This window comes from Gluconacetobacter asukensis, from assembly GCF_014174375.1.
Taxonomy (GTDB): domain Bacteria; phylum Pseudomonadota; class Alphaproteobacteria; order Acetobacterales; family Acetobacteraceae; genus Gluconacetobacter; species Gluconacetobacter asukensis.
In genome coordinates, this window is record NZ_JABEQE010000007.1 from 57672 (window position 1) to 115092 (window position 57421).

A 57421-nucleotide genomic window follows, 5' to 3' on the forward strand; every position below is an offset into this window, starting at 1 on the left:
CGTCCGCTGCCTTGCCTGCCCCGATGACATGAAAATCGACATCGGGAAATTCCTCGGCAGCGATGGTGAAAAATGACGCATCGAACAGCATGGACCCCATCGATATGCCGCAACGCCGGTTGTCATAGGGATCGGGATAGATACGTTCGGCGATGGCACGGTCGATACCGTGCGGAATATAGTAGGCGTTGCGCTCATGCGGCATGCCCTGGCGCAACAGGCGTGAGGGCAGGCGCACAGTATCGATACTGTCGAAATTGGCCCGGAACCGTCGCTTGATGGTCTCGGCACAATCAATGACATCCAGGTCGTCCGAGGCCAGGTAGACGATGCGCGCATTGGGGTTCAACCGTCGTACATCCTCGATGAATACCGGTGCCATACCGGATTCTATGAAGACCGTGTCGGCGTCGCTCAGCCACTGCTTTGGAATCCTTGGAATCAGGTGGCGGTAAAACCAGAACAATGTTTCTTCGACAGGAGCCAGCGCCTGGCGGCGAATGTTGAAAGGGTGCCAGGCGGTCCGCCATAGGAAACACTCAACGCCGTCGATAGTTTCCACACGATTTGCGCAGGATGCGAGATCGGCCCTGGTGTCGCCGCGATGCTCGGACAGGCGGCTGAGGCCGATGGAAAAGAACCGCGTCCGGCCGCGCTTGGCCAGTTCGGATGTGATGAAATGCACGCTCGCTTTTCGTCGCGAACGATAGTCGTGCACCGATATAACCAATGAGCCGGCCATGCCACTACCTGCCTCGTCGTTATTACGGACAACGTCGTGAAGAATGCATTACCGATTTGGGATCAAAGCCAGGCGCTTTATGCTGGTCCGGCGCATGGCAGCCCGAATCTGTAGGGGAGAAATGTTCGGATTGCAAGACGAATGAAGATCCTTCGTTCGAAAACGTGTGCTTCTAATCGGGGGTCAAATAAGGCGGATTTCTGGCAGGATCGTGTTTTTGCGAAGACGGGGAGCGTCTTGTTGCGAGAATGCGAAAAATGCTGGTATTGGCATCTCTTATTGCTTGCAACGCCGCGTTGGACGAGGATAGGTTTGAGTCAAAGCGATCGGCCATGCCTGCCGAACGGTGGCTGGCTTTCCGGATTCTTACAGGAAATACACAGATTATCAGGCGTTTCAGTCGCCAGGTCATAAAAACGGCCCATTCCTCCCGCCCGGGCAGGTATATGTCCGCTTGTCTCAATGTTGTCTCATGCGGTCGGAGCCCCGTCGGCATCGATGTCATGACGGCGTGGCCGGAATTCGCCAGCGGGGGGAGGAAAGTCGCATGTCGGACCATCTGTTCGAAGCACGATCGGAACGATCCTATCTCCTGCAACTGACCTCGCTGCGCGGGATTGCCTGCCTGGTGGTACTGGTCGGGCATGTCATCCAGGTCATCCGATATGATCCGGTGACGCGCGGGCCGTGGGGACGGGCGGCGCATGATCTGGTCACCTATCTCTTCAACGCCCAGGCCGCGGTCCTGCTGTTCTTTGTGCTTAGCGGCTGTGTGCTGTCGCTGTCGCTGCAACGGGTCGGGCGCTTCGACGGGGCGGTACTGGCGAGATTCTATATCAAACGGCTCTTTCGCATCTATCCGCTGCTGTGGGTGTCGGTGCTGGTCGCCGTCATGGTGATGCTACATGTGCGCAGCACGATGGAGGTGGAAGTCTTCGTCGACTGGCTGTCGCGCAACCTGCACGCGCCGGTTTCGCCCGTGCATGTGGGCCTGGCGCTTGCGGGGGCCTATACCCGTTATAACGGCCCCATGTGGTCGCTGCGGGTCGAACTGATCTTTTCGGTGCTCTTTCCCGTTGTCCTGTTCCTGATGCGCAACCGCGTGGCACGGCCCTGGGCCCTGGCGGGTTTCATCATGCTGGCGCTGGTGCCTATGCCCTCGGAGATCGGGCTGAATTTCGGACTTGCTTTCGCGCTCGGGGCCCTGATCCCCATGCTGCCGTCTCCGGCATGGGCAGCATCGCCAGCCTTGCCGCTGGTGGCGACGATCGTGCTGCTGTACGACCGGCTGGCGCTGGGAGGCCATGCGGTGCCCGAACAGATTTATGACGTTATCGAGACGTTGGCCGCCTTTGTGATCGTGCGCGACCTCTATGCATCGGGACGGTCGTACGGGGTGCTGACGCACCGGGTCACGATATGGATGGGAGAACTGTCCTACAGCGTCTATCTGCTGCATCTGCCGATCCTGCTGCTGCTGTTCGACCTGATGCAGGGCCATGTGGGGCTGCGTCCGCTGCTGTCCGATCCGGACGTGACACAGACGGTTCTGGCGCTGGGCACCATCTGCGTGACGCTGGCGGTATCGAGTGTGACCTACCACCTGGTGGAACTGCCCCTGCATAATCTGGGCCGTCTCCTCGCGAGCCGCCTGCCGGATCGCGCAAGGCCGCAGACCGCCGGGCGGGGCGGGGAGGTCGCGCTGGCAACGCCGGTCGCCGCCTGCGCCGAGCGTGACGGATGAGGGCGGGTCATATCGGGGCCGGACGGGCGGCCGTCGCGGCCGAGGGGCGCCTGGGAGGAATGTACCTGGTCATCGCGGCAGCGATGTTCAACCTGGTGTTATGCTTCCTCTCCAGCCGGCACTGGATGCTGGTTGGAAATTCACAGATTGCCGTGGTTGAAATCACGATCCTGGCGGCCGGTCTGTATCTGATCCGGCAAAGGATCGACCGTACCGCTCTGTGGCTCATGGCGCTGACGACGGGCTTCGTGGTCGGGGCCCGGCTGGTCAATCCGGCCCTCAGCGTGAAGATTCTGCATGATGTCGGCATCATGTACATCTTCTATATGCTCGGTCGCATGGCCAGCGAGCGAACCGCCTGGTCGACGATTCGGATCCTGATCGTCCTGGTGCTGGTGGTGGGGTTCGTCGAACTGGTCTTTACGAACATCTATGCCAGTCTCTTCAATATATGGGACTATTATGTGCAGAAGGGCGTGATCGCCAAGGACACGGTCAATTACAGCAATACCAACCTGTTTCTCAGCGGCAATCGGGGCGCGGGGGCCAGTCGCACTTTCTTCCAGTCGATTTTCGGACCGCATCGCGTCTCTTCGATCTTTCTGGAGCCGGATTCGCTGGGGAATTTTTCGGCCGTGCTGTTCGCGTGGTGCCTCAGCGTGTCGCGCAACCAGCCGGGTCAGCGCTGCGTGGTGATGTACGCCCTGGCCGTGCTGTGCTTTGTGCTGGCGGATTCTCGTTTTGCTTCGGGGTGCTGCCTGTTGATGCTGCTGGTGCGGGTCAGCCCGTTTCGCCGGTCGGCACTGGCGGCGTTTCTTTTCCCGATCCTTATCGGGACGCTGCTGACGCTCGTGGGCACGATGCATGAATTGCCCGGCGTCCTGCCGGCCATCATCAAAGACGATTTGGCCGGTCGGCTGATCTTTTCGGGCCGGCTGCTGGATTACTGGGGTCTCGGCCAGTGGTTCGGGCTGGCACCGTCGCAGGTGTACACCCTGGATACCGGTTACGCCTATGTACTGAACAATCTGGGGGCGGTCCTGACCCTGTTCTATCTGGGCCTGTTCGCGTTTCACCCGTCCCGCACGCCCGAAGGCGCGACGATGAAGACCATGATCTCGGTCTACTTCGCGACATCATTGTGCATCGGGGCCTCGGTCTTCACGATCAAGACGGCAGCGTTGCTGTGGTTCCTTTATGGCGTCACCGATGCGATGGGGCCAGCAGCCCTGCGTATCCGACCCCGCATGATCCGGGTGCCGGCCGGCATGGCCGTGCCGTCCCTGACCAGACGATATGGAAAATCCCATGCGTAGTCTGATGATCTTCTTCCCGGCCATGCTGGCTTTGTCCGCCGCCGGCCGGACGGTGCCGGCACAGGCACAGGAATACAAGGGCGTAAACCTGGCAGGGGCAGCCTATTCCTCGAACAAGATTCCCGGTCGCTATGGCTATGATTACCTGTTTCCCAAGCAAGGCGAGGTGACGTATTTCCACGACAAGGGCATGAACATCTTTCGCCTGTCGGTCCTGTGGGAAAGGTTGCAGCCCACGCCTGGCGCGGCGCCGGATGCCGATTACATGAAGCGCATCCAAGCCTTCGCCGACCAGGTTCGGGCTGTGGGGGGGACCGTGATCCTCGACGTCCACGATTACGGCCGTTATCGCGGGAAACTGATCGGGGGAGACACGGTCTCGGCAGACGATTTCCGCGACCTGTGGACGCGTCTGGGCGCGACGCTGCATGACAGGCACGATATCTGGTTCGGCCTGATGAACGAACCGCAGCAGCAATCGGCCCGCCAGTGGCGCGACATCACCCAGCAGGCGATCCTGGGCATCCGGAGCGCCGGGGCCAGGAATCCGATTCTGGTGTCGGGCATCGGCTGGGATTCCGCGCATGGGTTTGCAACGCAGAACGGGCCGGATATGGCGGCGTTGAAAGACCCGGCCCATGCTCTGATTTTCGAGGTGCATGAATATTTCGACAGGGACAGTAGTGGCCGGAGTGCTGAGTGCGTCCCGGCAGAGCAGGCGATCGGGCGCCTGACATCCTTTACGGCATGGCTGCACCAGACAGGCAATGTCGGTTTCCTGGGGGAATTCGGCGTGGGGCGGAATGCGGCATGCCTTGATGTGCTGGAGAAGGTCGCCGCCTATCTCGCGGTGAATCAGTCGGTCTGGCGTGGCTGGACCTACTGGGCAGCTGGTCCGCTATGGGGCGAATACATGTACACGCTGGAACCGACGCGCGACGGGCAGGATCGGCCGCAGATGCAGGTTCTGGAACGGCATCTGAACCACCATGAGGGATGACCGGCGCATCAGAAATAGAGCGGAGCAGGAAAGGAGCAACATGGTGGCCGATTCCCTGATCGATATCCTGATCCCGGCCTATAATGCGGAAGCGACCATCCGCGAGGCCATCGACAGCCTGCGCGGCCAGACCATCGCCACGATCCGCATCGTTGTCGTCGATGACGGTTCGACCGACGAGACAGGCCGGATACTGGCCGAGCTGGCGTCGCAGGACCCGCGGATCGTGGTTTTGACGCAGCCGAATGGCGGTATCACAGCCGCGCTGAACCATGGGCTATCGCTGTGTCGCGCGCCGTTTATTGCCCGGCTGGATGCTGACGATCTGGCAGCGCCCGACCGTCTCGAGCGGCAGGTCGGATACATGACGGCGCATCTGGATTGCATCGCCCTGTCCGGTAGCGGCCGGCATATCGATGCCCACGGGCGTCCGACGGGCGACAGGGTACGCGCCCCCCGGATAGACCGGGCCGATCCGTCCTGGCTGCCGGCGCGCGAGCCCTATCTGCCCCAGCCTTTCCTGATGATGCGGCGCGCGGCGTTCGACCGGGTAGGGGGCTATCGCAGTCTGGCGGTGGCGGAGGACAGCGACCTGTGCTGGCGCCTGCAAGAAGTCGGAACCATGCTGAACCTTCCGGAAGATTTCGGTTCGTACCGGGTGCATGCGAACAGTATTTCCAGCGCCTCGATCCGCAATGGGCGGTCGATGGCGTTCTGGTCGCAGATGGCGGCGGTGTCTGCCCGCCGGCGCCGGGCGAGGCAGCCCGACCTGGCCTTTTCCGCGGATGAATTGCGGCGTTGCGCGCAGGCGGTTTCGCTGGAGGATTTTCTGCATGCGGGTGCGGCAGTCCTGAGCGCGGACGAACGGTCCTGGCTGGCGCTGGCCATGGGGATGAAGCTGGTCGCGCTGGCTTTCTACCGTCCGTTTGAACTGGATAGCACGGATTGCGGCTTCATCCGCCGCGCGCTGCGGGATCCCTCCATCTCGATCCGGGCGGAAAATCGGGCGGAGATGGCGGATCATCTGATGGGAACAGCGACGCGGCTGGCCATTCGCGGGCGCTTCGGCGATGCACTGGGGCTGGTGGCGCCCGCGCGCTATCCGGTGCTGCTGGGGCGTATCTCGTTCCGGCTGATTTTGCCTCAGGGGGTGCGGGAGATGTTCAAGCGTCTGGCCGGCCGTGCCCAGCCGGCCTGACGGCGTGATCGCGGCATCGGGCCGCGCGGGTAACGAAGCAGACAGGAAGGGGAACGCATGGCGGAACAGGGGCGGAGCCCGGTGGCGGGTCCAGGTGGTCTGGGCCGGGCGGCGACGAGCGGCGTGTTATGGCTGATGGTGCAGAGCCTGGCCGCGCGTGGGATCGGCTTCGTCTCCCAACTGGCCCTGGCATGGCTGCTGACGCCTGAAGATTTCGGGATCATCGGCCTTGCGTATACGGTTTTTGGCATCACCAATGCGCTGGTCAGCTTCGGGGTAGACGATGTCCTGCTGCAGCGGCAGAAGGCCATGGCGTTCTGGTCCGCGCCGGCATTCTGGATTTGCCTGTCGCTCGGTCTGCTGGGCATGGTGGGCATGTTGGTCGCGGCTCCGTTTGCTGCCAGATGGTACCAATCGCCGGAACTGGTCGGCCTGATTGCGGCGCTGGCGATTGCAACGCCGATCAAGACCCTCGCCACCGTGCCGTCGGTCCGCATTCGCGCCGATATGAATTTCCGTTTTCTGGCCGCTTACAACACTTTCGAGATCTTCGCCCTGCAACTGGGTACGATCCTGCTGGCGTGGCTGGGATGTGGCGCCTACAGTTTTGCGATTCCCATACCGCTGCTGGCGATGACTAAGGCTGCCCTGTTCTGGTGGAAGGCGCCCCCGCGGATCGCCCGTAGTTTCCGTAAGGTCCAGTTGAATTATATTATGGGCAGCAGCACCACCGTTTTCGCCACCAGGACGATCATCGAAATTATCAATCAGGGTGACTATATCGTGCTGGGGTTGATTGCCTCGCATTCCGTGGTCGGCCTCTATTTCTTCGCTTTCCGCTTCTCGGCGCAGCCGGTGCGGATGCTGGCCGGCAATTTCATCAATGTTCTGCTGCCTGCATTCGCACAACTGCGTACCGACCCGCAACGCCAGACCGAGGCCGCACTGAAGGCCTGCCGCCTGCTGGCCTATATTGTCGTGCCGTTCTGTTTCCTCCAGGCCGTCCTCGCGGGTCCCGGCCTGCATTTCCTGTTCGGTGAGCGCTGGATGGCGGCGGTGCCGTTCGTGCAGATCCTCAGTCTCGGGCTTCCGTTCGACGCGGTGTCGTGGATTACGGGCTCGCTGCTCAGTGCCCGGCGCGAATTCCGGCTGGCGCTGATCTTTGCCGTCATTTCTGCCCCGGTCTTCTTCGGCGTGGTGATCGCAGGGGGGGTGGCCGGCAATGCGATGGGTGTCGCGGTGGCTGTGGCGCTCTATTATTTTACCTATCCCCCGCTCTGCTCGCTGCTGATTCTGAACCGCTGCGGGGTGCCGGTCGGGCGGGTGATGGAACTCTACGTCATTCCCTTTGTCATTTCGGCATGTGCCATGGGGCTGGGATATGCGGGTTCCCTGCTGCCAGTCATCAACGCCCATGATCTGTCCCGGATTATCGTGATCGGGGTGGTGGGCACGGGACTGTATCCGGTCATGCTGTTCGTGCTGCGGCGCAACGTGTTTGACCAGCTTGCCGAGCGGTTCGGCGGCATACTGGGCAAGGCGCGGCGCGTCAGCGTCCGTGGTCCTCAGTCGGTGGCCACCGGGGGGTGATCATTCGTCTGTCCGTCATGCATTCGGGGACCGGGGCGGCTATCGCTCGCCGGAACGGCGCGGCAGCGCACGCAGGACGCGGCGGACGGTCCTCAGGCCCCTGATTATGGGCTGAGGCAGAACGTTATGGAGGGCCGCCTGCAGGCGCGCATTGGCCGATCGGCCGAAACGTGGGACGTAGAGTGTGGAAGTCCGGCGCCGACGCACGCGCTGAGTGCCAGCGTCGCTGGTATAGAAATAGGCGATCACCGCCATGCGTTCGCGTCCCGCAAGGATTGGCGTGGGGTGGCCGTGCGCCGCGATCGCCGATTGTTCCATCAGGACGGTACGTCCGAAATGCGGAATGATCTCAACCGCGCGTCGTGCCGGGTTCATCGCCCATAATTCCAGATTACCGCCGCATGTTTGATCCCATTCGTCGTTAAGATAGGTTATGATTACCAAGCGGTTGGTCAGCAACGTCGTAGGATGATGTTGGAAGTCGATGTGCAGATCAAAAAAACCCTGTCCCGAGACAACATGCAGACCGCCGCCATAAAGCGTGGGATCGGGAAGCAAGGCTTCAATCCCAGTCAATTGTGTCATGAGCCGCAGGAAAGGGCCAGAATTGATGAAATCAAAATATTTTTGAAGATATGGTGGGAAATCAGAGTCCGGTTGGGTGCCGCGTTTCTTCTGCAGCGCCGTATCGAAGGATTTCCAGCACAGATTGCGGTCTTCGCGGCACTCGTTCAGGATGTTGCGTATCCAGGAGGCGGGAAACAGGTCATCGACGATCAGATGGGGAAAGGGCTGGGCCGCCAGATACTGCGCTCTCAGCCGGTCTGGCTGGTCCATGAAACGGAGGTCCTGGACGGAATAAAGGTTCGCCGATCGTGTTTCGATACCTGGAGCCATGCAGCCGCCCTTTTTGCTTGTTCTATGGCCGGTTTACCACGGCGCGGTACAAACGGATTCCATCTAATACGACGGCAAAGGAAGGATAGGATGCTCGGTTCCTGTCAGTTTGATCAGATGCAGATATGCAAACGCTATATCGATGCGCCAAGTGAAATTTTGCACTGGTTGGATCATATATTTCCTCTCTGGCTTTTACAACATTTCATTGCAAAATAAAGGAATGCAGGACGGTGCGGAGAAATATTTCGCGATATCGAGAAACAATCTTGTTGCTCGGGACAGCAAATCAGGCAGTCACGCTGTAACGTGGCCATGTCGATGATAAAGCGGTATTTCACGTTAAGGCCCGGTATCCAGGTTTATACAACTTCGGTCTTGTCCAAGTTGATCGGGATTAGCTGGCACCACAGAGATGGCTCCAGGAAATCGGACAGGCATGAGTGTCATTTTAGTTCGAAAATCGTAATTAATGTACGCTGACCATATCGCTTCTGGTTCCCGGTGCTGGATTGAAAGTTCCAGATGGGAACCTGACCTCAGATCTGAAAGGTTGTCGTATATATTGATCATGTTATAGGATTATATATCAAGTGATGCCTGCGGCAAGGTTTCTGTTTGCTTGTTATGCGGCAACGCGGGGTATTCCACGCGTCACCAATCGCAAGTATCGTTGGTTGCCTTCCCCCGCAACCATCTTGACTTGCGACGCAAGAACAGAGCCCGAACCGGCAACGGTCGGGCTCTTTTGCTTTGCCCCCGCCGCGATCGTCAGGATGCCGGCGAGGTCGCCGTGCAGTTCCACGCGCAACGCGCCATCGACTGGCGTCAGCACAATTCGCTCAATCAGGGAGCGGATGAGGTCGGCTGCCTCCAGGCGGGTGGTATCCTGTTGCAGAGCGTTGTGCAGGGCAGTGACCCGCTCGCGATAGACGACCGCCATGCTGGGATGTAGGACAGGCGGCGGTTCGTCGATCGTGGCCAGGGTTTCCTCGGCCTGGGCTTTCCGCCGTTCCAGTTTCTGGCTGCGTTCCTTGATTCGTTCTTCGGGCAGGGTGCCTTTGAGCAGGGCATCCATCAGCGTGTCGAACTCGCGCTCGACGCGCTGGAGTTCAGCCTTGGCGGCGCTGATGCCGGCCGAGGCCTCGATCCGCTGCTCGTTCATTCGGCGGGTGAATTCATCGCAGAACACCGCGAACAGCTCTGGGTCCATCAGATGGGTCTTGAGCGCGGTCAGCACGCGGGATTCCAGGGCGTCGCGGCGGATGTTCATTCGATTGCCGCAGGTGCCCTTGTTGCGGGCGGTCGAGCACCCGACCAGGGTGCCGGACACCATCGAATAGCCACCGCCGCAGCAGCCACATTTGGTCAGGCCGGTGAACAGATATTTGCCGCGCTGACGCTCGTGCAGGCGGTTGGTGTCGCCGGTGTCGCGGTCGATCTTGATCGCCTTCTGCGTGGCCTTGACCTTGTCCCACAGCGCCTGGTCGATGATCCGCAGTTCCGGCACCTCCTGGATAACCCAATCGTCCGTTGGGTTGGGGCGGGAGACCCGCTTGCCGGTCTCGGGATCCTTGAGATAGCGCAGCCGGTTCCAGACCAGGCGGCCGATATACATCTCGTTGTTGAGAATGCCGGTGCCGCGCTGGCGGTTGCCGTTGATGGTGGTGAAGCCCCAATCACCGCCCGTGGGGGCGGAGATGCCGTCGTCGTTGAGGGCGACGGCGATCCGCTTGGGTGAGCGGCCGTTGGCGAACTCATGGAAGATGCGGCGGACGATAGCCGCCTCGGCGTCGTTGATGCTGCGATTGCCGCGGATCGGCTCGCCACGATCGTCGATCTGGCGCACCACGTCATAGCCGTACGAGTTACCGCCGCCGGATTTGCCGTCCTCGATCCGGCCGCGCAGACCACGGCGGACCTTGTCGGCCAGATCCTTGAGGAACAGGGCGTTCATGGTGCCCTTGAGGCCGACATGCAGGTGGGTGACGTCGCCTTCAGACAGGGTGACGATGCGCACCCCGGCGAAGGCCATGCGCTTGTGCAGGCCGGCGATGTCCTCCTGGTCGCGGGACAGGCGGTCCATGGCCTCGGCCAGCACGATGGTGAAGCGGCTGCGCTGCGCGTCCTGCACCAGTTCCTGGATGCCGGGTCGCAGCAGCAGCGAGGCGCCCGAGATGGCCCGGTCGGTGTAGCTGTCGACGATGCTCCAGCCCTGTTTCGTGGCGTGCTCCCGGCAGAGCCGGAGTTGGTCCTCGATCGAAGCGTCGCGCTGGTGGTCGGAGGAATAGCGGGCATACAGGGCGACGCGGGTCATGGACGGCTCCTATTCTGTCGGGCCGGTCTTCCTGCGGTTGCGCGCGGCGTTGATATAGTCGTCGGCGGCCTGACGGGCGAGAAGACGGACCAGGGCAACCAGCCGGGGATCGCGCGTGCGGAGCGTCAGGGCGAGGCGGTCGGAAGCCGCGTCGTTCCCCCGTGTAGGCACGATCTTGCTGGCGTCGGTCATCGTACCATATCCCCGATCCAAGGCGCATCTCAAAAATGCTGGCAGGGTCTTGGTAGATCATGCAGAGAGCCGGATGGAATGGCTCAGGGCGGGTGTTCGTGGAGGTAAGCGGCAGTGGCGGGAGATACTGACCGATGGCGGTTGGTGATGATGTTCGGCGGCCGAAGTGGTGCTTAGACGGTGCATGGCGCGTGGGCCTATGCCTCTTTGGGCTGATATCAGTCAGGTTGCTCGCGCCTTCATGTCAGACGCTCTGCCTCTACCGTCAGCGCTCCGAACGCCGACATAAACTGGGTGTCGACTTTTTAGTTTGGATGGGCCGCTGTGTGACCATAAGCAGACCCTACAGTCTGGCCGAAAGGCGAATCTACACGAGAGATCAACTTAGAATGCTGCGACTAAAACATACCAGGAGGCAGTTGTCATAGCGCCGGGCCGATATCCCGGATCGGGTGGCCAGCGAACCATCCCGACAGTGTCCCCAACGCTCCGGGCTCAAGCCGATGCGTGAAGACGAGCGCCAAGCGCCGCTTCGGCCGGGAGACCGCGACATAGAACAGGTTACGGTAACGCTCGTAGGCCGCCGTTCGAGTGCCGATCAGGCTAGGGCTTCCGGCCATCTTAAGATAGAGATTGAAGTCGTAATCGTTCCAGCCGCGCCCCAACACGACGAGGACATTTTCGAACTGGTCGCCCTTCACCCCGTGCTTGGTTTCAAACGGCGAGTGACCATCGAGATATTCGCAGAGCGCGATGACCTCTTGGTAGGACACTGCATGAAGCGCATGGAGTTCCTTGACGCGTCCAGTCAGCGGCTCGCCGCCCGCAAGTGCGTCCGCAAGCGCTCTCTCCTGGCGCACAACCGCGTCTGAGAGAATCGGCAGGCCCGTGGAGGACAGGTGCGCGATCACGTCGCCGACCGTGCCCGTGTCACGAAGTTCGCAGAGCCGCCTCATGGCGTCCGCCCACCTAACCTTGTCGGACGGCCCGTTCATCACCGGACGCTCGGCATCAATCGCTTCGAACATCGATCGCTTCGGCCGCTTCCGCCTCGTCCAGCATCGCGCGGCATCGTTCGTAAAAGGCGCGGCCGAGTTCGGTGACACGGAAGCGGCGGCTCGATCGTTCGATCAGCCGCGCGCCCAGCCGGCTTTCCAGATCCGCTATGCGGCGGCTGAGCTTGGATTTCGGCTCGCGCAGGATGCGGGCCGCCGCCGAAAATCCGCCATGGGCCACGACCGCGACGAAATAGACATGATCGTTGAGGTCGCGCCGTTGCATCGTTCCTCCAGATGAACGCTGTGTGCAGAAACTGCTGTCTACACGATTTATCGTTCCAGGAGCATGTCTGTCTCACCGGCGCAAACAGCGTCGAAAACAGGGAGCAGACCAATGACATACGGATTTGACGGCAAAGTGGTGATCGTTACCGGCGGCACGAGCGGCATCGGACTCGCGACGGCCCGGGCCTTCGCCGATGAGGGCGCGTTCGTCTTCATCACCGGGCGGCGGCAGGACGCGCTCGATGCGGCGGTCAGCAGCATCGGCGGCCGGGTGACCGGCGTGCGGGGCGACATGGGGCGTCTTGAGGATATCGACCGGCTCTATGACGCGGTTCAGCAGAAGCACGCGCAGATCGACATCGTGTTCGCGAATGCCGGCGGCGGCGAATTCGCCCCACTGGGCGCCATCACGGAAGAGCATTACCAGTCGACCTTCGACAGCAACGTCAAGGGTGTGCTGTTCACCGTGCAGAAGGCGCTGCCGCTGCTGCGCGATGGTGGCGCGGTCGTGCTGAATGCCTCGAACGTCAGCGCGGCGGGCACGCCGGCGCTCAGCGTCTATTCCGCCACCAAGGCCGCCGTGCGCAGTTTCGCACGCAACTGGATGCTCGACCTCAAGGACCGGCACATTCGGGTGAACGCGGTCAGCCCCGGCGTCACGGACACGGCGGGCCTGAACCAGCTCTTTGGTGGTGGCGATCAGGCCGAGGGCACCAAGACCTATCTTGCCGGCCTGATCCCTGCCGGCCGGGTCGCCCAGCCTGAAGAGATCGCACGCGCCGTGCTGTTCCTGGCATCGAGCGAGGCGAGCTTTATCAACGGCATCGAGCTCTTCGTCGATGGTGGGCAGAAGCAGATCTGAAAATCAGCATGGGACAGCCGGCGGCCATTGGATTGCGATCCGACCGGCCGCCGGCCCACGGAGAATCGTCATGACCGATACCGTTACTTCCCTTCTTGCGCGCAATCTGCATGGCGTCTTTGGCGAAGCCGACGACGCCCGGCGCCGCGTACTGGTGGACGAACTCTTCACCGAGGACGCGCTGTTCGTCGAACCGGCCGGCGTCACGCGTGGCCGCGCCGCCATTGCCGCCATCGCGGGCAAGATCCGCGCCACCCATCCGGGCTTTGCCTATGCCGAACTCGCCCCGGCCGAAAACCTGCACGGCCTCGCTGGACGACTGCGCTGGACGTCCGGGGAGCCCGGGCGGCCCCCATCCTATGCGGGCACCGACATCATTGTCGTCGAGAATGGTCGCATCGCGGCGCTCTATCTGTTCTTCGATCCGCTGCCTGTGAAAGACGTAGCCTGAAATTGACAGCGGAAGCCGAAGTCTCAGAAGGGCAGGTTCATATTCTGCCGCACATGGCAATGCCTGGACGCGGTCATTCTCAAATTGACGTTCGACGAACGGGCAGATTATCGTGCATCTCGTTCCGAAACCGGCATAAAATGGTTCGGGGTCGATCGGATATGTCAGTGTTCCGACGGATGGCTGGGCGGGACACGGCGTTGCCCTTTGATGAGGACGGACCAGCGGTGCTAGGCGGCGTGAGGAGGGCAGCAGGGATGTCGGGTCCGACCTCTGGGGATTATGATGTCCGCACTGTTTTCTCACGACCAGCTTCATGCCTGGGAATGGCGGATACCGTTTCTGCCAGGCCTGTCCGTCGTGCCGTTCGGATTTTTCCTGCGACGGGAATGCAGGGGGTTTCCCTCATCATCTTCCGAGATCCTCGACCAGGTGAATATCTTCCTGATCTGACGCTTATGTCCGGACCTTGGGCGTCAGCTACATGATTTCGGTGCTGCACCACTCCCCCTCCAAAAACCTGACATAGGAAGGCCCCCATGGTTTCTCTGCGAGACATTGATCCTTATCTCGACGAACTGACGGCGCTGCGCCACGACCTGCATGCCCATCCCGAAATCGGCATGGAGGAGCATCGCACAGCCGACCTCGTAGCGCGGGAGCTTGAACGCCTGGGCATCGAAGTGCATCGCGGTGTCGGCCGGACGGGAGTGGTGGGCGTCCTGCGCGTCGGCAACGGTGAGGGGGCGATCGGGCTACGCGCGGACATGGACGCGCTGGCGATGGCGGAGGCGAACGATCTGCCCTATCGCAGCACCATTCCCGGGATGATGCATGCATGCGGCCATGACGGGCATACGACGATGCTGCTGGGCGCTGCCCGTTATCTGGCGGAAACACGCCGGTTCAACGGGACGGTCAACCTGATCTTCCAGCCGGGGGAGGAAGGTGCCGGGGGCGCCGAGGCCATGATCGCCGACGGATTGTTCGAACGGTTTCCATGCGATTCGGTTTTCGGAATGCATAACAGGCCGGGGCTGGATGTCGGGCAGTACCGGATCACGCCGGGGCCCGCGATGGCGGGTGGTGCGTTTTTCACTGTGACGGTCGAGGGGCGCGGCGCGCACGGTGCACGGCCCGAGGACAGCATTGATCCGGTGCCGGCCGTGGCGCAGATCACCCTGGCCCTGCAGACCATCGTATCGCGCAACATACCGCCCGAAGAGCGCGCCGTGGTCAGCATCACGCGTTTGAGCGGTGGGGACGCATTCAATGTGATTCCCCAGACCGCGTCGCTGGGCGGCACGATCCGCTGCTTCAGCCGCGCGCTGATGGAGAAGATCCGCGAACGGATCGAGGCGGTGGCGGCGCACACGGCGGAGGCGTACGGCGCGCGGGCGACCGTCTCGTTCCGGCCGATCTTCGCGCCCCTGATCAATGACAAGGAACAGGCGGCGCTCTATGCCGACGCCGCCGCCGAGCTGGTCGGCGAAGGGGCCGTGGACCGCCATGGTGCGGCCGTCATGGGGTCGGAGGATTTCAGCTTCATGACGGAACGGGTGCCCGGTGCCTACATCCATGTGGGGGCGGGCGCGGGACGTACGCTGCATCACGAACTGTATGATTTCAACGATGCAGTCATTCCATACGGGGTGGCGCTCTATGCAAGCATCGTCGAACGCAAGCTGGCCCCGGAGGCGTTCTGACGGCATTTTCCGTCATTCCGCCACCGCGCCTCAGGTCGCGAAATTGAGGACGCTCAGGCGTTGCCGGTCGAAGCGGCCGGGATCGTAAGGCATCGGGTCGATGAAGGGTGCCTCGCCCGCGATCCGTTCGGCGCAGAGCCGGCCGGTGACGGGGCCGAGCGTGAAACCCTGATGGGCGTGACCGAAATTCAGCCACAGGCCGGGATGCCGCGCGCACGGGCCGAGGGCGGGCAGCATGTCCGGCAGGCATGGGCGCGCGCCACGCCAGGGGGCTGCGTCGAGCGGCTTGCCGATGGGTAGCAGGGTGCGGGCGATCGCGATGCTTCGCGTGATTTGCCGGGTCGCGGCGGGGGCCTCGCGCCGTGCGAATTCGGCCCCCGTGGCGATCCGCAATCCGGATGGCGTCGGAATCATGGCCACACCCTGTTCGGTCAGCAGCATGGGCGTCGCAAGGGCGCCGTCCAGCGCGACATGCATATGGTAGCCACGCTTGACGAACAGCGGAAAGCGATATCCCAGCGGGCGCAGGACCATGTCGCTCCACGGACCGAGGCAGATGACGGCGGTTTCGGCATCCAGGTCGCCGTCCTCGCCCGTCACGCGCCAGCCGGCGCCGTGGGGCCTGAGGGTCTGCGCATCCCCCGTGGCCAGCGTGCCCCCGGCAGCTTCGAACCCCCGGGCATAGGCTTTGACCAGGCCGCCGGGATCGGAGACGGCAAACGGCGATGTCCAGTGGATGGCACCGGCAAGCTGCCGCTGCAAGGTGGGTTCTTCCCGCGCAAGCGTGGCGCCGTCCAGGACGGTGTGGGGGACGCCGAAGCGTTCCGCGACCTCCTTTGCGTGGTGCAGGGCCGTCTTCATGGTGGCCTGGGATTGGAATATCTGCTTCCAGCCGCCGGCCCGCATCATTCCCGTGGCATTGGCCTGCGCCGCCATGGCCTGGTGTTCGGCCAGGCAATGGCGGACCATGCGTTCATAGGCCATGCAGATAGGATCGTACCGGCCGGGAAGGGAATTCCAGAAATACCGGGCGAGCATCGGGGCCAGCGTCGGTAGATCGCGGGCGCGCCATGCGGTATCGTTGCCCATGCCGAATGCGATGCGGGCCAGCCGTCCGGCATCCATCGGAAACGCGTATGGCATGACGGCTTCGCGCTGGATCAGGCCCGCATTCCCGAACGATGTCTCGTTCCCCGGCACGCGGCGGTCGACGAGCACGACATCGAAGCCACGCTGGCGCAGATGCCAGGCGGTCGCCGTTCCCACCATGCCCGCGCCGAGAACGATCGCGCTGCGGCCTTTTGCCTGCCCATGGACCATTGATGCTTGTTCCTTGAAAAGAGGTGTCAACGAAAGCAGGGTTGCGAACGGGTGCCGATATGTCCCTGGTGGAAACGGTCAGATGGCGAGCGGACGGTTATCCACCACCTCCTTCATGACGAAGAAGGTCCGGGTCTGGAGCACGCAGGGCAGCGCGATCAGTTCCGACGCGTGAAGCCGGCTGAAATCGTGGATGTCGCGGACGCGGATCTTCACGAAGAAATCGAAATCTCCCGCCACCAGATAGCAGTCGAGGATCGCCGGCATGGCACGGGCGGCCGTTTCGAACGCGGCGAAACTGTCCGGTGTCGAACGGTCCAGCACCACGCCGACGATCGCCAGCGTCGCCAGATCGACGGCTTCCGGCGCGACCTGCGCCCGCACGCTGCGGATGAAACCGTCCTCGAACAGGCGTTGCGTCCGGCGGTAGCAGGTCGCCGGGCTGAGATTGGCCTGACGCGCGAGGTCGGCATTCGATGTCCGGCCATCCTGCTGCAGCAGGCGCAACAGCTTGCGGTCGATTCGGTCCAGCGTTTTGTCCATGAAAGGATCTTTCAGAGATGGCGCAATATTTGGACAGATAATCGGGAAACCTGAAAAAATACAGGAAAGGGATGTCGTCAAGGGTGGAAGTTCGAAAGCCCATTTCATTCCTTTTGTGGCACGATTGGGATCGTTCTTCCGATCAAGGGGCTTGAAATGCTTAATCTTTCCCGCTTCGCGCGCTATCCGCTCACCTTCGGGCCGACGCCCATCGAATTCCTGCCGCGCCTGAGCGAGAGCCTGGGCGGCGACGTGCAGATCTACGCCAAGCGCGAGGACTGCAATTCCGGCCTGGCCATGGGCGGCAACAAGCTGCGCAAGCTGGAATATATCGTTCCCGACGCCCTGGCGTCCGGCGCGGACACGCTGGTTTCGATCGGCGGTGTGCAGTCCAACCATACGCGCCTGGTTGCCGCCGTCGCGGCCAAGATCGGCATGAAATGCCATGTGATCCAGGAAAGCTGGGTGCCCCATGACGACGCGGTGTACGATCGCGTGGGCAATATCCTGATGACCCGCCTGATGGGCGCGGACTCCCGGCTGGTCGATGAGGGCTTCGATGTCGGGATCCGCGATAGCTGGCTGCAGGCGCTGGAGGAAGTGAAGGCGAAGGGTGGCAAGCCCTATGCCATTCCCGCCGGCGCGTCGGTGCACAAGTTCGGCGGGCTGGGCTATGTCGGTTTCGCCGAGGAGGTTCGGGCCCAGGAAGCGGAACTGGGCTTCAAGTTCGATTTCATCATCGTCTGCACGGTGACCGGTTCGACTCATGCCGGCATGCTGGTCGGCTTCGCCGACGACGGACGGGCGCGGCAGGTGATCGGAATCGACGCGTCCTTCACCCCGAAACAGGTGAAGGCGCAGGTGCTCGATATCGCGCAGAAGACCTCGGCCTTGGTCGACGGGCCGGAAATCGCCGGCGATGACGTGGTGCTGGTCGAGGATTATGCCTATCCCGCCTACGGCGTGCCATCGAAGGAAACGGTGGAGGCGATGCGCCTGGCGGCGCGGACCGAGGCGATGATTACCGACCCGGTCTACGAGGGGAAATCGATGCAGGGCCTGATCGACCTTGTCCGCAAGGGCTTCTTCCCGAAGGGGTCGAAAATCCTCTATGCGCACCTGGGCGGCGTGCCCGCGATCAATGGCTACAGCTACACGTTCCGCAACGGCTGAACGGTTCGGGCGGTTCGCGGACGCCACGCGCGGCGGATGGCCGCCGCGCGATCGTCCGCCTCGGGGGCGGAGGGCGTTACGCCTCCACCGCATGCGGGTCCTCGACAATCGGCCAGATCGGGCGGCTGAGTTTGCGATAGCGGGTGCGGCGGGCGTCCGACGGATAATGCGTTCCGGCATCGACATAGAGGATCTCGTCCGCCACGGGCTGGAATGCCGCGTAGAAATGGTTGGTCGATTTCACCACCAGGTATTTCTTTTCGGCGATGTCGATGCCCAGGCCGGAAAAGATGTCCGGGTCGAATGTCTGGGCGCGGTTCGTGTTCAGGATGACGTCGACCCGCGTGCCGGCGATCCGGACCACGGAAGAGGCCCCTAGGGGCACGCGGCTGGCGCCGAAACTCTCCCAGGCCTCGGTGACCGCCTTCAGGACCGTGACGGTGGCATCGATCGGATCGCCCGCGCCGGGGCCGCTCTTGCCGCCGAAGCGCAGCGTGAGGGTCGCCCCTTCGCCTGCGGCCAGGCAGAACGTGACAGCCATCGGATCCCAGATCGTGGCCACGCCGACATCGTTCAGGCCCGCATCCAGCATGGCCCGCAGGATCAGGGTGCCGTCGCCGGCCACGCCGCCGCCGGGATTGTCCCATGTGTCGGCCAGGACGACGGGCCGGGTTGCGCCTGCCGCGACGCGGGCGGCCGCCAGATGCAGGGCCTCCTCCACCCCGTGCTGGGTCATGCGGGTGGCGCCGCGCAGGGCAAACAGGTCCATCCCCTTTTCGCGGGCAAGGCGCGCGCCGCGTTCCGGGTCGTTGTCGGTGATGACCACCATGCGCGCGCCGAGTTCGGGCACGTCGCCGGCCAGGAAGCCGTGGATCAGCGAGACGCTGAGCACCGTATCCTGCCCTTCCAGTGCGCGCAGGCTGTCGATGAAGCCGCGCATCGGCTGCTGGCTGGTCGGCAGGACGTCGATCATCCGGCAATCGAAGACCGAGATCACCGGACGGATTTCGCCACGCACCGCGCGCAGGGTCAGATCGACGACCTGTTCGGCGCGCGCGACGAAGTCGGTATGGGGAAATTCCAGGAAGGCATTGAGGATATCGAGGTTTTCGACACGCTTCGGCGTCAGGTGGCTATGCGGGTCGAACGTCGCGCCGATCACGGCGTCCGGCCCCGCCAGCGCACGGACGCGCGCCAGAAGGTCGCCCTCGCAATCGTCATATCCCTGCGCGACCATGGCGCCATGCAGCCCCAGCACGACGGCATTGACGGGCAGGGCGGCGCGAAGCTGGTCCAGGATTTCGTCGCGCAATGCCTCGTAAGTCTGGCGCTGGACCAGGCCGCCGGGGTCGGCCCAGGTGGCGGTGCCCTCGACCAGTTCGAACCCCTCGCGGCTTGCCCGGCTGCGCAGGGACGGAAACACGGCGGAGCACAGTGTCGGCGTCGCGGGGTGCCGGCCCGGAGGGGCGTAGAACGCGGCGAGGAAGTTCGCGCGATCGGTGGGAACGGGTGAGAATGTATTGGTTTCCGTGGCGAGGGAGGCGACGAATACCTTCATGATCGGATTGTCCTGTTCGGCGGCGGGCGGAGGCTAGAGCGGCTTGTAGGCGATCGCCTCGATCTCGATCGTGATGTCGATCATCAATCCGGCCTCGACCGTCGTGCGCGCCGGGGGGGCTGAGGGGAAGAAGGTCGCATAGACCGCGTTGAAGGCGCCGAAATCCTTCCGGTCCGTCAGGATGACAAAGGTCTTGACGACGTCGGAAAGGTCGCAGCCCGCAAGTTTCAGCGCGGCGGCTATATTGTCCATGACGACCCGGGTCTGCACGCTGACATCGCCCGCGACCACCTGGCCGTCGCGCACCGGCACCTGGCCCGAGACATAGACGAAATCCCCCGCGCGCACGGCGGGGGAGAGCGGGACATGTGACTGACCGAAAACCGTCTTCATCATGAATGATCCTTCCAGGGGAAACGCCGGTGGTTACGACACGCGTCCGCGCGCGGCGACGGGAATGCAATCCAGCACTTGGTCGCCGGAGACGAGATAGACATGGTCGAACATGTTGCTGACCACGCAGGCGTGATTGGGCACGATGCGCAGGCGTGCGCCGATCTCGGGCAGGCCGTGTTCGGCGCGCAGGATGCCGTGCTCCTCGCTCAGGCCGCTCACGATCGCCTGCGGGCAGGCGGGGACATGGCCGAATCCTTCCATGCCCAGCAGGTCGCTGGTCAGGCTCTTGGTCCCGGCATCGATGATCGCGCGGTCGGGGCGCGGCTTGCTGACCACGGTCGCCAGCACGGTCAGGGCACAATCCGCCATCGTGGCGGCACCGGCGGCGACCTGTGAGCAGTCCATGTAGACGTAGGTGCCGGGCCGGTATTCCGTCAGTCCCGGAGTGGTGTGTGCCCGCCACAGGTCCGGCGTGCCGCCAGCCGAAACCGTGCCCACCGGTACCGAGGCGGCACTGAACACCGCAAGCGCGCGGTCGATCCATGCGGCCATCTCGGCGGTCTTGCCGGCTGCGGGATAGGTCATCAGGCCCGCGAAGCGCGCGCCCCCGCCCAGCGTGGCGGCAAGCGCCAGCGCGTCTTCCGGCGTCTGCACGCCGCAGCGGCCGCCACCGGTGTCGCATTCGATCAGCACGTCGAACGACACATCCGCCGCCCGCGCGATGTCGTTGTAGCCCGCGACGGTGTACGGGCTGTCGGCGGCGACGGTCAGGCGCACCCGGCGCGCCAGCGCCGCCAGCCGCGTCAGCTTGTCGATGCCCACCAGGTTGTAGCTGATCAGGATGTCGTCCAGCCCCGCGTCGGCCATCACCTCGGCCTCGCCCAGCTTCTGGCAGGTGATGCCCCGGGCCCCGGCTTCGACCTGCAGGCGCGCGAAGGCCGGCATCTTGTGGGTCTTGATATGGGGGCGCAGGGCGAAGCCGTGCGTGTTCGCATAGGCCTGGGCGCGGCCGATATTGGCCTTCACCCGGTCGATGTCGACCAGGACGCAGGGGGTGGACAGCGTGTCGATATGCATGGCGTGACCTCGTGCGGAATGCGTCAGAAGAGCTGATAACAGAGCTGGAAGAGCACGGCGCCCGTCAGGGCCAGGACCGAGATGGCGGTTTCGATGACCGACCATGTGACCAGCATCTGGCCGACGCTCAGCCCCAGATATTCCTTGATCTGCCAGAAGACGGGATCGGTCACCGGCCCGAATGCGACCGATCCGGCGCCCGTGGCCAGCACCAGCGCCTCGGGTGTCACCAGCCCCGTCTGGGCGGCGAGGGGGGCGAGCATGGATGCCGCCGTGCTCATGGCGACGGTCGCCGAACCGGTGGCCAGCCGGACGATGGCCGCCAGGCCCCAGGCCAGCAGCAGGACCGGCATCCGCCACGAGACGGCGAGGTCGGTCAGCGCGTGCGAGACGCCGGCATCGATCAGCGCGCGGCCGAACCCGCCGCCCGCGCCGACCAGAAGCACGACGAAGGCTGTCGGTGCCAGGCAATCCTGCAGGCGGCGCGACAGAGTGGCCCATGGCGTGCCGCGCGCGATCCCCAGCGCCAGTCCGGCGAATAATGTCGCGATGACCAGCGCCATGTCGGTCGAGCCGAGCAACCCGGCGGCCCACCCCCCGGTGGCGCCGGGCAGAAGCACGCGCGCGACCTGTGCCGCCAGGATGACCAGGACGGGCGACAGCACCGCCAGCGCGCTGAGCCAGAAGGGGGGCAGCGGGCGGACGACATCGCGTTCGAGGAACTGGGCTTCCAGCGCGCTGATGCCGCGTACGTGCAGGCGCGGGACGATGAACCGCGCGAAGACCGGCCCCGCCAGCACGGCCGTCGGCACCATGACCGCCGTACCCAGCAGCAGCATGACGGGAACGCTGGCGCCATAGGCCTGGATCGCGATCATGATCGCCGGATGCGGCGGCATCAGCGCGTGCGCCACCGACAGGCTGGAGGCCAGCGGCAGCGCCGCGAGCAGCAGGGGCTGCCCGGCCGCGCGCGCCGCGACGAAGGCCAGCGGCGCCAGCAGCACGAAACCCACATCGAAGAATACCGGCAATCCCACCAGCAGGCCGATGGCCATCATCGCCCAATGGATGTTGCGCGGCCCGAAGCGGGCGATCAGGGTATCCGCGATGCGCTCGGCTGCGCCGCTTTCGGTCACGATACGCCCCAGCATGGTGCCGAAGGCGATGATGAAGGCGATGTGCCCCAGCGCGTGGCCGGCGCCGTTTTCGAACGAGGCGACCGCATCGGCCGGGGCGCGGCCGGTCGCCAGCCCGACCAGCACCGCGACGACGAACAGGGTCAGGATCGGTTCGCAGCGGAACCGCGCAATCAGGACCATCACGGCCAGGATCGCGGCCGCGCCGACGACGATGACGAGGGGAAAGATCATGGGCGGGTATCAGGCCGCGTCCGGGCGCCCGCGCACCGGCGGTTCGACCGAATCCGGCAGCGGACAGACATAGGGCGTGACGGCCATCTTCGCCGCGTGTTCGGCTTTGGCCCGGGCCAGCAGGTCGCCGTCCGTCAGGGCGTTCAGGGCGGTGGCGGCCATGATCTTGGCCGTATGCACCATCCCCTTGTGCGCGTGCCCGGTCTTGCCCTGGCCCGTCATCTGCCAGGAATGCAACTGCGTGCCGATGGCGCAGGTCGCGCCGCGGGCCTGTACGGTCGGCACCACCCAGCTGACGTCGCCGACATCGGTGGAACCGGACGCGCCGTCGCCTTCGGCGCAGGGGGGTGCGATCAGGTCGCACAGCACGGCGTCCGGATCGTAGGGAACGCCCATGCGGTTATAGGCTGCCAGCCGGTCCTGGGGGCTGAGGGTCGCCGCGAATGCGGCCGCCACCTCGCGATCCGCCTCGTCGAACGGCGGGGGGCCGAGACGTTCGAACTGGCGGTGCATCGCCTGTTCCAGCGGGGTATTGCCGACCAGGTTGGAGACGGCGCTGACGATTTGTTCGGAGACCTGGGTTTCCGTCATCATCGCGGCGCCGGCTGCGATCCGGCGCACGCGGTCGGCCAGGTCGCGCAGCTCCGGCAGCGTTTCGGAGCGGATCAGGTAGCGGATCGTGACGCGCGACTGCACCACGTTCGGCGCGGCCCCTCCGGCGTCGATATAGGCATAATGCAGTCGCGCGCCCTGGGGCATGTGCTCGCGCAGGTAGTTTGCCCCCACATTCATCAGTTCCGCCGCGTCGAGCGCCGAGCGGCCCAGATGCGGGCTGGCGGCGGCATGCGACGCGCGGCCGGTGAAGGTGAAGTCGATGCGCATGTTGGCGAGCGAGCGCGGAGCGTTGACGCCCGAAAAGGACGACGGATGCCAGGAAATCGCGATATCGACGTCGCTGAACGCACCCGCACGCACCATGAAGGTCTTGGCCGCGCCCCCTTCCTCGGCAGGGCAGCCGTAATAGCGTACCCGTCCCTTGATGCCGTGTGCCTTCAGATAATCCTTGACGGCGGTGGCGGCCAGCAGGGCGGAGGCGCCCAGCAGGTTGTGGCCGCAGCCATGGCCGGCGCCGGAGCCCGGCATGGCCGCGGGGCTGGTGACGCCCGCCTGCTGGCTCAGGCCCGGCAAGGCGTCATATTCGCCCAGGATCGCGATCACGGGACCGCCCTCGCCGAATTCGCCCATCACCGCCGTCGGGATTCCCGCCACCGCGCGGGTCAGCCGGAAGCCCTGGCTTTCCAGCGCCGCCGTGTGTTCGGCCACGGCCGCGAATTCGTCATAGGCCAGTTCGGGCTGATCCCAGATCCGGTCCGAAAGGGCACGGAATTCGGGGACATGGTCGTCGACCAGGGCCCAGATTTCATCGCTGTTGCGCATGGTGGGTCTTCCTTATGCGGCGAAACGGGGGTCAGGCATGCGCGCCCACCGGCGGCATGAAGCCGGGGCGCGAGGCGATGGGCGGCATGACCGCCAGTGCCTCGATGTCCGGGACCGGTCGCGACAGGCCGGGATGTCCGGCGAAAGCGGATTCGATGGCGGCGGCCACGCGCAGGACGAAGGCGTCGCCGCCGCGCGGACCGACGACCTGCAATCCGAAGGGCAGGCCGCGTTCGTCCACGCCGATGGGGATGCTGATGCAGGGATGGCCGGACAGCGTCACCAGATAGGCCAGCGACAGCCAGTGGAAATAGCTGCTGGTCGGAACATCGTCGATTTCCGCCGGATAGGGCTCGGTCCACGGTCGTGGACTGACCGTGATCGCCGGGCTGATCAGGACGTCGTGGGATTCGAAGAATTTCTGATAGGTGCGATAGATTTTTGTCTGCCGGTCCGACGCCCAGGCGTGGTCGGCCAGCGAGTATGTCGCCGCTTCCTCGACATTGGCGCGGATATTCGGGCCCAGAAGGTCGTAATGCGTCTTGTATCGTGCGCCGTGCGTCGCCTGGAACAGGGCCGCACGCAGGATCGCGAAGACCTCGTGCCCGCCGGAACAGTCGGGGGCGGCATCCGCGCTGGAAGCGAAAAGGGCCGCGATGGCCGGGCATTTTGCGCGAAACGCCCGGCGGACGATGCCTTCGGTCGGCGCGATGCCGAAATCCTCGGTCATCGCCAGGCGCAGGGTGGACAGGTCGATCGGGACCTGGGGGAAATAACGATTGGACAGGCCCCGCACGGGGGTGTCGGGCAGCGTGTAGGACAGGGGGTCGAAGGTCGAATCAGCGGCGACGACCGACAGCATCAGCGCGGTGTCCGCCGCGGTCCTGGCCATCGGCCCGTCCACGGACAGGCAGGACCAGCCGAGTACCCGGCGTTCGCTGGGGATCAGGCCGGATGAGGGGCGCATGCCAACCACGCCGTTGAAGGCCGCCGGGTTGCGCAGCGACCCGCCGGTATCCGACCCGGTGCACAGCGTCGCCATGCCGCAGGCGAGCGCCGCCCCCGACCCGCCGGACGATCCGGCGGCATTGAGGGCCGGATCGAACGGATTGCCGGTCGCGCCATAGACGGGATTGCGGCTGTTCGCCCCCGCGGCCCATTCCGGCACGTTGGTCTTGCCGGTGATCACCGCGCCGGCGGCCCGCAGGGTGGCGACAAAATGCTGGTCGTGTTCGGGTACCCAGTCCCGATATTGCGGGCTGCCGAAGGTGGTGCGTAGCCCGCCCGTCACATGCGTGTCCTTGACGGCCAGCGGCACGCCGCACAGGGGGCCGGTCGGTTCGCCACGCCGCCATGCGGCTTCGGCGGCGCGCGCGGCCGCCTGGGCCGCGTCGCGATCTTCGTACACGATGGCGTTGATCGCCGGATTGACCTTGTCGGTACGATCGTGGCAGGCGCGCAGCGCCTCGACGGGCGATGCCTTGCCCGTTCGGAACAGATCGAGCAGTTCGATTGCGGTCGCGTCACACAATTCCATGATTGTCGGCTCCGACTGTCGGGATGGAGGATGCGGGGGCCTGTCCGAAACGGCCCAGCGCGATATTCAGCACCAGCGCGAGCACGCCTGCGACCAGCAGGCTGAGGAACGCGGTGGGATAGCTGCCGGACGCGGACAGGACAGCGCCGATGACCGGGGGCGCCACGAAGCCCGCGATCTGGCCGCCGAAATTGATCAGGCCGTAGCCCGTGCCGGCGATGTCCTGCGGCAGGATGCGGCCGGGCAGGCAGAGCACGGCCGCGAAGACCAGCGTCTTGAAGAAATAGAGCACGGTTTCCGCACCGATGATTGCGATGACCGCGTTGCATGACGCCATCGCCACCAGGGCCGCGCAGGAAATGACCATGCTGATGGAGATGAAATGGTTCTCGCGTCCGGCGAACCAGCGGGTCATGACCCAGCCGCCGATCAGGGCGGCCACCGTCGCGGCAAGATAGGGCACAGTCAGCAGGATACCGGCCTCCTTCAGCGAGACGCCCCGCGCATGCAGCAGATAGGTCGGCATCCAGCTTTCCAGGGCCTTGTTGATGAAGCTGACCAGGAACCAGGTCGCCATCAGCCGGTTGATCCCCGGCAGGCGCAGGGCCCGCAGCATCGCACTCCCCCCGATCGGGGCCGGGGAGAGTGCCGCGGGCCGTCTGGGGACCAGGGCCAGGAACAGCAGGGCCGACAGGACTCCGATCGCGCTCATGACGTAGAATGTCGACCGCCAGCCGAACCAGGCCAGCAGTGGCAGCAGCACCGTGGGGGCGATCAGATAGCCGAAATAGTTCGAGGACATCAGCGCCGACGGCGCCTTGTCACGTGCGCTGGCCGGCACGGTGTCGTACAGGGCCCGCAGGCTGGCCGCGGGAAAAATGCCTTCGCCGATCCCGAACAGCAGACGCATGCACAGCAGGGCCGCCGCCGACTGCACCAGTCCGGTGCCCAGCGTAAAGGCCGACCAGCCCAGCAGGCCCGCGATGACGACGCGCTTCGCGCCGAACCTGTCCGCCAGCCATCCGCCGGGTGCCTGCATGAACGCATAGCTCAGATAGAAAAACCCCATCGCGAAACCCTGCTGCACCGGCGACATGTGGATGTCGCGGATCATCGCGGGGGCCGCGAAGGGAACGGCCGCGCGGTCCAGGTAGCATACGCACCAGGCAAGATAGAGCAGCCCGAAGGTCAGCCGTGCGTCGCGGCCGGGGCGTGTCGTACCCCCGCCTGTCGCGGTCGTTTCGGGGCGGGTGGTCATCGGTGCCTCATTCCGGCGGCATCTGGTCGGTGTTGGCAAGACGACCTTTCGGGATTGCGAACATCAGGATCACGCCGCCCAGCGCCACGACCACGCTCATGCACAGGACGCCGGCATTGACATTGCCCGTCAACTGCGTGACCCGGCCGATGAGAATCGGGCTGAAGAAACCGCCCATCAGTGCGATGGAGTTGATCAGCGCGTAGCCGCCCACCGCGCCGGGTCCGCGCAGGAATTGCGACGGCACGGACAGGAAGATCAGATAGGCGGAATACAGGCACATCGCGGTGACGCTCAGTGCCAGCATCGTGGCGGGCAGGCTGCCGCCCGTCGCCGCGATGGCAGCCAGTCCGACGGCCGCCAGCAGGGTCGGCCCCGCGCAATGCCACCGCCGTTCGCCCCGCCGGTCGGATCGTCGTCCCCATCCCACGATTGCCGCGCCGCCGCAGAAAAATGGAATGGCCGTCAGCAGACCGACTTGCAGATCGCCGTGCGCCCCGGCCTGCCGCAGGACGGAGGGGGCCCAGAAGCTGAGCGTATAGATGCCGGCGATGATGCAGAAATATCCGGCGGCGAGAACGTAGAGGATCGGATCGCGCAGCACGGCGGCGAAGCTGTGATGGCTGGCCCCGGCGGACGAGGCATTGCTTTCCACGATGCGGCGTTCGGCCGGGGTCAGCCAGCGCGCATCGGCCGGCCTGTCAGGCAGGAAGATCAGGACCACGAACGCCATCAGGATCGTGGGAAGGCCTTCGATGACGAACATCCAGCGCCAGCCGTCAAGGCCGCCCACATGATCCATCCCTTGCAGAAGCATGCCCGAGAGCGGGCCGGCGACGACGCCCGAGAGGGGGGCGGCGATCTGCTGGATCGAGATTGCCGTCGCCATGCGACCGGGGGGGTACCACGATGTCATGTAGTACATCGCCGCGGGCGCGAAGCCGGCTTCGAACACGCCCAGCAGGAAACGCAGGACATAGAAGGCGTAACGGCTGCTGATCAGCCCCATGCATGCCGAAGTCAGGCCCCACAGCACCATGATGCGGAAGAAGGTGCGTCTGGCACCGACCTTTGGCAGCAGGAGGTTGGAGGGAATTTCGCACAGCACGTAGCCGACGAAGAAGATGCCGGCCGCGAAACCGTAATCCTGCGGCGTAAGGCCGATCCGTTCCGAAATCTGGCGCTGCGCGAAGCCGATATTCAGCCGGTCCATGGTATCGAGCAGGTAGGAGACCGCCAGGAGCGTTGCGACGCGCAGGTCGATGCGCCGATAGAGTGCATTCAGCGACGATTGAGGCATCGCAAGGGGGATATCAGGAATTGGAACGGTCCCGGCTGGGGTCATGACTGGGCTCCTTGGCGATACGCGGAGGCGATACGCGCGGGGCGTCTGGGTCGAAACGTCCAAGTTCAGGCGCGAACGGGATTGACCGGTCCCGGAAACAGAAGGTCAATCTTCCATGTTATTACGAATAAGATACGAAATATCCGTGGAAAGATCCATAAAAACCGTTTTAGTTTGCAAGGAGCGTTCCCGCTCCGGCTGTGTCGCGGGCATTATGTCGCGCTCAGCAGCGGATACATCGCCGGGCGGCGGTTCCTGGCGAAGTTGAACACGTGCTCCCTGATTTCGGCGCAGCGATCCAGGTCGCAGACGGCGACGATGACCTCGTCGCCGACCGTGCCGGCCATCGCCACGATCTCGCCGGTCGGGGCGACGATGCAGCTTTGCCCCAGCAGGGCGCAGCCTTCCTCGACGCCGGTCTTGCCGACGCCCACCACCCACATGCCGTTCTGATAGGCCCCGGCCTGCATGCAAAGATGGTTGTGGAACGATTGCAGGTGGTCATGGTCCGGCATCTGCGCGTAATGCAGGGGCGTGTTGTAGCCGATCGTCGCCACCTCGGCGCCGCGCAACGCCATTTCCCGATAGGTCTCGGGCCAGCGGCGATCGTTGCAGATGGCCATCGAGAAGCGTCCCCCCAGCAGCGGCACGGTCTCGAAGAACGCTTCGCCGGGCTCGAAATAGCGTTTTTCCAGATGCTGGAAGGCTCGCCAGGGTTCGTGTTCGGCATGGCCTGGAAGATGGATCTTCCGGTAGTGCGCGACGACCTCTCCCGCCGTATCGACCATGATCGACGTGTTGAAGCGCCGGACGCGCCCGTCCGCGATCCGCTTTTCCGCGAAGCCGAACGTGAAGGCGATGCCCAGGGCGCGGGCCCGCGCGAAGAGCGGCGCCACGGCGTCGTTCGGCATGGCCGTTTCGAAGAAGATGTCGATCTCCTGCTGATCCGCCATGAACCAGCGCGGAAAGAAGGTCGTCAGCGCCAGTTCGGGAAAGACGACCATCTGCGCGCCGAGCCGCGCGGCCCTGTCCAGCAGTGCGACCATGCGCGCGACGGCAGACGCCCGGGATTCGTCGCGTGCGATCGGTCCCATCTGCGCGCCGGCAATGATGATTTCGCGGCTCAAGCTCCGGCTCCGTTCCGCGTCCCGTCCAGGGAAGGACAGGACCAGTGAAGGACAAGACGACTCAGGATTTCGGTCCCGCGCGCCAGGTCGTCGGGCGCCGTATATTCCTCGACATTGTGGCTGACGCCGCCCGCGCTGGGCACGAAGATCATCGCGGACGGGGCGATCCGAGCCAGCATCTGGGCATCGTGGCCGGCGCCGGAATGCATGCGGCGGGTCGTATGACCCAGGCCCGTCGCCACCCGTTCGACGTCCGCCACCAGGGCGGGATCGAACGAGACCGGTGCGAAGCGCGCGAGCGAGCGGTGTTCGACCACCACGCCGGCCTCGGCGGCGGCGGCGCAGGCGATGGCCAGCAGGATCGCCTCGGCGTCGCGTAGCGCATCGTCGTCGGGGTTGCGCAGGTCGATCGTCAGGTTCGCTTCCTGAGGCACGACATTGATCAGTCCGGGCGCGAGGCGCAGCGATCCGCAGGTGACGAGCTGGTCCGCCCCCATGCGTGCGCCCATCTCGTATGCGTCGTGGACGATGCGCGCGGCGGCCATGCCCGCGTCGCGGCGCATCGCCCGGGGCGTTGTGCCGGCATGGGCCGAACGGCCGGTCAGCCGGAATGCGTGCCAGGAAATGCCCTGGATGCCCGAGACGACGCCGATCTGGATTCCTTCACGCTCCAGGACGGGGCCCTGCTCGATATGCAGTTCGAAATAGGCGGCGATGTTTTCGGGACCTGTCGCATCGCCGGCATAGCCGATGCGCCGCAACTCGTCGCCCAGCACCGCGCCGTCCGCGTCCCGCGTCGCCAGCGCGTCCGCAAGCGGCAGGCCGCCGGCGAAGACCAGGCTGCCCAGCATGTCCGGCTGGAATCGGGAACCTTCCTCGTTGGTGAAGGCGGCGACGGTGATGGGCCGTTCGGTTTCGATCGCGGCATCGTTCAGCGCCGCGACGATTTCCAGTCCCGCCAGGACGCCGAACGTGCCGTCATAGAGGCCACCGGTCGAGACCGTGTCGATATGCGATCCGATCATGACCGTGCCGGCCGCCCCGTCGGGCGCCCGCGCCGGCCGCGTGCCGAAGATGTTGCCGATCGCATCGATGTCCACGACGAGGCCGAGCATCGTCATGCGGTGCGTCAGTTCGTCGCGGGCCGCCTTGTCGGCGTCGCTCAGCGCCAGGCGGCAGACGCCGCCGCCCGGAAGCGCGCCGATCCGGCCGAACGAGCGGATGGCCTCTTCAAGACGCCGCGCGTCGATCCGCGGGATGGCTGATGCGGTGCGGGGCGGGCCGTCAGCGGGCATCGGCCGCGACCTCTTCCGGTGTCCGCCCGACGATGGCGTGATACAGCGCGGCGTCCGTCGCCCCTTCGGTCCCGATCGCAACGACGATCGACGTGGCATCCAAGCCGAGCGTGTCCGCGATCTCCGGACGACCCATGACCTCCCGCAGGCCGGCAAGGCCGGCCGCGCCGCTTTCGCCGGCCACCACCGGAGCGTCGCCGTCCACCCCGGCGGCCAGCAGGCGCATCGTCTCGCGGACGCTCTCGTCGTCGATGGCTAGATAGGCGTCGGCCAGGGCATGGATCGCCGGCCATGCGATTTCCGACGGCTCTCCGCAGGCCAGGCCGGCCATGATCGTGTCCAGCTCGCCGCCGACCGTGACGCGGCTGCCTGCCTGCGCGCTGGCGAGCAGGCAGGCGGCGTGATCTGGTTCGACGACGATGAAGCGTGGCGGGGCCTCGGCATAGGCCTGCGCCATGCTGGACATGATGGCCGCCGCGAAGCCGCCCACGCCCGCCTGGAGGAAGACATGGGTCGGGCGGACATCGCCGAGCTGCGCACGGATCTCCTCGGCGATCACGCTGTACCCCTGCATGATCCAGCCCGGTATTTCCGCATATCCCGGATAGGACGTGTCGGACACCACGTGCCAGCCATGGATGGCGGCGTCCTGCTGCGCGAAGCGCACAGCGTCGTCGTAATTGCCGGGCAGGCGCCGGACGGTCGCCCCCAGTGCCGCGATGGCGTCGGCCCGGGCCTGCGACACCGCCTGATGGATGTAGATGACGCACTGGCAGCCGAATTGCGCCGCGCCCCAGGCTACGGAACGCCCGTGATTGCCGTCTGTCGCGCAGCACACGGTCACGGACCCGGCGATGTCGGCATGGCGTCCCGAAAACAGGTCCTGGCTGTCTGGCACCTGGCCGGTCCGCTGGGCGACGATCGCGGCCAGGACGCGCTGCACGGCGTAGGCGCCGCCCAGCGCCTTGAAACTGCCCAGGCCGAAGCGGGGAGCCTCCTGCTTGTAATGGATCGCGCCGCACTCCAGCGACCGAGCCAGGCCGGGCAGCGCCAGCAATGGGGTGCGCGCATAATGCGGCCAGTCCGCGATCGTCCGCAGCACCTGCACGGCGGCGTCCGGCCCAGCCGGAAAGGCGAAGGAATCCGCCGTGGGCGCAGGGCGGGCGATCGGGTTGAGACAGGTCTTGGTGAGCATTGGCGAACCCAGCGCGAGCGGAGGAGCGACACCTCATCAAGGCGCGGGCAGTGGTTTCCTGTCAAGAACGGAATGAAAATAGTTTTTCGTGTTGTGATCGGAATGATAAACTTGTTACATGTCCCGCGTGACCGGGCGCGCCGGACGAGCCCGTGACCATTCCCCCGGATATCGAGGAACGCCATGGCTCTCGACGGTTCTATTCTGGAACGCATGGTCGCGATCCGCCGCGACCTTCACAAACATCCCGAGCTTGCCTTCGCCGAATTCCGCACGGCGGAATGTGTCGCGCGCGAACTGGCGGCGTGCGGCCTTTCGGTCCGGACCGGCATTGGCGGGACGGGGGTCGTCGGTACCCTGGCCAGGGGCGACGGGCCCGCCATCGGGCTGCGGGCCGACATGGATGCGCTCCCGATTGCCGAGGAGACGCAGCTTCCTTATCGTTCCACACGTCCCGGAATCATGCATGCGTGCGGCCATGACGGCCATGTGGCGATGCTGCTGGCGGCGGCGCATCACCTCGCGGCCATGGACGATCTTCGCGGCACCGTTCATTTCATCTTCCAGCCTGCGGAGGAATGCGAGGGTGGCGGCCGCGCGATGGTCGCCGACGGGCTGTTCCGCGATCATCCCTGCGACAGCGTCTGGGGACTGCATATCTGGCCGGGCCTGCCGGTCGGGCGCTTCGCGACCCGGGCGGGCGCGATCATGGCCTCGTTCGACACGTTCGAGATTGTCGTGCAGGGATCCGGCACCCATGCGGCGATGCCCGAACGCGGCAATGATCCATTCATGGTCACCGCCGAACTGGTGATGGCCCTGCAGACGATCGTCAGCCGCAGGCTGAATCCGCTCTGCCCCGCCGTCGTCAGCGTGACCCAGATTCATGGCGGCGACGCCTGGAACGTCATTCCCGAACGCGTAACCATTCGCGGGACGGTGCGCTGCCTGGATGAAGCGGCCCGCGGGCGGATCGAGACGCTGATCGCCGAGATCGGGACCGGCGTGGCGGTGGCGCACGGTTGCCGGGCGGAGGTCCGCTATATTCATGGCTATCCATCGACGGTGAACACGGCCGACTCCGTGCCCTGGGTGGCACGGGCAGCGTCGCGCGCGGCTGGGGAGGGGGCGTGTGACAGCGATGTCGCGCCCTCGATGGCGTCGGAGGATTTCGCCTTCATGCTGCAGGCGGCGCCCGGCGCCTATGCCTGGATCGGGGCGGACGGGGCGGTTCCCTCGCGCCCGCTGCACAATCCGGGCTTCGACTTCAACGACGCGGCGCTGCCATTGGGCGCGGCCTACTGGATCGCCCTGGCGCGGGACCTGACGGCACGCGGCTGACCGTTTGCCGACGCAGGGCGGAATCGCGACGTTTTTTGCAAAGGTGGCCGGATGTCGGGAACGATCGAAACTGTCGGCGTGATCGGGCTGGGCAATATGGGCCTGGCGATGGCCACCCGGCTGGCCGCCAGGGGCTTTGCCGTGCTGGGCCATGATATCGGTGCCCCTCGCCGGCAACTGGCCGCCGAGGCCGGCATTTCTGTCGCCGAGGATCTGGCCCCGGTGCTGCGCGCCGCGGATGCGCTGGTCTTCTCCCTTCCCCTAGCCCGCGATGTCGAGGCGGTGGTGACCACCCCCGGCGGCCTGCTGGCGCGGCGGGACCGCAAGGTCGTGGTGATCGACAGTTCGACCTCCGACCCCGGCACCACGCGGCGTCTGGCGCGGCAGCTTGCCCTGGCCGGGCACGGGCTGCTGGATGCGCCGGTCAGCGGTGGTCCATCGGGTGCCGCCGCCGGGACGCTGACGATGATGATCGGCGGCAGCGGGGAAGATTACGCCCAGGCCGGGCCGGTGCTCGACGCGCTGTCGGCGCGGGCGCCGCATGTGGGGCCGTCCGGTGCCGGCAATATCGTGAAGCTGGTGAACAATCTTCTCGTCGCCGCCCACCTGGTGACGACGGGTGAAGCGATGCGTCTGGCCGAAGCCGCCGGCCTGTCGGCGGACGAGGCCATCGCGGTGGTCAACAGCGCGACGGGGCGTAGCGCGGTCAGCGAGACGATGTATCCGCGCTGGATCCTGCCCGGCACCTTCGACAGCGGCTTTTCGGCCGGGCTGATGCGCAAGGACGTGCGGCTTGCCTTGGAACTGGTCGGCGAAACCGGGCTCGACCTGCCGCTCTCCGCCCATGTCGGGCGCCTGTGGCGTGATGCCGCCATCGCTGATGGCGACGACTTCACCCGCATGGCCGATTTCCGCACGCCGGGGGAAACGCGCGATGTCTGAAGGACCTTTTTCCGATGCAGCCGCGCGGATTTCGGCGCTGCTGCGCATCTTCCTGCCTGGCAGGGTGGTGGGCAGCGTGGTTGCCGGCGAGATCCTGCCTGGCACCGGGGCGGCGCTGGAGCTGGTGAACCCGGCCGACGGGCGGCCTTTCCTGTCGTTCGCCGACGCCGGCATCCCGGTGGTCGAGGCGGCCATGGCCGCGGCCGGGGCGGCGCAGCGCCACTGGTGGGGCATGACCGCCGCGGCCCGCGGTCGGGCGATGTGGGCGGTGGCGGCGCTGGTGCGCCATCATGCCGACGCGCTTGCCGAGCTTGAGACGCTTTCGGCCGGCAAGCCGATCCGCGACACGCGCGGCGAGGTGGCGAAGGTCGCGGAGATGTTCGAATATTATGCCGGCTGGTGCGACAAGTTGCATGGCGCGGTCATTCCCGTTCCCACCACCCATCTGAACTACACGCGCCACGAACCGTTCGGCACGGTCGTGCAGATCACGCCGTGGAACGCGCCGGTCTTCACGGCGGGCTGGCAGATCGCGCCCGCCATCTGCGCGGGCAATGCGGTGGTGCTAAAACCGTCGGAACTGACGCCGCTGACCTCGCTCGCGCTCGGCATGTTGTGCGACCGGGCCGAGGGGATGCCGCGCGGGCTGGTCAACGTCCTGGCCGGCGCGGGGCTGACGACCGGCGCGGCGGCGGTGGCGCATCGCGACACGCGGCTGGTGGTTTTCGTCGGTTCCGCAGAGGCGGGCGGGCAGATCGCCGCGGCCGCCGCGCGCAACATCGTGCCGAGCATCCTGGAACTGGGCGGCAAGTCGGCGAACATCGTGTTCGCGGATGCCGACATGGATCAGGCCATTCTTGGCGCCCAGGCGGCGATTTTCGGTGGGGCCGGGCAAAGCTGCGTCGCCGGGTCGCGCCTTCTGGTCCAGCGTGCCTGCCACCAGGCGGTCGTGGCGCGGCTGGGAGGTGCCGCCGGGCATATTCCGGTCGGGCCGCCCGTGGACCCGGTGACCCAGATCGGCCCGATCAACAACCGGCGCCAGTATGACTGGATCGCCGCCATGGTGACGGCGGCCGTCGAGGCCGGCGGGCATCTGGCGGCCGGCGGGGCCTGCCCGGATGGCCTGCGCGACAGCGGCGGCTTCTATTACGCGCCGACCATCATCGACGGCGTGCCGCCCGATGCCCCGATCGCGTGCGCGGAAGTGTTCGGTCCGGTGCTGACGGTCCTGCCGTTCGACACCGAGGAGGAGGCGATCGCGCTGGCCAACGCCACGCCCTACGGCCTGGCCGGCGCGGTCTGGACGCGCGATGTCGGCCGCGCCCATCGCGTCGCGGCGGCCGTGCGCGCGGGCACGTTCTGGATCAATGGCTACAAGACCATCAACGTCGCCTCGCCGTTCGGGGGCTTTGGCCATTCGGGCTTCGGCCGTTCTTCGGGCAGCGAGGCGTTGCGCGCCTATACCCAGACCAAGAGCGTCTGGGTCGAGACAGCCGCGCGGCCGGGCATGCCCTTCGGCTATGTCGGATGATGCCGGGGGTCAGGCGGCGAAGGGATCCTCCACCTGGGGCCAGAGGGGACGGCCCGCCCGTTTCAGGTCCAGGCCGCGCATGTCCGGCTGCACGCAGCCCGGGGCCGCGACGAAGAGAACCTGTGATGCCAGTCCGGCGAAACGGTTGTAGAAATGCTGGGCGGATTTCACCACGATGCCCCGCCGGGCGGCGAGGTCGATACCCAGGTTGGTAAAGGCTTCGGGCGAGAAGGTCTGCTGCCGACGCGACATGACGACGACGTCCAGGCCATCGATCCGCAGCCATGCCGCCGGCCCCAGCGAGGATGTGCCGCCCCCCAGCCCGACCTGTCGAAGGTCGTCGGTGACCCCCTGGACGGTCGCGACCACGTCGAGGGGATCGCCGGAAGTCGGGCCGCATTTGCCCCCCAGCCTCAGCGGCAGCGTCTCGCCCGCCCCGACTTCGCGGCACAAGGCGACGACCATCGGGTCCCAGAAGCAGCCCACCGCGACGTCGCGCACCCCGCGCGCGATCAGGCGCCGCAGGATCTCGGTATTATCGGACGGCGCGCCGCCGCCCGCGTTATCGGATACGTCGGCCAGGACGACCGGGGCGCCCGTTTCCGCCAGGACGCGGTCGATCGCCTCGTCCGGCGTGAAATAGCGCGTAGTGTTATCGCCGCGCATCGCCCAGACTTCCTCCCCCAGAGCGGTGGCCAGTGACTGGGCCTTGCTCGGGTCGCCATCGGCGATGACGAGCATCTTGGCACCGACATCGGGCACGTCGGCCCAGGGAAAGCCATGGGCGAACGAGACGGAGAGAATGCCGTCCCGCCCCTCCAGGGCCTGCATCCGGTCCACGAACGCGCGTGCCGGCGCCTCTGGCGTGCGCCAGATCGACAGCATGCGGCAATCATGCGCGGCCATGACCGGGCGGATCGCGCCACGGGCCGTGTCGGCGGCCAGCCGGTAGAGTTCCGTCGCGCGCGGGGCGATATCGTCGTGCGGATATTCCTTGTAGGTGACGATCAGGTCCGCCTGCGCCATCATGGCGGGGGTCAGGTGGCAATGCAGGTCCAGCACCGTTCCGATGACGGTATCCGGCCCGGCCACCGCGCGCAGGTGCGTCAGCATGTCGCCTTCGCAATCGTCATAGCCGACGGCGACCATTGCGCCGTGCATCGATATCAGGATGACGTCGACCGGCAGGGCCGCGCGCAGATCCTCGATCACGTAGCCGCGCAGTTCCTCATAGACGCGCCGCAGGGTCGGTCCGGCCGGCTGGGCGAACGAACATACGCTCTCGACGATGTCGTGCCCTTCCTGTTCCGCGAGCGCCCGCCAGGTCTTCAGCGGCAGGTTCGCCATGGTGGTGGGGTGGGCGGTCGCGCCGTTGCGGAACCAGTCGCGTTCGCCCATGAAGGCGCCGCGCCCCGTCATGATGGGCGAGAACGTGTTGGTCTCGGTCCCCAATGTCGCGATGAAGATTTTCATTTCAGAATCCTTGTCGTTCGCAATGGTGCCGGGAGCGCGGCGAGGTCGCGCAGCAGGGAGGCGGGGTCGAAGGTGCCCCTGCGGCCGATGAACACGATCCGGGTCGAACGGTCGGCCAGCGCGCGTTCGGGGGCCGGGCCGACGGTGGCCCGCATGCCCACCATCTGCAGCAGCATTCCGCGATCCGGCGCCGAGGCGGCGTATAGAATGCCCTTGGCCCGCAGCAGGCCCGGCGCGTGACGCTCCAGCACCGTGCGGAACGACGTCACGTCGATGGGCGCGTCCGACCGCCAGGCCAGGCTGGCGAACTCCTGGTCCGCCGCCATCTCCCCCGCCGACGCGCGCAGGCCGCGAACGCGGGGGGCAAGTGCCGCTGCCGCCCGCAGGGCCGGATGGGCCAGGAGCCTCGCCCCGTCGCGCGCGATCGCGACGCCGGGGCGGATCGCGTGCAGGGCGTGTTCGGCCCGGTCGACCGCCTCTGCCTCCAGCCGATCGGCGTGCGACAGCACGATCAGATCGGCCGCGTGGACCTGTTCGCGGAAGAGCGGATCGCGCGTCACCGGCCCGGCCTCGGCCAGCGCCTCGGCGTCGGTCACGCACACGATGCCTTCGAAGGACACATGCGCCCAGATGACCGGGTCCAGCAGGGCCCGGCGCATGTCGTCGAGCCGCGACACGCCGCTGCATTCGACGAAGATCCCCTCCGGCGGCGGATCGCGCGCCAGCAGGCGGCGCAGCGTCCCCAGCAGGTCGCCCTGCAGCGAACAGCAGATACAGCCGTTGCGCAGCGCCAGCACGTCTTCCCCGCGCCGGGCGATCAGTTCGCCATCGATGTCGATCGCGCCGAAATCGTTCACGATCACGGCCAGGCGGCGCGTCGCCTGCGCAGTGACGATCCGGTTGAGCAGGGTTGTCTTTCCGGCGCCCAGGAACCCGCCGATGATGGTGATGGGAACGGCGGCGGCCGTGCCGGTCACGACCCGGTCCCGCGTCCACGGATCGGCTGGCCGGGAAAGGCGTCCGTGACCAGTTTCCCGTCGGCGATGACGCGGCTGCCGTTGACGAACAGGTGCCGTACGCCCTCGGCATGGCGGTTCATCGCCATGAATTCGGCGCGGTCGGTGATCGTTTCCACATCGAAGACGACCAGATCCGCGTCGCATCCTTCCTGCACGCGGCCCTTGCGGCGCATGGCGGGCACGCTGGCCTCCAGAATCCTGGCGGGGCCCAGCGAGCAGCGCCGCATGGCTTCGCGCAGCGAGACCTTGCCGCGTTCGCGCAGATATTCGCGCAGGAAACGCGTGAACGTGCCGGACGAGCGCGGATGCGATGCGGCTTGCTCGGGCAGCGGCCAGGCGTCGCCTTCATAGATCGTCCCGTCGGGCATGGTCCACGGCATGGCGTCCGAGGCGATGATCCCGCCGGGATAAAGAACGGAAAGATCCAAGAGCTCCCGCGCCTCGGGATCGGTCTCGGTATCCAGGAAATGCCACAGCACCAGGGATTCCGGCCGCGCCTGGCCTGCCGCGAGCAGTTCGTCGCGGTCCCTGATACGGTGTCCGCCGTCGACGAACTGGATGGCGGTGTACGGGTTGCCCGTGCGCTCGGTAAAGGCCGGATCGGCGAAGAAGGGCGCGCCGACCACCGTGGAGCCTGTGCCGTAGGGATAGGCCTCGACCGTGATCGGCAGGCCCTGGGCCTGGGCCTTGGCGACGATTTCGGCCGCGCGGCGCACGTCGCGCAGGCTCGTGCTGTTGAAGTGGCAGATATGCATATGCGCGCCGGTTGCCCCTGCATAGCCTATCAGCCGCGTGTAGGCATCGATCGAACTGCGCGGATCGATATTCGAGGAGTAGGCGATGTGCGTGTAGGTCGGCACGTCGTGCCGGGCGGCGAGCGCGCAGAGTTCCACGATCTCCTTGGCACCGGCGCCGGGCAGGTAAGCATGCGGGATGCCGATGCCGATCCCGCCTTCTGCCAGCCCGGACTCGACCATCGCGAGGATCGCGGCAAGATCGCGGTCAGTCGCCGTTTCCTGGCTCCAGCGTGGATCGTCGAAGCAGCGCCCCATGAAGGACAGCGACGGTTCCAGCGGGCGGCCGATCATCACGGCGATCCGGGCGAATGCCCACGCCACCGACGCGCCGTAATTGAGCACCCGGCGCGCGGCCTTCTGCCGGTCGTACCACGCGCCGATCGGCAGAATGCCGACTTCGAGTTCCAGGCTGCTGGTAACGCCGTCGAAGGCCTGCATGCGGTCGGCCGCCAGGGACTGGCCATGGGCGTGAATGTCGATGAAGCCCGGCGCCACCACCAGCCCCCGCGCGTCGATCTCCACCGCCGCGTCGCCCGTCACATGGCCGACGCGTTCGATCACGCCGGCACGGATCGCGAGATCGCCGGGGGATTCGAGCCCGGTTTCCGGATCGACGAGCAGCCCGCCCCGGATGATCGTGTCATACATGCTCTGTTCCTTTTGCGATCTGCCAGCGCAGCGTATCGCCTTCCTGCTCGAAATGTGTGCCGAACGACCCGGACAGCGCCTGGAGCCGCCCGAGGATCGACGATGCCTGCTCGCCCGTTGCCAGGCGCGGCATGCCGCGTCGGTGCGGCGGGCCGCCCAATCCCAGCTCCACCGGATGGATGGTCATGGAGGTCACGCCGGCCGGCCCGAACTCGCAGACCGGCATTACCGTTTCCCAGAACCGGCTTTCCGCCGGGAAGCCCTTCGTGTCGGCCTCGGTCCGCAGGCGGTAGACATGGGCGGGCGTCAGGTCCGGGCTTGCGCGGAAACGGCGGTAGGAATCGGCCGGCAGGCGCGGGACGAGTTCGTTCTGGCCGATGAAATTGCCAAGGCTGTAGAAAATCGGCCGGTCCCTGTAGATCTCGATGCCACGCAGGAGATGCGGCCCGTGCCCCGCTATCAGGTCGGCCCCTGCGTCGATCGCCGCATGGGCGAATTCCACCAGGAACTCGGCGGGGATTTCGGGGTCCATTTCTCCGGCGGCGTTGTAGCCGACCTCATGGGCATGCAGGCTGACCACCACCAGATCCGAGACCAGCCGTGCCTCTTTCACCCAGCGGGCGATGTCCGCCATGTCCTCGGTGTTGGCGGTGGTCCTGATCCTGGCCGCCGGGGCGGCACGGAAATTCATCCCGCCGAGCGGCAGGATGTCTTCCGAGGCGGGCGGGAAGCCGAAGCCGAGCCGGATCGTCGTCTTGCGGATCGATTCCAGGCCCAGTTGCTCTGCGACTTCCTGCAGAGTCGCCATCTGCTGCGGCGTCACCTCGTACACGGCTGCGTGTCGCAGGGGGTTCGGCCCTGGCCGCCCCTGCATCGCGTCCGTCTGCGCCGCCGCCTCCTGCCCGGTGGCGAAAGTCGCTGTGCAGGACAGCAACGACACGGTGCCTTCGGGACGCGTGCAGTAGACGGGCATGCGCGCCCGCGTCAGGGTTTCGCCGATCCCGGCATAGAGGATTTGCCGTGCGTCCAGCGCTGCGATCGCCTTGCGCAGTCCCGAGATGCTGTAGTCGAGGCTGTGGTTGGTTGCCGTGGCGAACAGGTCGAACCCCGCCTCGGCGAGTTCGTCGATCACCCAGGACGGTGCCCCGAAATGTGAGCCGCCGCTCTCGAGTGCCGGATCGCCTTCGAAATCGTTCGGCAGGACCTCCAGATTGGTGAAGGCGATGTCCGAACTGCGGATCAGGTCGAACAGGGGGCTGATCGCGGGATCGTTCATGCTGTTGAGGCGGCGGAGCAGGATACTGTCGCCGGTCAGGGCAAGGGTGGGCATGAGGGTATTCCGCTTTCGTGATCCGGTTCTGTGGTCGACCGCCGTCAGAAATCGACGCCGAAACGGCCACCGACGAAGCGGGGCTCGCCGGAGATGCCCGTCAGCACCGTTGTCGCAGCCACGCTCACCACGTCGATGTAATGGCGGTTTGTCAGGTTCGAGGCATAGGCGGTCACGAACCAGCGACTGTTGACGGGCTTGAAGGTGACGCTCGCACCCAGCAGGAAATACGGAGGAACGACGTAGACGCCCGTCCCGCGTGGCTGCAAGCTGTCCTGCATGGTGCGATAGGAATAATCCACCTCGAAATTCATCATGTAATGGTTCCAGAATGGCCTCGTGTCGTAGGACGCCATGCCGCTGAGCGTCAGCTTCGGCAGGCCCATGTCGGCGCCGCCGTAATCGGTATAGACCGGCGTATAGATCCCGGTGACCGCGTAGCCGGCGGACACCGCAGCGCTGTTGACCTGCTGGTAATCCGTGTATTTGCTGCGCAGATAACCGAAATTCTGCGACAGGCTGAAGCCCCTGAACGGATGGGCCTCGAGCTGGAACTCGGTCCCCCAGATCTCCGAATGGGGGATATTGACGTAGGAGCCATAGGTTCCCGGCGTCGGGCCCGTATAGGATTTCGGGTTGCCCGGGATCACGACGGTACCCAGGATCTGCTTGTCGTGGTAATCGTCATAGAATGCGGCCCAGTTCAGCCGCAGCCTGTGATCGAAGAACTCCGTCTTCAGTCCTACCTCGTAGGCCAGCACCCATTCCGGCTTGAACGGCTTGATCTGGACGTCGGAGACGGTGGTGTTCGTCGTGAACCCGCCCGGCTTCACGCCCCGGGAGATGGTGAAATAAGCGAGGACATTGCGCGTCGCCTGGTAATTGATGCCGGTCTTGCCGGAAAACTGGTTGGTGAGCGCACCGTGCGTCCCGAAGGCATGCGACGTCCAGCATGACGGCGCGCCGCCGCACTGGGAGGCCGTGGCGCCGTAGTAATATTGCCTGATGTCATCGCCAACGAGCTGGCGGTCGTCGGTCTGGTGGCTCAGGCTGAAGGAGAGTTTCAGCTTGCGGGTTATGTCGTAGCCAAGGGTCGCGAACTGGCTGAAATTCTGCTCCGGCTGTTGATGCGTGCTGTCGCGGATCAGACCGATATAGTCGGAAAGGTCAAACCAGTTCGATCCGTAGTTGCGGATCCGGTTGTAGTACATCCCGACCACCCAGTGGAACCGGTCGTGGAACAGCGGCCGGCCCTGAAGGCCCAGTTCCTGCGAGAACATGTTGGTCTCGGACACGAAATAGGTGTCGCCCGAGCGGAATGCCAGGGCGTCGCGGTCGATATATTCGTGGCGCTGCTGCTGGGCGAAGGATGTGATGCCGTACAGCTTGGCGAAGCCGAAATCGTGGTCGCCCTTCAACGTGATGTTCCAGTTCACGTCGTTGTTCGATGGGACGCTGTTTGGCGAGATGCCGAGCACTTTCGCATAGACCGGATTGAGGCTCCAGCCGGTGGCGTAGATATTGGTGTCGCGCGGGGCGTTGCTGAGTTTCGAGAAATCCTGCAGCACGAAGCTCGTCGTCGCCTCCGAGCGATCCAGGGACCAGTTGGCGATCAGGTCGATGTTGGTCTTCTCGTCCGGCTGCCAGGCCAGGCGCCCGCGGATCGCGCCGAAATTGGCATTGCCGATCTTCTGTCCGGTGACGCGATTGAAGCGGAAGGCGCCACCTTCCATGTTCTCGCCCGCGATGCGGTACTGGAGCTTGTCCGTAATCGGGCCGGACACGTAGACGACGGTCTTGCTCCGGTCCCGCGTGGCAATGTCCTCGGTGGCGCCGTAATGAAGCTGCTTCGTCGGTGCGTTGCTCTCGATACGGACTTCGCCGCCGGTGTCTCCCAGACCGTGGGTGAAGCCGACCGGCCCCGGCTCGGCGGCGACGCTCTGGACGTCGAACATCATGCCGCTGCTCATGGACGCGATCGGAAATGGAACACCGTCGAAATAGGTCAGGACGGACGGCATGTTGTTCTGTGTGTAGTCCTGGAGCCCGATTCCGCGAAGATAGAATGATGGCGCCGTACTACCGCCTTCGGACTGGACAGTAAGGTTCGGCACCACGCGGCCAAGGTCCATGACCGTATTGATATGGCGTTCGGCCAGGACCTGAGCGTCGAGATAGGTGGTCGAGGTCGCCTCGTGCTGCTGGGCGGTGAATTTGAAGGCGCGTCGTTGGGCCGTTACCGCGACCGTCTCGGCAGCGGAGTGAACGGCGGCGTTCCTTGCCTTCGCGTGGGCTGGCTGGCTGGGGACGGCCTTGGCGGTCGCGACGGGCTTGGCCATATGCCGGGATCGGGCTGGCACCGTCTGCGCGTCAGCCGCGCAGACGGTGCCCAGGGCTGTGGCCAGGGAGAACGCCGCTTTCAGGCTCAGTCGAAAATCCCTCATTTCTAACTCCGTTGTTTGGAAGTGAAATATGTTGCTAAATCGAAACGTATTCCGTACGGAGAGAGCCCTGGCGGGGACCTGATGCCTCAGGTCCCCGTGGCGACGCCGTCCACCTCGTCTAGCAGGCGTTCCACCTCGCTCAGGCGCTGCACGGCGGCGCTGCCGATCGATTCTTCCAGCAGCGAGGCGAGGCAGTTCACCAGCGTGATCGCGCAGCCGTAATTGTCGAAGATTCCCAACCCTTCGACCGAACAGCGCAGCGTCAGGACCGACGCGTCGGGGCTCAGTGGCTGGCCGGGATCCGTGATCTGCAGTGCCCTGGCACCCTGCTTTCTGGCTTCGCGGAGGATACGCGAGAGGATCGCGGGCCGGCGCCGGAACGCAAGCAGGACAACCAGATCGTCCTTGCCCATGTTCACGAGTTCCTCGCTGAGCGTCATTCCGGCCCTCGGCGCCAATGAGGCGCCGTCGCGCAGCAGGGAGAGCACGGCATGGAGATAGATCGCCACGACCGTGGAGTTCCGGTATCCCACGATCCAGATCCGGCGCGAGGTCTTTAGCAGTCGGACGGCTTCTGCCAGATCAGCGGGTGCGATATCCATCGCCGTGCGCCGCAGGTTCTGTGCCTCGTGCTCCGCGTAGGGCGCGAAGTCGAAGGACGCGGAATCGCGCCGGCTCTTTTTTCGCAAGGCGGTGAGCGGTGATCCCGCCGAGGCCCTGTCCCGGGCCTGGTTGTGGGCCTGCTGGTAGTTTGCATAACCCAGGCGACGGAAGAATCGCGCGGCGGTCGGGTTGGAGACATCCGCCCGTGCCGCAAGTTCGCCGGCCGTGAAACCGGAGAAATTGCCGTTCATCTCCAGCAGCACGGCCGCCAGCTTTCGTTCGCCCGGAGAAAGCTCACCATGAACCCGCATGATCCTTACCTCTATGGGGGTGTCGTCTTCCATCACTGTCCGCTTACGCACTTTCTATGAAACATGGTTTCCGTTCCGTATACAACATGAAAATGTTTTTTCTTTGAATCTTTCTCCTGTCGTTTTTTCTGGCGCCACGGGTGAAACCCGGCAATGATAGGGTAGGTAAGAAAATTGCCTGAACCTCCCAAAAGAACGACACGCCCTGAAAGGCGATGGCACTGTCGACTAGTGCTGAGGTCCGACCCGGGATTTTCATCGAGCACTGACCCAACTGGGGATTGTTTCCCGTGTTGCCTGGGAGGGGTCAAGCTGTTGTTTGGGCCGTTCTGGCTTTGGGTGAGGCGGAGCTGGTCCGGAAGTGGCAGCGCCACTCAAGGACCCGCAGACCGGGATGGTTGGCCCGGCCAAATCTGCCCGAAAGCTGGATCCGGACCGAGATGCCGGAATTGCGGATCGTGAGCGACACGCTCTGGCAGACAATGCAAGTACGTCAGGACGAAATCGGGAGCCGTAGCCGGGCGATTGCCGAGGGCGTTGTGATCGCCGCGAAGGCACGGGAAATGGGGCTCCTGCCGATATCCTCCGGGTTGTGTCGCCTGCTGGTCTGCGGGCTCTGCGCCGATCCGGAGCATATGAGATAGAGGTGCTGCGTCCTGGGGGGCGCAATCATGAATCACACCAAGTCGGCCATAAAATGCAATACAATCAATCTTTTCACAGGTCCAATCGGGTCTGAATCTCCCCTTGAGGTAGACCCATCGGGTATATTCCATCCGGTTATGGTATCCTTCTAGGGTCATGCCGATCTGAGGAAAGCGATCATGACTGATGCGGTGCAGCCTACCGCTTCCAGGCCACTGGTTGATGACGACCAACTATGGCTGAGCGTCATGAACAAGATGGACGAGACCTGGGCCGAGCTGGTTGGGCAGCAGGTCGAGCTTGAACGCAAGAACGCCGAGCTTGAAGGCGCCCATGCCTTCATGGCCGGCGTGTTCGATTCCATGTCCGATGTGCTGGTGGCGTGCGATACCGCGCTGCGGGTCGTGCGGACCAACCAAGCGGCCGAGCGGCTGTTTCCTGCAAGTGCGGACGGGTTGGTGGGACGCCTGTTGGCGGAGTTGGTCGATCCGTGTTCTCCCACCACCGCGGCGGATGTCGCGAACACTATCGTCCGAAGGCAGCGTCTGGAGGATCGGGAGTTCATCCTGGCGGCGGCAGGGGGACCGATGCCTTTCGCGGTCAACGGCACCGTGTTGTACGACGGGCGGGGCGCCCGTCAGGCGTGGTTCTGGCGGCACGGCCGCTGGGCGAACTGCGCCGCGCCTATACCGAACTGGACCGTGCGCATCGCAGTCTGAAAGACGCACAGGCCCAGTTGGTGGAAGCCGAAAAGATGGCGTCGCTGGGGCGGCTGGTGGCCGGGGTGGCGCATGAACTGAACAACCCGATTTCCTTCGTCTATAGTAATGCGCATACGCTGCGCCGCTTCACCAGGCGGCTGGAAGCCTATCTGGCGGCGGTCCATGCCGATCCGCGTGCGGCGGATTTGGCGCGGCAGCGCCAGGACCTGCGCATCGACATGGTGCTGTCGGAGTTGGACGGCGCTCTGGAGGTCGATGGCCATGCCGGACAGATGCAACAGGTCATCATGAATCTGGTGCAGAATGCCGTGGATGCCATGGAAGGGGGTGACAGCCCGACCCTCGACATCGCCGGCACACGGCGAGGGGGCGAGTATGCCTGACCATCCGCGACAACGGCCCCGGTATCGCGCCCGAGAGCATTGGCCGGATCTTCGACCCGTTCTTCACCACCAAGCCGAGGACCTGCCGTCCGTGCGCCGCCTCACCGGTCGGCTTCTATGCTGGATCGAAGCGCGTCACCCCCAGTAGATGGGCCTTTCGCCCCCCCATTGAATTCCTCGTGATGTGCAACATGCTGCTCAGCCGTTCCGCCGCTCCCAGGGGGTTCATGGGCCGCCCGTGCCGCGGAAGAGCAGGAACAGCGCGATGATGATCACGATGATCGGCAACAGGCCTAGCCCGTTGAACCCCGTGCTTCGCGGGCCGCCATACCAGCCGGAGCGAATGCCGTAACCGCCGCCGCCGATGGCGAAGAGGATAAGGATGATCACGAGAAGGGTCAGCATCGTGGGGACTCCGGGAGTGGTTGTCCTGATAACGCTTCATGGTTCGGATTGTTCACGCGTTCCATGAATGCTCTTCGGGCGTGCGCATGCGTGGTTTGGCCGCGAAAACCTGATCGGGGCTCGGAGCCTCCGGCCCTGATGGGTTCGGGCAAAGTCCGATCTGTTTGGTGGCCCCTCAATTTGACGGGGGGTAGCGCCGTATCAATCTCAATTGCCGCAGCCATGCGCGGAAGAGAGGAGTGATGCCGATTGGGATGTGGCCGGCAGCGCGCATCTCGGCCGCCAGCGCGAGCAGGGTTTTCTGTTTGGCGAAGACGCCGCGATAGGCGGCCCACAGGCTCAGCGTCGGGTCCCAGAATTCGATGGCTTCCGATCCGGCGCCATTGACCTCGATAATCTGGAATTCTCCCCGACGCAGGGCGTCTTCGCTGCTGAAACGTACGTCCAGGCGGCCGAAATGGAAGCCGTTCATCGAATGTGCGATGGCATTGACCTTCTGTTCGAGATCCGGAGTGTTCAGTCGCATGGCGTTTTCATAACGCCCGCCGACGCGCAGGGAAGCGACCGTGCCGAGGACGACTCTTTCGCCGGATGCGGGGACATGGTCCAGGCGGTTGGCGGGGAGGGCTGTCCTGTAGTGGCTTATCAAGGGAGCGAGCCGTGGATCCGCGATCATCAGCCTAGTGATGGAGCGAACCCCATCACCGATGATCTGTGGGGGGTGGCGAACGGCCAGCCCGATAAGGCGGCCGTGGGCCTCGGAGGGTCTGCGCATGTAAAACAGGCCGGCTTCATAGGGCCCCGGAACCCATTCCTGAAGCAGGAAAGCGGCATGGGTGGGAAAGGCTTTTATGTATTCTGTCAGTTTCTTGATAGTGTTGATTCGTCTGACGCCGTAGCCGCACCAGCCGATATCGGGTTTGGCGATCAGCGGAAAGCCCAATTGGACGGCCATGATGGCCGCCTTCGGGACGTCTTTGGACGAAATGAGAAGGGTACGGGCGATCCATGGCCCGTGATGCGGCCCGATGCTGGCCAGGCAGGCATGTTTTGACTCGCCCGCCAGTCCTCCGGTCTCGATCGCCGGATTGACGACCGAGGGCAGGCTCTGGCTGCGGTAACGCAACCCCAGCCAGAGCCACTGGATGACCAGGGGGATGCACAATATCGGTTTCGGCAGCCGTTCCATAGGCGCCGAAGCCGGCCCGACCGGGGGGATGGCGGGAACAGGCGCCCCTTTTGCTGCGTTGGGAGCTCATCATGGAACAGCGTAACTCCTGCATCTCGAATCCGGATCAGGCAATGCGGCAGGTGGGAATCACGCTGTTGCGAGCGGGTTATCGGTTTGTGTGTCCAACGCCGGAAACCCAGCGCCGGGTGAATGCGCGCCCGGGCAATGAATGGGCTGGTAATCTGGTCGATATCTTCGGCTGGAGCCGCCCGTTCCGGCGGCAGACGAGGCCCGTGCCGTTGGTCGAACTGGCCATGGTGGCGGGCATGCTGGTTGCAGATGAGGGGGAATGGCGCAGTCGGTTCCGCTTCTCGACGCTGGGGCGTAATGGGTTCTTTCATTCATCCTTTCCGACCGAGGCAGAGGATTCCGTGTTCTTCGGTCCGGACACTTGTCGGTTTGGCGCCTTACTGGCGGCCTATCTTCGTGATGCGCCGCCTCCGGCGCGGGCGGTCGATATCGGCTGCGGCGCGGGGCTGGGTGCCATCCTGATCGCACAGCATGACCCGGCGGCCGAAATCATGATGGTGGACATCAATGCGGCCGCGCTGCGGCTGGCGCGCGTCAATGCGGCCCTGGCTGGTGTCGACTTCATTCTGGCGCGGCAGAGCGACCTTCTGTTGGACGTTTCGGACGAATTTGACCTGATCGTCTCCAATCCGCCCTATTTGCCAGATCGTCGACGCCGGCTTTACCGAAATGGTGGTGGCAGGCTGGGGGAGGGATTGTCCCTGGCGATTGTCGGGACTGCCATGGAGCGTCTGGCATCCGGAGGGACGTTACTTCTTTACACAGGGACCGCGATTATTAGTGGAGAGAATCCGTTCCTGCGGGAGGCGGTCCTTCTGCTGGATGGTCCGGATTTCGTTTGGGAAAGCGTTGAACGCGATCTGGATGTTCTCGGGGAGGAACTGGAGGAAGGACCTCTGTCGGTCGCGGAGCGTATCGCGGTGATTTGCCTGAGGGTGACACGACGAACGTAGAACGAGGGATGGTGCCGATGAAGGGCAGCCTGTCGGAGGACACCGCCGAGCGGACGCAGCGGGATCTCCATCTGGGTCTTGCGACGCTGAATCGCGCGCGTCTGACATCCTCCTGCCCGAGGATGACGACATTGTCGGGTCGGACCCGGGTTCCCAGCAGGTGGATGAGGCGCGCTTTCTGCAAGCGATGCGTGCACGGGTGGCGCCTGCCGCCGCTTTGGCGCCCATGGACCCGGCGGCATTCGTCACGTGGTTCGAGGAACTGGAGCAGACTGGTCCGGGTCAGGGGGACCCGCTTTTTTCCCTGGCTGGCACAGCACGCGCCGCGTGAGGCCATGTGCTGGTTTCTGGAGCAGGAAGCGGCCGGGGAGGCGGGCTTTGAGGATCTGACGGCCCTGGTGCAGGTGCGTATGCCCATACGACCGAAGCTGGAGCCGGCGCGGAATTACTGGGACGAAATGGGTCACGGCCGAGAGCCGGGCATGCATGGGCCGATGCTGGCGCATCTGGTCCATGCCCTGGGGCTGGAGCCCCGGCCGGACAGGACGGTGTGGCAGTCACTGGCTCTCGCCAACACCTTGGCGGGGCTGGCTTTTCACCGGCATCTGGCGGTTTCATGCGATCGGTGCGCTGGGTGTGATCGAACTGACGGCGTCGGGCAGGGCGGCAATGGTTGCCGCCGGGCTGAAACGTTTGGGCGTAGGGCTGGATGACCGGCACTATTTCGATCTGCATGCTGTCCTGGATATCCGCCATTCCGCGATGTGGAACGCGGAAATCATCGGTCCGCTCGTTGCGGAAGACCCCCGGCGCGCGGTGACGATCGCTGAGGGGGCCCTGATGCGCCTGGAATGTGGAGCGGCATGTTTTCGCCGTTATCGGGAGCATTTCGGGTGGGGCTGATATAAGGGGCCGTCCATCCTGGTGGAGCCGACGGCCAGGGGGAATCCGGGTGGAATGGTTGCCCGACCGCGCGGATTGAAGGTGGACTTCCATCCGGCCAACATACAATATCGTGATCGTAATTGATCTCTGTATGGAATGACCGACAAGCGCGGAGTTTTCGAATGACGACGATGATCCCCAAGGAGGGCCGGGAAGATTTGCTGGAGCGCGGTTATTCCCGCCGCCAGTTCGGCCGGATCGCAGCCCTGCTTGGCATGCCGGTGGCTGCGGCGGCTGCACTGCCGCACTTGGTGGGACAGGCTCGGGCTGTTGCTCCTGCGATCCCCGAGATGCATCGGCCCGATAAATCCGGCATGGTGCGTATTGCCTCCAACGAATGCTGGACCGGCCCGTTCCCGTCCGCCGCCGAAGCCGGTGCTGCGGTGATCAAGGAGGGAAACCGTTATGAGCCCTCGCATCTTCGGGACAATTTGATCGATACGGCGGCCAAGGTCGAGGGCCTGCCCGCCACGCATATCTTGCCGTGGCCGGGGTCGAGTGATCCGCTTTCGCGTGTTGTCGTCACATTCTGCTCGCCCACGCGGGGATTGGTCACGGCCGATCCGACTTTTGAGGCGGCCTGGCGAACGGGAGCGTGGTTGAACGTCAAGGTGACCAAGGTGCCGCTGAGCGCGCGGAACAATTATGCCACCGACGTGCGGGCCATGCTCAAGGCAGATCCTAATGCCGGCCTGTATTATATCTGCTCGCCCAATAACCCGACCGGTACGTTGACGCCGATCGAGGATATTGCGTGGCTGGTGGACAACAAGCCGGCGGGTGCCGTGGTTGTTGTGGACGAAGCCTATCTGCACTTTGCGGGGACGAAGAGCGCGGCATATCTTGTGGCCCAGAACAAGGATGTTGTCGTTCTGCGCACATTCTCGAAGCTGTTCGGGATGGCGGGTTTGCGCCTGGGATTCAGTTTCGCGCGGCCGGACCTGCATGCGCGCATGATGCGTTATGACGGGCAGAGCCAGAGCGGCACCCTGTCGATCGTCGCCCTGGCAATCGGTGCGTCGAGCCTGGCTCAGGCTGAGAATATCGTGGCACGCCGCAAGGAGATGATTGCCGCGCGCGAAGAGACGTTCGATTATCTGCGCAAGCGCAAGATCGCGTTCATCCCCAGCAACGCCAACATGTTCATGGTAAACTGGAACCAGCCTGCTCGCCATGTGAAGGAACAGTACGCAGCGCAGGGGATCGATATCGGTCGCAGCTGGCCGATCTGGCCCAATATGTCGCGTATTACGGTCGGATCGGCTGACGAGATGAAGAAATTCTGCGCGGCGACCGACAAGGTCTTCGCCTGATTCTCATCGGTTGAGGCGTGGGCGAGGTGAGCCATTGGGCCGCCTCGCCAGAATATGGGGGCTGTATCCGTTCCTTTGGGTTACGGATACAGCCCCGTTTTCATATGTGGTCTATTTTGAAGGCGATGTGTCGGGTTGTATGGTCAGTGCGGGAAATTTGAGGGATGCCTGACGTTTTTCCGTGATCGGCAATGCGGTCTTGGCTGGAGACGCGCCGTTTTCACGCATGAGAAACGCGACCAGGGTGGTGGCATCTTCCGGCGACAGCGTGCCGGGGGCCATCAGGGGCATGGCGCGTTGGATATAGCCTGTCAGGCGAGAAAGGGGTGTTCCGGCCCAGCTTGCCACCAGCCGTCCTTTGAGGGACGGCGTCTGGAAATTTCCACTCAGATCGGCGCCATGGCACATGGCGCAGGCTCTCTGGTAGAGATCCGCTCCGCTTTGCGCCTGCTCGGCGGTGAATGATGGAATCGACGAGGCTGCGGGCCTGGCGGCGTGAAGCGGGGAGGGGGAGGCGACGCATAGGGCCATTGCCCCCACTATGCCTGACGGCATGAGGCGGAAAAATTGCTTGCGAGGCATGGGTCAGCCTTCCGAAAGGGGCGAACGGGCGAACAGGTCTGCCAGAACCTTGATGGCCCGTTCCGATTCGGAGCGGTCTGGATGTTCGAAGGAATTTCCGACGCTGCCCATTTCGCCTTCGTTATTCAGGTCGTATGCCTGAACCATCAGCCCATCCGTCTTTGAGACTGCTGAGGCGCCCTGATAATGCAGGCCGTAAGGAAGGTCCGGACGGGGGGGCAGCCAGGCGGTCTGTCCCCTTACGGGGATCAGGCTCTTGTCGTTCCACCAGTCGCGTGCCGCATAGCCGGGGCAATTGATGATGATCTTCTCCGGCAGGGATGTCAGTTCGCTGGGGTCGTGGAATTCCCGGATCACGACATGGCCACCCGCCTGGAAGAATTCCGACATCAGCAGATGCCCATAGGAGGCGAAATTGTAGAGCATGAGGGTGTTGCGCTTGGCATAGGGGGCGGCAAAGGGATTTTCCGACGGGTGCAGTTCTTCAGCCGCCGGCACGATATCCTTGATGCGATCCGAGTAGCGCGCGAACTCCGTGCCATGCTGGGGCATGCCAGTGGATGCATAATCGCCCGTGCGGCCATCCGGACTTTCCTCGTGGGGTGTATTGAACGGCCGGTCGGACAGCACAAAATGTTCGATGAATTCGACAGGGTTGCCGGGAAGGCCGAGATAGTCGCGATAGGTGGCCCACGATATCCGCGCCATCTTTTCCCACAGATCGGCGAAGCCCGGCCCTGCCGGCGCCGTCAGGGAGACGCGGGAATCCGGCGTCCAGCTGCCATTGGCGCGAACCGAGCGGGTCCTGGGAAGGAGGTCCTTGGTATAGATCGTGACGTCGAACCCGGCGCGTTGCGCCGTCAGGGCGGTGGTGAGGCCTATGATGCCGCAGCCGATCACCGCGACCTTGCGTTGCAGGGTGGTAGAGACCTTCTCGACCACCAGACTCGCCGATCCCCAGGAAAGGGACCACCCGCTGCCACCATGTCCGTAATTATGGAAAACGAGCTTGCTTCCCACATGTTCGACGTCAAACCGAGGCCCCATCGGACGGAAAGGGCGCAGGCACACCTTGATGTCGGTGATCTGGTCGGCCCGCAGGTCGAATGGCTGAAGCCTGATACGCGGCTTCTGCGGCGTGAGGGCCTGAGTAGGAGAGACAGATGGAGTCTGGGCATGGAGGAGGCGGCTGCCTGCGAGGGCCCCGACGAGACTACAGGCGGAGGCGCCTGCGACAAGATGCCTCCGCCCGATATTTCTGTTTCGATTGGTCATATGCACGCAGCCTAGTGGAAAAATGGCGCTGGGGAAGGGCTTTATACCCCTCCCCGCATCCGGGAAAAAGACGGATGTCAGAATGTGGCATTCACGCGCCCGTAATAATATCCACCTGTGATGGGGACCTGTGACGAGCTGGCGTCATACACGGCGGTGCCGCCGCTATTGAGGATGTCTGGCAGCCGGCGCGGGCGCACATTGAAGACGTTATTCGCGCCAACCGCGAAGTGCCAGTGGCGGTCGAAGCGATAGCCGATTTCGAGATCCGTCAGCCAGCGCGGCGTGTTCTTGAACTGGCCGAAGCAGGAATTGGAGTAGCGTAGGGCTCCGCCGCTTGCGCAGGTGAGCGTGCCGTTCGTCCAGTCCTGATAGGTCATCATATCCGTCGTTTCGCCGTAGCGGGTCTGGCGCACGTTGATGTCCCATTTCCCGATCGTATAATACGCGTTCAGGATGATCTTGCTGCGCGGATAGGCGGTGGTGAGATAGCCGATGGTCTGGGCATTGAGCAGGGACGTACCATTCGCGGACGTGGCGGCATGATGCAGGCGCGTGCGGTTCAGGTCCAGCGCCATGGAGAGCATCAGGTTGCCGTAACGGTGCAGGTGGAACGTGTAATCGGCCTTGATATCGAGGCCCTGGGTGCGTGTGCTGCCGATATTGGCGAAATAATAGGCCGAGACGTTCTGCGGATCGATATCGTTGACCGGGAGGGCGTAGCCCATCGCCTGGATCGCGTTGATCGCGGTCAGCCCCTTGGTCACGCCGCCCTGGCCGATACGGTTGCGGAGGTTGATCTGATAGACGTCCGCTTCGACATGGAAGCCATCAACCGGTTCGACGACCAGGCCGCCGCTGGCATTGACCGAATATTCCGGTTTCAGCGGCTGGGCGCCGAGAAGCGCGGCCGCGGCGGAGCTGACGGGGAGCAGGCCCGCCGCGCCTGTCGGGCTGACGCTCATGGTGCTGAAATGCTGTTCCGCCATCGTGGGGGCGCGGAAGCCCGTGCTGATGGTGCCGCGCACGGCGATCCGTTTCGTGATGTCGTAGCGGGTAGAGACCTTGCCGTTCTGGGTATTGCCGACATCGGTGTAATGCTCGAAACGTCCGGCGAAATCGAGATCCCAGTTCTTCAGGAGACGGAAATCGCCGTCGATATAGGCGGCCCAGATATCACGGCTCCAGTTGCCGGCACTTTGCGGTGCGATGCCGACATAGCCCTGCGTGCCGCCGACTTCGTAGGAGGCGGGTTCGCCGGCCACGATTTCGTAGGTTTCCAGGCGATGTTCGCCGCCAAAGGCCAGGGTCATCGGCACGGTGTGGAAGATGTCGATATGCCGCCGGAAGTCCAGATTGTTGGTCCACTGGGCGTTGCGGTAGCTCTGGGTGTGTACCGTGGTTGGCGAATAGCCGCAGCCGGTGGTTGAGATGTTCGCGACGTTACCGTTGTTGCATCGGCTGCTCAGCAGGCCCGGATTGGCTGTGTGCTTGTTGCCGATATTGTCCTCATCCGCGCCATACTGGGTGCTGAGGTCCCAGTCGAACCCGAGGAAATCGTGGCCCTTGATGCCGAGCATGGCCGCATAGTCATTTTCCTCGATCGTTTCCAGAGGCGAGAAGCCGGCGGGGTAGAGCGTCGGCGCGATGGTCGGAATGCGGTAGTTCTGGATCGCTTCCGCATGACGGTGGCCGTAGGTGATCTGCCCGTAGAAATCGACTTTCTCGCCGATCGGCTTTCCGAAATCGATGCCCAGATTCTCCCGCGTTTCCTCCGGCGTGCTCATGATCTTGTTCGAGTCGAGGGGAAGTTTGAGCGGGTTGGCGACGATGCCATTATAATAGCCGCTGGTGGTGGCCCCTTGCGGCCAGTAGCCGAGAAGACGGTGGTCCTTGGTACCTTTCGGAACGAAATGGTCGGTGTGGTAGACCTGTCCGCTCAGATGCATGTAGCCGTCATTGCCGAGCTTGAACCCGCCGTCGGCGTTGACCTGATATTGCCAGCCGTCGCCGTTATAGGCGTTCGCGCCGGTCTGTGCCGAAACGTTCAGGCCGTGGCTGGTCTTCTTGGTGATGATGTTGACCACGCCGGCAATGGCGTCCGAGCCGTACATGGCCGCCGCGCCATCTTCCAGTACCTCGATATGGTCGATCATGTTGGCGGGGATCATGTTCAGGTCGACGCCGGTTGCGCCGAAGCTCGGACCGGAGTTCTGGATGATGTTGGCCGTCACGTGGCGGCGTTTGCCATCCACCAGGACGAGAACCTGGTTGGGGTTGAGGCCACGCATGCGGATCGAGGAGGTAAGGGCTGCGGTGTCGCTGCCTTTGGCCTGGATGTTGATGGAGGCATAGGTGCGCGTCAGCGCGTCTGCCAGGTTCAATTGTCCTGAACGGGTCAGGGTGGCCGCGGTCACGACCGAGACCGGCGAGGTACTCTGGCGGGCGTGGCGGTTGCTGTCGTGGGTGCCGGTCACGATCACGGCTTCGCCCGCATCGGGCGGTGCCTGATAGGGAGCGACGGGGGGCGCTACAGTGGGAATGGGAGCAGGGGGCACCCCGGCGGAAGCGGCGGGCGTGCTGGTCACTTTCCGGCTCTTCGTGGCAGGGCGATGGCCGGTTGTGGAGGCTGCGGACGTCGTGGCGGTCTGAGCGATCGCGCTGGCGACGTCGCACTGGATGGCAAGAATGGTAGCTGCGATCAGGCTTCGCCTTAGGGTCATAGAATTACTGTGCTCCCGCGCCATCTGTTACGTGATCGAGATAACGTGAAGCGGATCGCGATTTCGTTTCAATACAAAATCATGTTGCCTGCAACGAATTTGTTCTGCGCACAAACATTGTTGCATATATATCGCATGTGACACTTGTTGTTGTCATGTAGAAATAAAATGAAAGAAAAGACGTGTAATGTCACATTTAATGGTGCAGGGGAATCTGGGTTGTTTTGTTGTTTCTTGTATGAAAAAATAAAAGGTTTTTATCCTTGTTGGGGTGGGGTGCCGCCAGAGAGCCGTTTGAAATAACCGTTCAGTCTTTCAATGTCCGACCGAGCCGTGATCGTTGCGCCAGACGTAATCCTGCATCGCAGATGCCAGGCGCTCGGCCTCGTCCACACGGAATTTCACGATGTCGCCGATGCTCACGATCCCGACGACGGCACCGTTGTCGATAATGGGGAGATGACGTGCCCGGCAATCGGTCATCTTGCGCCCGACTTTCAGGATCTGTTCATCCAGCGTTGTCGTCGGCACGTTGCGGGTCATGATGTCGCGGGCCGTCAGATGGGCCACATCCATGCCGTGGCCGGCTAGCGCGGCGACGAGGTCGCGTTCCGATACCAGACCGCCGAGATGGGCGTGCTCGTCGAGCACGGGAACGGCACCGATCCGGTTCCGCGTCATCAGGCTGGCGATTTCGCGGATTGGTGTGTCTTCATGCACAGTGAAGAGATGGCGGTCCTTGTTTTCCAGGGCCTGGAGAACGGTAGCGGTCATGACGTCTTCTCCCTTTTTCGGATTATTGATGTGGCGTGTGCGTCGCGGACCTGTCCGTATCGCTCAGATGGGAACCGCGGTGGAAAAAGACAGGGTGTGGGTGCGGCATCCGCTTATTCCCTGTACAGGATGTCGTGAGGCGCAGCGGGGCGCAGGCTGGCCTGGCGCATGATGGGCGTAGGCTGCAGGAGCGAATGGGTCTGTCGGACGAGCGTTTCGGGAAAGAGTCCGGCCAGGACGGTAACGATGGCCAGGATGGCGATCAGGCCGGCATTTGCGGGTGTGCCGCGTGCCGCGCGGTGTTCTTCCGGGAGCGGTTCCATCATCGCGCGCACGACGTTCAGGTAATAATAGAGGCCGATGATGCTGCTTGCGACCAGCGCGACCAGCAGCACGATCCGGCGCGCCGACACGCCGGCGATGACGATATAGGTCTTGGCGAAAAATCCGATGGCTGGCGGAATGCCTGCCAATGAGATCAGCATGATGGCCATGGCGAGCGCCAAGGCGGGGCGACGGCGGAACATGCCGCGCCAACCGGCGATATCCGCAGGGACGGATGCCCCCCCGAGTGCTGCGAACGCACCGGACGTCGCGGCGGCGTATGCCGCCAGGTAGACGGCGGCGCTGGCGAGGCCGAACGGCCCGGGAGACAGAAGGGCGAGCAGCAGGTAGCCGACATGCGCGATGGACGACCCGGCCAGCAGGCGCTTGAGATTGCTTTGCCCCAGCGCCAGCAGGTTTCCGCCGAACATGCTCAGTACGGCGACGATGGCGAGTTCGGTGCCGGCGGCGTCGGGGCGGAGCAGGTCGGCCCCTGCGAAATAGCGTGCGAGCGCCGCGAAGAGGGCGATCTTGGAGGTGACGGCGATAAAGGACGCGACCGGCGTGGGCGCGCCCTCCATGACGTCGGGGAGCCAGGTGTGGAAGGGCACGGCCGAGAGCTTGAAGAACAGCCCGGTCAGCACCAGCGCGGTTGCCGCCAGGGGAAGCGCCGGCCCTTCCTGCCCGTCCAGGGAAGGTGCTGCAAAGCGCAGGCTGCCGCTCTCGGCGTAGGACAGTGCGAGGCCGA

Annotated in this window: 51 protein-coding genes (2 of these 51 only partly in view); 19 read left to right on the plus strand and 32 right to left on the minus strand. The window is 64.4% G+C overall.

Annotated features, from left to right (window positions below):
- A protein-coding gene (locus tag HLH35_RS09665; RefSeq protein WP_338029326.1) for a GumK N-terminal domain-containing glycosyltransferase crosses the window boundary here: on the minus strand, positions 1–685 show its 5' portion. It extends 365 nt beyond the left edge of the window; 685 of the gene's 1050 nt are visible here — the first part of the coding sequence; it begins with the start codon at positions 683–685; its stop codon lies beyond the left edge, outside the window.
- A gap of 604 nt (positions 686–1289) precedes the next feature.
- Here HLH35_RS09665 and HLH35_RS09670 point away from each other — a divergent pair.
- Genes HLH35_RS09670 through HLH35_RS09690 form a run of 5 tightly spaced genes read left to right on the plus strand, consistent with a single transcriptional unit; the run spans position 1290 to position 7590 of the window.
- Entirely contained in the window at positions 1290–2486 is a 1197-nt protein-coding gene (locus HLH35_RS09670) for an acyltransferase family protein (RefSeq protein ID WP_182968869.1), read from the plus strand.
- Entirely contained in the window at positions 2483–3802 is a 1320-nt protein-coding gene (locus tag HLH35_RS09675; RefSeq protein WP_246384993.1) for a polysaccharide polymerase, read from the plus strand. The genes HLH35_RS09670 and HLH35_RS09675 overlap by 4 nt, the downstream gene beginning before the upstream one ends.
- Positions 3795–4802, plus strand: coding sequence for a glycoside hydrolase family 5 protein (locus HLH35_RS09680; protein ID WP_246384994.1), 1008 nt, complete (start codon positions 3795–3797; stop codon positions 4800–4802). Before HLH35_RS09675 ends, HLH35_RS09680 begins: the two co-directional genes overlap by 8 nt.
- Before the next feature lie 40 nt (positions 4803–4842).
- Positions 4843–6000, plus strand: a complete 1158-nt coding sequence (locus tag HLH35_RS09685; RefSeq protein ID WP_220790618.1) for a glycosyltransferase family 2 protein — start codon at positions 4843–4845, stop codon at positions 5998–6000.
- 57 nt (positions 6001–6057) lie between these two features.
- Positions 6058–7590 carry a lipopolysaccharide biosynthesis protein gene (locus HLH35_RS09690; RefSeq protein ID WP_182978944.1) on the plus strand — a complete coding sequence of 511 codons (1533 nt, stop codon included), beginning with the start codon at positions 6058–6060 and terminating at the stop codon, positions 7588–7590.
- Between the two features lie 39 nt (positions 7591–7629).
- Here the strand turns inward: HLH35_RS09690 and HLH35_RS09695 are convergent, their stop codons facing one another.
- From HLH35_RS09695 to HLH35_RS09715, 5 genes are all read right to left on the minus strand, one after another.
- On the minus strand, positions 7630–8427 hold the full coding sequence (locus HLH35_RS09695) for a 2OG-Fe(II) oxygenase (protein ID WP_246384995.1): 798 nt from the start codon (positions 8425–8427) through the stop codon (positions 7630–7632).
- 685 nt (positions 8428–9112) lie between these two features.
- Entirely contained in the window at positions 9113–10804 is a 1692-nt protein-coding gene (locus HLH35_RS09700) for a recombinase family protein (protein ID WP_182978946.1), read from the minus strand.
- Positions 10805–10813: 9 nt separating this feature from the next.
- Complete coding sequence (locus HLH35_RS09705; protein ID WP_182978947.1) at positions 10814–10996, minus strand: hypothetical protein; 183 nt, start codon at positions 10994–10996, stop codon at positions 10814–10816.
- A gap of 422 nt (positions 10997–11418) precedes the next feature.
- Entirely contained in the window at positions 11419–12024 is a 606-nt protein-coding gene (locus HLH35_RS09710; protein WP_220790619.1) for an ATP-binding domain-containing protein, read from the minus strand.
- Positions 12008–12277: a LysR family transcriptional regulator gene (locus tag HLH35_RS09715; protein WP_182978948.1), complete on the minus strand. Its 270-nt coding sequence runs from the start codon at positions 12275–12277 to the stop codon at positions 12008–12010. Before HLH35_RS09715 ends, HLH35_RS09710 begins: the two co-directional genes overlap by 17 nt.
- 111 nt (positions 12278–12388) lie before the next feature.
- On the opposite strand from HLH35_RS09715, the gene HLH35_RS09720 reads away from it, so the two are divergent.
- From HLH35_RS09720 to HLH35_RS09730, 3 genes are all read left to right on the plus strand, one after another.
- The gene (locus HLH35_RS09720; RefSeq protein ID WP_182978949.1) at positions 12389–13141 is read left to right on the plus strand and encodes an SDR family NAD(P)-dependent oxidoreductase; all 753 of its coding nucleotides are present in this window, start codon (positions 12389–12391) and stop codon (positions 13139–13141) included.
- Between the two features lie 70 nt (positions 13142–13211).
- Entirely contained in the window at positions 13212–13592 is a 381-nt protein-coding gene (locus tag HLH35_RS09725) for a nuclear transport factor 2 family protein (protein WP_182978950.1), read from the plus strand.
- A gap of 539 nt (positions 13593–14131) precedes the next feature.
- Positions 14132–15298 carry a M20 aminoacylase family protein gene (locus HLH35_RS09730; protein WP_182978951.1) on the plus strand — a complete coding sequence of 389 codons (1167 nt, stop codon included), beginning with the start codon at positions 14132–14134 and terminating at the stop codon, positions 15296–15298.
- 30 nt (positions 15299–15328) lie between these two features.
- On the opposite strand, the gene HLH35_RS09735 is transcribed toward HLH35_RS09730, so the two are convergent.
- Both HLH35_RS09735 and HLH35_RS09740 read right to left on the minus strand, forming a co-directional pair.
- Positions 15329–16618 carry an NAD(P)/FAD-dependent oxidoreductase gene (locus HLH35_RS09735; RefSeq protein WP_182978952.1) on the minus strand — a complete coding sequence of 430 codons (1290 nt, stop codon included), beginning with the start codon at positions 16616–16618 and terminating at the stop codon, positions 15329–15331.
- 78 nt (positions 16619–16696) lie between these two features.
- On the minus strand, positions 16697–17161 hold the full coding sequence (locus HLH35_RS09740) for an Lrp/AsnC family transcriptional regulator (protein WP_220790620.1): 465 nt from the start codon (positions 17159–17161) through the stop codon (positions 16697–16699).
- A gap of 156 nt (positions 17162–17317) precedes the next feature.
- Here HLH35_RS09740 and HLH35_RS09745 point away from each other — a divergent pair, with 156 nt between their 5' ends.
- Entirely contained in the window at positions 17318–18334 is a 1017-nt protein-coding gene (locus HLH35_RS09745) for a 1-aminocyclopropane-1-carboxylate deaminase (RefSeq protein WP_182978953.1), read from the plus strand.
- Between the two features lie 76 nt (positions 18335–18410).
- On the opposite strand, the gene HLH35_RS09750 is transcribed toward HLH35_RS09745, so the two are convergent.
- From HLH35_RS09750 to HLH35_RS09800, 11 genes are all read right to left on the minus strand, one after another.
- Entirely contained in the window at positions 18411–19892 is a 1482-nt protein-coding gene (locus tag HLH35_RS09750) for a M81 family metallopeptidase (protein ID WP_182978954.1), read from the minus strand.
- A gap of 33 nt (positions 19893–19925) precedes the next feature.
- Entirely contained in the window at positions 19926–20288 is a 363-nt protein-coding gene (locus HLH35_RS09755) for a RidA family protein (protein ID WP_182978955.1), read from the minus strand.
- A gap of 30 nt (positions 20289–20318) precedes the next feature.
- Positions 20319–21365: a D-TA family PLP-dependent enzyme gene (locus tag HLH35_RS09760; protein ID WP_182978956.1), complete on the minus strand. Its 1047-nt coding sequence runs from the start codon at positions 21363–21365 to the stop codon at positions 20319–20321.
- A 23-nt stretch (positions 21366–21388) separates the two neighbouring features.
- Positions 21389–22735 carry a GntT/GntP/DsdX family permease gene (locus HLH35_RS09765; protein WP_182978957.1) on the minus strand — a complete coding sequence of 449 codons (1347 nt, stop codon included), beginning with the start codon at positions 22733–22735 and terminating at the stop codon, positions 21389–21391.
- 9 nt (positions 22736–22744) lie between these two features.
- Positions 22745–24172 (minus strand): M20 family metallopeptidase, encoded by a 1428-nt coding sequence (locus HLH35_RS09770; RefSeq protein ID WP_182978958.1) that lies wholly within the window; start codon positions 24170–24172, stop codon positions 22745–22747.
- Between the two features lie 31 nt (positions 24173–24203).
- Positions 24204–25709: an amidase gene (locus HLH35_RS09775; RefSeq protein WP_220790621.1), complete on the minus strand. Its 1506-nt coding sequence runs from the start codon at positions 25707–25709 to the stop codon at positions 24204–24206.
- Positions 25696–26967 (minus strand): MFS transporter, encoded by a 1272-nt coding sequence (locus HLH35_RS09780; protein ID WP_182978959.1) that lies wholly within the window; start codon positions 26965–26967, stop codon positions 25696–25698. Before HLH35_RS09780 ends, HLH35_RS09775 begins: the two co-directional genes overlap by 14 nt.
- A gap of 7 nt (positions 26968–26974) precedes the next feature.
- Positions 26975–28312 (minus strand): MFS transporter, encoded by a 1338-nt coding sequence (locus HLH35_RS09785; protein WP_220790622.1) that lies wholly within the window; start codon positions 28310–28312, stop codon positions 26975–26977.
- Positions 28313–28524: 212 nt separating this feature from the next.
- Positions 28525–29439, minus strand: a complete 915-nt coding sequence (locus HLH35_RS09790) for an N-carbamoyl-D-amino-acid hydrolase (protein WP_182978960.1) — start codon at positions 29437–29439, stop codon at positions 28525–28527.
- Complete coding sequence (locus HLH35_RS09795) at positions 29436–30734, minus strand: Zn-dependent hydrolase (RefSeq protein ID WP_182978961.1); 1299 nt, start codon at positions 30732–30734, stop codon at positions 29436–29438. The genes HLH35_RS09790 and HLH35_RS09795 overlap by 4 nt, the downstream gene beginning before the upstream one ends.
- Positions 30724–31929 carry a diaminopropionate ammonia-lyase gene (locus tag HLH35_RS09800; protein ID WP_182978962.1) on the minus strand — a complete coding sequence of 402 codons (1206 nt, stop codon included), beginning with the start codon at positions 31927–31929 and terminating at the stop codon, positions 30724–30726. The genes HLH35_RS09795 and HLH35_RS09800 overlap by 11 nt, the downstream gene beginning before the upstream one ends.
- Before the next feature lie 183 nt (positions 31930–32112).
- Here HLH35_RS09800 and HLH35_RS09805 point away from each other — a divergent pair, with 183 nt between their 5' ends.
- Genes HLH35_RS09805 through HLH35_RS09815 form a run of 3 tightly spaced genes read left to right on the plus strand, consistent with a single transcriptional unit; the run spans position 32113 to position 35743 of the window.
- Positions 32113–33270 carry an amidohydrolase gene (locus HLH35_RS09805; RefSeq protein WP_182978963.1) on the plus strand — a complete coding sequence of 386 codons (1158 nt, stop codon included), beginning with the start codon at positions 32113–32115 and terminating at the stop codon, positions 33268–33270.
- Positions 33271–33321: 51 nt separating this feature from the next.
- On the plus strand, positions 33322–34212 hold the full coding sequence (locus tag HLH35_RS09810; RefSeq protein WP_182978964.1) for an NAD(P)-dependent oxidoreductase: 891 nt from the start codon (positions 33322–33324) through the stop codon (positions 34210–34212).
- Positions 34205–35743 (plus strand): aldehyde dehydrogenase family protein, encoded by a 1539-nt coding sequence (locus HLH35_RS09815; RefSeq protein WP_182978965.1) that lies wholly within the window; start codon positions 34205–34207, stop codon positions 35741–35743. The genes HLH35_RS09810 and HLH35_RS09815 overlap by 8 nt, the downstream gene beginning before the upstream one ends.
- Positions 35744–35752: 9 nt before the next feature.
- Here HLH35_RS09815 and HLH35_RS09820 read toward each other — a convergent pair whose 3' ends face one another.
- The 6 genes from HLH35_RS09820 to HLH35_RS09845 all read right to left on the minus strand — a co-directional run bounded on the left by HLH35_RS09820 (position 35753) and on the right by HLH35_RS09845 (position 44401).
- Positions 35753–37216, minus strand: coding sequence for a M81 family metallopeptidase (locus HLH35_RS09820; RefSeq protein ID WP_182978966.1), 1464 nt, complete (start codon positions 37214–37216; stop codon positions 35753–35755).
- Positions 37213–38193, minus strand: coding sequence for a GTP-binding protein (locus HLH35_RS20305; RefSeq protein ID WP_182978967.1), 981 nt, complete (start codon positions 38191–38193; stop codon positions 37213–37215). Before HLH35_RS20305 ends, HLH35_RS09820 begins: the two co-directional genes overlap by 4 nt.
- Positions 38190–39680 carry an amidohydrolase family protein gene (locus HLH35_RS09830; protein ID WP_182978968.1) on the minus strand — a complete coding sequence of 497 codons (1491 nt, stop codon included), beginning with the start codon at positions 39678–39680 and terminating at the stop codon, positions 38190–38192. Before HLH35_RS09830 ends, HLH35_RS20305 begins: the two co-directional genes overlap by 4 nt.
- Complete coding sequence (locus tag HLH35_RS09835; RefSeq protein ID WP_182978969.1) at positions 39673–41010, minus strand: CapA family protein; 1338 nt, start codon at positions 41008–41010, stop codon at positions 39673–39675. Before HLH35_RS09835 ends, HLH35_RS09830 begins: the two co-directional genes overlap by 8 nt.
- Positions 41011–41054: 44 nt before the next feature.
- The gene (locus tag HLH35_RS09840) at positions 41055–43454 is read right to left on the minus strand and encodes a TonB-dependent receptor (RefSeq protein ID WP_182978970.1); all 2400 of its coding nucleotides are present in this window, start codon (positions 43452–43454) and stop codon (positions 41055–41057) included.
- Positions 43455–43540: 86 nt separating this feature from the next.
- Positions 43541–44401, minus strand: a complete 861-nt coding sequence (locus HLH35_RS09845) for a MurR/RpiR family transcriptional regulator (protein ID WP_182978971.1) — start codon at positions 44399–44401, stop codon at positions 43541–43543.
- Positions 44402–45192: 791 nt separating this feature from the next.
- Here HLH35_RS09845 and HLH35_RS19760 point away from each other — a divergent pair.
- The 3 genes from HLH35_RS19760 to HLH35_RS20375 are packed head-to-tail and all read left to right on the plus strand — an operon-like array spanning position 45193 to position 46387.
- Entirely contained in the window at positions 45193–45732 is a 540-nt protein-coding gene (locus HLH35_RS19760; RefSeq protein WP_220790623.1) for a PAS domain-containing protein, read from the plus strand.
- Positions 45657–46118 carry a sensor histidine kinase gene (locus HLH35_RS19765; RefSeq protein WP_220790624.1) on the plus strand — a complete coding sequence of 154 codons (462 nt, stop codon included), beginning with the start codon at positions 45657–45659 and terminating at the stop codon, positions 46116–46118. Before HLH35_RS19760 ends, HLH35_RS19765 begins: the two co-directional genes overlap by 76 nt.
- A gap of 2 nt (positions 46119–46120) precedes the next feature.
- The gene (locus HLH35_RS20375) at positions 46121–46387 is read left to right on the plus strand and encodes a hypothetical protein (RefSeq protein WP_408870114.1); all 267 of its coding nucleotides are present in this window, start codon (positions 46121–46123) and stop codon (positions 46385–46387) included.
- Here the strand turns inward: HLH35_RS20375 and HLH35_RS09855 are convergent.
- Together HLH35_RS09855 and HLH35_RS09860 are read right to left on the minus strand one after the other, a co-directional pair.
- The gene (locus tag HLH35_RS09855) at positions 46344–46523 is read right to left on the minus strand and encodes a hypothetical protein (protein WP_182965099.1); all 180 of its coding nucleotides are present in this window, start codon (positions 46521–46523) and stop codon (positions 46344–46346) included. The genes HLH35_RS20375 and HLH35_RS09855 overlap by 44 nt on opposite strands.
- Positions 46524–46698: 175 nt before the next feature.
- The gene (locus tag HLH35_RS09860; RefSeq protein WP_246384996.1) at positions 46699–47712 is read right to left on the minus strand and encodes an ATP-grasp domain-containing protein; all 1014 of its coding nucleotides are present in this window, start codon (positions 47710–47712) and stop codon (positions 46699–46701) included.
- A 275-nt stretch (positions 47713–47987) separates the two neighbouring features.
- On the opposite strand from HLH35_RS09860, the gene HLH35_RS09865 reads away from it, so the two are divergent.
- From HLH35_RS09865 to HLH35_RS09875, 4 genes are all read left to right on the plus strand, one after another.
- Positions 47988–48737, plus strand: coding sequence for a class I SAM-dependent methyltransferase (locus HLH35_RS09865; protein WP_338029331.1), 750 nt, complete (start codon positions 47988–47990; stop codon positions 48735–48737).
- A gap of 335 nt (positions 48738–49072) precedes the next feature.
- Complete coding sequence (locus HLH35_RS20215; protein WP_275944230.1) at positions 49073–49450, plus strand: iron-containing redox enzyme family protein; 378 nt, start codon at positions 49073–49075, stop codon at positions 49448–49450.
- Positions 49374–49640, plus strand: coding sequence for an iron-containing redox enzyme family protein (locus HLH35_RS19925; protein ID WP_338029327.1), 267 nt, complete (start codon positions 49374–49376; stop codon positions 49638–49640). The genes HLH35_RS20215 and HLH35_RS19925 overlap by 77 nt, the downstream gene beginning before the upstream one ends.
- Before the next feature lie 164 nt (positions 49641–49804).
- The gene (locus HLH35_RS09875) at positions 49805–50995 is read left to right on the plus strand and encodes a pyridoxal phosphate-dependent aminotransferase (RefSeq protein ID WP_182978972.1); all 1191 of its coding nucleotides are present in this window, start codon (positions 49805–49807) and stop codon (positions 50993–50995) included.
- Between the two features lie 111 nt (positions 50996–51106).
- On the opposite strand, the gene HLH35_RS09880 is transcribed toward HLH35_RS09875, so the two are convergent.
- The 5 genes from HLH35_RS09880 to HLH35_RS09900 all read right to left on the minus strand — a co-directional run.
- Positions 51107–51577 (minus strand): c-type cytochrome, encoded by a 471-nt coding sequence (locus HLH35_RS09880; RefSeq protein ID WP_182978973.1) that lies wholly within the window; start codon positions 51575–51577, stop codon positions 51107–51109.
- Between the two features lie 3 nt (positions 51578–51580).
- Positions 51581–52519: an FAD-dependent oxidoreductase gene (locus tag HLH35_RS09885; protein WP_338029328.1), complete on the minus strand. Its 939-nt coding sequence runs from the start codon at positions 52517–52519 to the stop codon at positions 51581–51583.
- Between the two features lie 410 nt (positions 52520–52929).
- The gene (locus tag HLH35_RS09890; RefSeq protein ID WP_182978974.1) at positions 52930–55575 is read right to left on the minus strand and encodes a TonB-dependent receptor plug domain-containing protein; all 2646 of its coding nucleotides are present in this window, start codon (positions 55573–55575) and stop codon (positions 52930–52932) included.
- Between the two features lie 315 nt (positions 55576–55890).
- Positions 55891–56349, minus strand: a complete 459-nt coding sequence (locus HLH35_RS09895; RefSeq protein ID WP_182978975.1) for a CBS domain-containing protein — start codon at positions 56347–56349, stop codon at positions 55891–55893.
- A 113-nt stretch (positions 56350–56462) separates the two neighbouring features.
- Positions 56463–57421: the 3' portion of an NADH-quinone oxidoreductase subunit N gene (locus tag HLH35_RS09900; RefSeq protein WP_182978976.1), read on the minus strand. 502 nt of this gene lie beyond the right edge of the window; only the last 959 of its 1461 coding nucleotides appear in the window; the start codon falls outside the window, past its right edge; the stop codon is at positions 56463–56465.

What these genes read in the sequence shown, in the direction of transcription:
- HLH35_RS09670 (WP_182968869.1), top strand. Translation starts at nt 1,290, where the DNA reads ATGTCGGACCATCTGTTCGAAGCACGATCGGAACGATCCTATCTCCTG.
- HLH35_RS09675 (WP_246384993.1), top strand. Translation starts at nt 2,483, where the DNA reads ATGAGGGCGGGTCATATCGGGGCCGGACGGGCGGCCGTCGCGGCCGAG.
- HLH35_RS09680 (WP_246384994.1), top strand. Translation starts at nt 3,795, where the DNA reads ATGCGTAGTCTGATGATCTTCTTCCCGGCCATGCTGGCTTTGTCCGCC.
- HLH35_RS09685 (WP_220790618.1), top strand. Translation starts at nt 4,843, where the DNA reads ATGGTGGCCGATTCCCTGATCGATATCCTGATCCCGGCCTATAATGCG.
- HLH35_RS09690 (WP_182978944.1), top strand. Translation starts at nt 6,058, where the DNA reads ATGGCGGAACAGGGGCGGAGCCCGGTGGCGGGTCCAGGTGGTCTGGGC.
- HLH35_RS09695 (WP_246384995.1), bottom strand. Translation starts at nt 8,427, where the DNA reads ATGGACCAGCCAGACCGGCTGAGAGCGCAGTATCTGGCGGCCCAGCCC.
- HLH35_RS09700 (WP_182978946.1), bottom strand. Translation starts at nt 10,804, where the DNA reads ATGACCCGCGTCGCCCTGTATGCCCGCTATTCCTCCGACCACCAGCGC.
- HLH35_RS09705 (WP_182978947.1), bottom strand. Translation starts at nt 10,996, where the DNA reads ATGACCGACGCCAGCAAGATCGTGCCTACACGGGGGAACGACGCGGCT.
- HLH35_RS09710 (WP_220790619.1), bottom strand. Translation starts at nt 12,024, where the DNA reads ATGTTCGAAGCGATTGATGCCGAGCGTCCGGTGATGAACGGGCCGTCC.
- HLH35_RS09715 (WP_182978948.1), bottom strand. Translation starts at nt 12,277, where the DNA reads ATGCAACGGCGCGACCTCAACGATCATGTCTATTTCGTCGCGGTCGTG.
- HLH35_RS09720 (WP_182978949.1), top strand. Translation starts at nt 12,389, where the DNA reads ATGACATACGGATTTGACGGCAAAGTGGTGATCGTTACCGGCGGCACG.
- HLH35_RS09725 (WP_182978950.1), top strand. Translation starts at nt 13,212, where the DNA reads ATGACCGATACCGTTACTTCCCTTCTTGCGCGCAATCTGCATGGCGTC.
- HLH35_RS09730 (WP_182978951.1), top strand. Translation starts at nt 14,132, where the DNA reads ATGGTTTCTCTGCGAGACATTGATCCTTATCTCGACGAACTGACGGCG.
- HLH35_RS09735 (WP_182978952.1), bottom strand. Translation starts at nt 16,618, where the DNA reads ATGGTCCATGGGCAGGCAAAAGGCCGCAGCGCGATCGTTCTCGGCGCG.
- HLH35_RS09740 (WP_220790620.1), bottom strand. Translation starts at nt 17,161, where the DNA reads ATGGACAAAACGCTGGACCGAATCGACCGCAAGCTGTTGCGCCTGCTG.
- HLH35_RS09745 (WP_182978953.1), top strand. Translation starts at nt 17,318, where the DNA reads ATGCTTAATCTTTCCCGCTTCGCGCGCTATCCGCTCACCTTCGGGCCG.
- HLH35_RS09750 (WP_182978954.1), bottom strand. Translation starts at nt 19,892, where the DNA reads ATGAAGGTATTCGTCGCCTCCCTCGCCACGGAAACCAATACATTCTCA.
- HLH35_RS09755 (WP_182978955.1), bottom strand. Translation starts at nt 20,288, where the DNA reads ATGATGAAGACGGTTTTCGGTCAGTCACATGTCCCGCTCTCCCCCGCC.
- HLH35_RS09760 (WP_182978956.1), bottom strand. Translation starts at nt 21,365, where the DNA reads ATGCATATCGACACGCTGTCCACCCCCTGCGTCCTGGTCGACATCGAC.
- HLH35_RS09765 (WP_182978957.1), bottom strand. Translation starts at nt 22,735, where the DNA reads ATGATCTTTCCCCTCGTCATCGTCGTCGGCGCGGCCGCGATCCTGGCC.
- HLH35_RS09770 (WP_182978958.1), bottom strand. Translation starts at nt 24,172, where the DNA reads ATGCGCAACAGCGATGAAATCTGGGCCCTGGTCGACGACCATGTCCCC.
- HLH35_RS09775 (WP_220790621.1), bottom strand. Translation starts at nt 25,709, where the DNA reads ATGGAATTGTGTGACGCGACCGCAATCGAACTGCTCGATCTGTTCCGA.
- HLH35_RS09780 (WP_182978959.1), bottom strand. Translation starts at nt 26,967, where the DNA reads ATGACCACCCGCCCCGAAACGACCGCGACAGGCGGGGGTACGACACGC.
- HLH35_RS09785 (WP_220790622.1), bottom strand. Translation starts at nt 28,312, where the DNA reads ATGACCCCAGCCGGGACCGTTCCAATTCCTGATATCCCCCTTGCGATG.
- HLH35_RS09795 (WP_182978961.1), bottom strand. Translation starts at nt 30,734, where the DNA reads ATGCCCGCTGACGGCCCGCCCCGCACCGCATCAGCCATCCCGCGGATC.
- HLH35_RS09800 (WP_182978962.1), bottom strand. Translation starts at nt 31,929, where the DNA reads ATGCTCACCAAGACCTGTCTCAACCCGATCGCCCGCCCTGCGCCCACG.
- HLH35_RS09805 (WP_182978963.1), top strand. Translation starts at nt 32,113, where the DNA reads ATGGCTCTCGACGGTTCTATTCTGGAACGCATGGTCGCGATCCGCCGC.
- HLH35_RS09810 (WP_182978964.1), top strand. Translation starts at nt 33,322, where the DNA reads ATGTCGGGAACGATCGAAACTGTCGGCGTGATCGGGCTGGGCAATATG.
- HLH35_RS09815 (WP_182978965.1), top strand. Translation starts at nt 34,205, where the DNA reads ATGTCTGAAGGACCTTTTTCCGATGCAGCCGCGCGGATTTCGGCGCTG.
- HLH35_RS09820 (WP_182978966.1), bottom strand. Translation starts at nt 37,216, where the DNA reads ATGAAAATCTTCATCGCGACATTGGGGACCGAGACCAACACGTTCTCG.
- HLH35_RS09830 (WP_182978968.1), bottom strand. Translation starts at nt 39,680, where the DNA reads ATGTATGACACGATCATCCGGGGCGGGCTGCTCGTCGATCCGGAAACC.
- HLH35_RS09835 (WP_182978969.1), bottom strand. Translation starts at nt 41,010, where the DNA reads ATGCCCACCCTTGCCCTGACCGGCGACAGTATCCTGCTCCGCCGCCTC.
- HLH35_RS09840 (WP_182978970.1), bottom strand. Translation starts at nt 43,454, where the DNA reads ATGAGGGATTTTCGACTGAGCCTGAAAGCGGCGTTCTCCCTGGCCACA.
- HLH35_RS09845 (WP_182978971.1), bottom strand. Translation starts at nt 44,401, where the DNA reads ATGGAAGACGACACCCCCATAGAGGTAAGGATCATGCGGGTTCATGGT.
- HLH35_RS19760 (WP_220790623.1), top strand. Translation starts at nt 45,193, where the DNA reads ATGACTGATGCGGTGCAGCCTACCGCTTCCAGGCCACTGGTTGATGAC.
- HLH35_RS09855 (WP_182965099.1), bottom strand. Translation starts at nt 46,523, where the DNA reads ATGCTGACCCTTCTCGTGATCATCCTTATCCTCTTCGCCATCGGCGGC.
- HLH35_RS09860 (WP_246384996.1), bottom strand. Translation starts at nt 47,712, where the DNA reads ATGGAACGGCTGCCGAAACCGATATTGTGCATCCCCCTGGTCATCCAG.
- HLH35_RS20215 (WP_275944230.1), top strand. Translation starts at nt 49,073, where the DNA reads ATGTGCTGGTTTCTGGAGCAGGAAGCGGCCGGGGAGGCGGGCTTTGAG.
- HLH35_RS09875 (WP_182978972.1), top strand. Translation starts at nt 49,805, where the DNA reads ATGACGACGATGATCCCCAAGGAGGGCCGGGAAGATTTGCTGGAGCGC.
- HLH35_RS09880 (WP_182978973.1), bottom strand. Translation starts at nt 51,577, where the DNA reads ATGCCTCGCAAGCAATTTTTCCGCCTCATGCCGTCAGGCATAGTGGGG.
- HLH35_RS09890 (WP_182978974.1), bottom strand. Translation starts at nt 55,575, where the DNA reads ATGACCCTAAGGCGAAGCCTGATCGCAGCTACCATTCTTGCCATCCAG.
- HLH35_RS09895 (WP_182978975.1), bottom strand. Translation starts at nt 56,349, where the DNA reads ATGACCGCTACCGTTCTCCAGGCCCTGGAAAACAAGGACCGCCATCTC.